We start from the raw sequence: 57,671 nt of genomic DNA, 5'->3' as shown, positions 1-57,671 counted from the left end.
ATGGACGTAAAGCTTGGGAAACCTTGGGTGATAATTATGTAAAATTAGCAAATAAGAATTCACCTTTTTGGATCTCATTTAAGATGTCAGGTCAAGAAATTAAGGACAAAAAGTTAGAACCGATAATCAATGAACGATTATTAGCAAAATATATCCTCAAAAAGCATTCTTACCACAGTGTTTCACAACTACAAACGGGTGCTTGGTATAGTTCCAGACTAGGGGCTTGGAAGTTGTTTAAAGGGCAAGAAATGAAGCGTCACATTAAGAAGCAGCTAGTGAATGAAACAGATCCTTATGAAGTTCAGTGGAATAAACAGCGTTCTAGTACAATTACTGAATTTATAGAAGCCAGTTCCTATGACGACAAAGGTTTGGATAACCCCTTTGATAAGAGTGATCCAAATTTGGTTGCCTTCACGAATGGAACATTCAACTTAAATACCGGCAAGCTCCAGAAGTCAAAAAAGGAAGACTATATCCTTAGCTCCCATGATTATGCTTTGGACACACAAAAAAAGGAAACGCCACACACTATTTCATGGCTCAACGATCTAGTAGGTGAAGGAAACGTACAATTCCTAATGGCATACATTGGATATTGTTTCTACCGCTCTTATGACTATTCACAGATCATCTTGATCATTCAGTCAGAGGGTGGACATGGTAAGTCGCACCTGCTCAATTATATTGAAAAGTGTGTCGGGTTCAGTAATACCTCAGCATTGTCACTCAAGCAGTTATCAGGTCGCTCAGAGTTCAACACGAGTGGTTTATATCATAAGGACTTAAACATCTTTGCCGACATTGATTCAACAGTCATGACAAATCTGGAATTTCTTAAGGGTGCCACTGGCGAAGACACCATGTTTATTCAGTTTAAAGGGGCTGATGGCTTTCAGATGAAGAACCATGCGAAAATGCTTTTTAGTGCCAATGTTTTGCCACAGTTAAACGATCTCAACGATACTGGTGTTTTGAGACGATTCAAAATTTTGCCAGTAATTGCTCCAAAAATTAACAAGGCATTCAAGAAAAAGCATCCCACCGATCAGATTGAAAATGAACGGCCAGCATTTGTTCATCAATGCCTTCAGGAGTTTATGCGAGCGAGAAAGGAACAATCGGGGATCGCATTTGGGAATACACCCGATATCACAAAAGCCACTAAAGCTTGGATTCTTTCAAATGATTCTGTTGGCAGCTGGTTGGATGATCGAGAATCATTCTGGAAAGGGAATTTCCTATCAGGCGAACAGCTAAGTCGTAATTACAGTGAATGGTCGCGTGTTCATAATATGAAAGTCCTTAGCAAAAACGAACTCTTAAGTATCTTGACCAAGAAGAAAGGATTCAAACCCAAGCGAAAAACAAGCCCTGGCCATTATCTGCGGGGGTATCTCAGAGAATAAGACATTGGCCTGCCGGCCCGCAAGCAAGCTTGCTCCTGGGCACTATTTCGCCTGCGGCTCATAGTACTCTTCGCCGTAAAGGCGAAGAGTATACCTCTCTATTACCAAGGTTAACCACATATTGATGGTTCGACCTATGTGCCTAAAAAGAAGCAAAGCAAGCCATATTCATCTCCAACTATACCAAATTTATTTTTCCATCAGATTACCTTGAATTAAGGTGGTTACTCGTCGGGTTGACCATAGATACCATTACTTTTTATGACAAATTTTAAAAGTATTTATATTTGTATGTTGTGTGTACCTGATTGAATTTTTTGGTGGTCAAGGTGGTCAGTGTCAATTGTTGTAACTGATTAGCAATTGTTTGGTTAGCTTTAGAATCCATAACACCCATGGAATATAAGAGTATAACTAGTCATAAACTGGCACAATAGTGATTCAATATATAAGCGATACCTATACCATTAGATTAGATATTGATTATTTAAAGTGTGCGATTATAATCAATCTACAACGTTCATGCATTCACTTTGTAGGTGATAACAGACGATAGGAGGATTCATGTTATGGGTACGATCATTACTTTTCAAGAAGCAAATAGAAGGGTGCAAGAACTAACGGGCAATAGGATCTCGATTCTTAGCGAATCTGATTATCACGCCTTTAAGCGGGAGACAACCTTAGTCTGTAATAGCTGCCATGCTCAATGGCAAACGACACCTCACACAATATGCAAGCCCAGAAAAACCAAACATTATAATCCGTGCCCGAATTGTGGTGATCGGAAGAAGTGGACAAGTAGAAGGCTGATTGATCATATAAATGACCAGTTTGCGAATGAAGGCAAATTTGAGCTTCGAAGTGAGTACATCCGTGAAGGCCATGAGGTCCTACTTTATCATCATGAGTGCGATCACGAATTTCGAGTGACGGCGCGTAGTTGTTTTGACGGTAAGACTTGTTGTCCTATATGTAATGATAAAATTCCGATGGACGGTGGCACATTTATCCAAAAATTGAACAAGAAGTACCCGAAAGATGGGGAGTATATCTTAGACGGTCCTTATGAAGATACACATTCAACAGTCAGGATTTACCATCGGAATTGCCAACAAGACATGATGGTTATCCCTCATAGTGTTCTTGATAAAGATCAGCAGCACTGCTGCTACTATTGCTTCAATGCTTCTCATGGAGAAAGAGCGGTTCATGATTACTTGAAGGTATATGGGATGAGTTTCCAAGAGCAAGTTTCCTTTGAGGGTTGCAAAGATATAAAGGTCCTTTCGTTCGACTTTATCTTGTATTCCAAGGATCAGGAACCTTTAATTGCGATTGAGTATCAAGGAAGACAACACTTAGTTACGGTTTATAATTCAGATCAATTAACGACAACACAAAGGCATGACAGGATTAAGAAACAGTATTGTGATGATAATGGTATTCAACTGATTTATCTGTATGAACCTGAGAAAAATCGTACAAGTGAAGACCAAATTCGTGATAATGTTAAAGCTTCATTGGATGCCATAGATCTAAGTTCATGTTCCAAGAAAGCACAGGGGCGGATTCATGCGTAAGCACCTGGCAAATGTCGGATACCGGGATTTTATTTGCCAGATCAGCGCTTATGGTGCCGATGAAGACGGATTTCCAACAACAGCAGTTCAAAATGTTCGAGATCAGCAAGGCAAATTGGTAACTGACCATGTCTGGGTGCAGAGACTAATTAAAGTTTTACCAGGAAGACAAGATAAGAGTATCGGTAAGATTGTTTCGTTCAAGGCAAAGAGTCAATGCTATTCTCATCATAATTCAGACATGATGGATTATGGGTTAGCTGATGTGCATGAAGTTTTTCAACTATGTAATTTTCCTAGTAAGGGGATTGGTGAACAAAATGAGTATCTCGCAATAACGATCAGGAGCCATCAGGATATGTATTTCATCGGGACATATACTAATGGTCGCGTAATTACGTTTACTTATGGAGAAAAGTCGCAACCGATATTTGGGAGTACTAAAACAGAATATTTTCGGGATTATCGAGATGCTAAACAGGCTTTGATCTCGCTTATTAGTCAAAGACGTATCAGACAGAAGCATGTTAAGCTTCAAATCTTCAAAGCAATTCGATATGTTGGACAAAGCTATATTGGCGTTGATACTCGTGACCTGATAAAAAATAAATAGAAGAAGGAATAAACAAAATGAAAGAATTAATTGATTGTGTATGGAATATGAATATGTGGACGTTTATCGGATACATCTTCGTGGTGTTTGGAATATTGTCTGATTACAGTTCAGAAATTATTGGCTCACTATTTCATCGTTCCGAAAAAAATCAAAAATCATAGCAATCAAAAAAGTCGTTATCCGTTGTGGATAGCGACTTTTCATTGCCCTCACTAAAGTTATTTTTCACCGAAAGTTTACCGAAAACTTACCGAAAATAGATTGAATAGATACGAATCTACGAAGATCACTTTGGTCATGAATCCTATTATGACGGTGTTTTACGGTGATGCACTAAATGGTACGAAGTGCACGAGTGTCCTCGGGGGACGCATTAATGAATTAAATCGAGTTTGATAAGGGAAGTCGCTGAGTGATCGGTGGCTTTTTTGTTTTGGCTCTGGGCACACAGCTGAATCCTAAAACACAATCAAAAGGATCCTATAAAAAGCCATTGCTTAGCTGCTGAATGTAAGTTAGCAATATTTAAAGATATTGATTTGAAAGTGATAACCAATGGAAGCCATCATTAATTATTAGGCACATCTTTTGAATCGACAACGGAACTAAGCCCATAATGTGTTGTTACTCCGTCGAAAACGAATTTTCCAGTATTATCGACAGTAACGATATGGTTAGCATGCCTAAACTGATACTTATAAGTCAGCCAATGCCCATCGCGGTTATTCGATACTTCCCCTGTAATCCACTTATTAACGTTGTCCCAAAGTCGAAATGACCGAGTCTTACCACTCCTGACGACAATATCTGAATTAATTGCAGTGGATTTTCCGTGATGCTTTTGTCCATAACCACTGATTATTATTGTATGGGCAGTTCCACGACAAATTAAAAGCCCAATAGAATCATTTTCCTGTGTTGTTCTGAAGGTTACATCAAGTTCATTGAATTGTCTGAACCCTGCCACGGTGTCGCTAATATTATCAGTCCATTGTTTGGGCAGTCCATATAGGCCGAAGTATGGGGCCTTATTTTCAGAATATCCAGATATAAATCCATTATCTGCAAAACTGGTTGCGTATAATGGTCCAAAATATGATGTAACTTTCTTATTAACATTTTGACTTTTGATCCAGCCATAATACGTAAATTTTGATGGATTGATATGATATGGATTTTCGTAAACCGCTTTGTAGTATACATGACCATTAATCTTAGCTTTTCGTGTAAAGAAATGATCGTCATTAAAATCATTTACTTCACCATATCTTTCAACATAGTATTTTTTGATTTTTCCGTTTGAAGAATACACGGGAACTTTTGTCTGTTTTCCAACTAATTTCAGATTATAGGGAACTGGAGTTGCATCCCATTTCGCCAGATACTTAATTCTGGAACCATAAGCATTACTAGTATTAAACAAATCAAAACTGATAAATATAGCCATAAACATTAAGGCCCAAGCAAATCCTTTTTTCATACATAATTCCCCTCAGAAAATTTATTTTTGGAGCAATATTTATTTGTACAAATCCAATTTATGTCAATAGGAATATATTCTTACATGTTTGGTACTAAAGTAATGAACTTTCCTACTTTTCTTTTGCAATGATACTTACTAATATCGGTGCATAATTGTGCCACCAAAGCTGACCTTATGTGATGAGTAGTATTTAACGTGCATAGTTCTGATACGGTTTAATGGAAAATCAAAACATTTTACTCTGTAAACATGATGACCAACGTACTTGTAATATGGTTTGCCCCAAAACATGTTGTACCCAGTTCCACCTACCACACCAAGGTTATATCCTTTTTTGGTAACATACCATTTGGCATTTCCGTTCGTCCAATGACCTCTTGTGACTCTTGGTGTTCCCTTATGCCAACTTGACGCATTAGCAGGAGTGTTAACAGCCCCAAGTCCGAGTCCAATTGTTAGTAGTCCTGTTGCGATCATTATTTTAGTTTTCATTTATGTAACCCCCCAATAATTATTCATTAACCCAACAAAATTAACGATTTAATTATATCGCTATCAGGAATAGATAAAATGCATGTTTCATAAAAAGTTGAAATAATTTCAACTTTTTTGTCACATCTGTAAATAGCTTTCGATTATAAGGGGGACGAAGGGCAGGATATGTTCAAAATTCAGCTTTATCTAGGAGAATAGCCAGATATTAGTAATTGTATGCTGATATGTTAATGCAACCAGTAATAGTCCTTTGGCGATACCGACATGCAAGTTGCAGAGCAAAAGAAAGCAGTTAAAAAGTTTAGCGAAGGTTGAGAAGGATGCGGTTATGAAAGAGTTTAAAACCAGTCTACGTTATAGTTAATTAAAGCAAAACGAAAATGCCACCCAGAAGGTGACATTACTGATAGATTGATTTTTACCAAGCCTTCATAGCGTGGGTCAACTTTGCGCGATCAATATCGCGTTGGGAAAGGGTGACGGTGTTTACGCCACTGTCGTGATTGGTCGTATCATCTTTTTCTCGATCCCAAGAATATTTATAATATTCTTGCGGCAAGCCATCTTCGGTGGCAGTATACCAATAAGCACCCATTATATCGGAAAGGTAAGGAGTATGATCAAGACCTAAATCGTGACCAAATTCGTGGACCAAAACACCTGACCAATAATCAGTCGCTGCGCGTGATGGATCCATTGGATTGTTTTTGTAATTACTGTCACTTTCGTCAGCCATTGCCTCTTGCTGGTTGATTTGGTCATTAACTTGATTATAATTTCGCATCGCCGCAGTTAATTCAGCCTGCCTTTGTTTGCCTAACTGCTCACGCTCTGCCATACCAGTCTGAGTCCCCGCCGCATCTGGCAATTGATTCAATAATTGTTGATACTTGTCCTTAATGGCCTGCTTTTGTTGTTGATAGTTGGCAATGTTTTGCTGCCGTTGAGCTTCTAATGCTTTAAAGTTGGCAGCGGCCTGTTGTTGAGCCGAATCAGTTCCGTCGTGGTGGTGAGTTTCTGAGTCATTGAATGCTGCTTGATCAATATCAATCGTGCTACCCCCAAATTGACCATCGGCATTCGTTAAACTACCAAAATCGACAGTTAGTTGCGCCGGTTTACTGGAATCCATTGTAAAGACGGTCTGTCCTAATGCCGCATTCCATTTATCAATGGCCACTTTAACGTATGGAGTTAATACCGAGTCCGCAACTGTAATGTTTTGCTGGTCGTGTGGAAAATTATCGGCATCATTAATGAAGCCGGATAAATTATAGTTTTTCCACAAAACATCAGCATAAGCCACGTAATCGGCGTTGGTTAAACTGAGTAGTTGACCGGTCGGATCCAAATCCGGGCTCTGATTAATCAAGGTCATCAATTGGTCTTTAGTAATTGACGGCTTAGCATCAGCGTTAGTTGAATTACCAGAATTATTATTCGATTGGGTTGGTGTGGCTGGCTTTTGACTGGTGGTCGTTTTGACTTTGCTGTGTTTGATATAGCCGGACCAAATGTAGCCCTTTATTTTGCCGGAATAGACAAAATAATATAAAGCGTTTTTGCCATTAGCCTTCTTTAACTTAACCTGGGTCCTGGATTTGAAAGTGCGATTCTGATAAGTTTTGGCTTTATGTATTTTCCTTGTCAGCGTCTTAGTTTGATACAAGTAGCCCTTTTTCAGTTTTAAGTTTTGGTAGTGGTGATGATAGTATTTCACTACCTTGGCTTTTTTTATTGAATGTGTCTTGGCGGTTACGGTAACTGGTTGGGCAACGGTGGGAAAAGTGGCCCCACTAAATAATGTTACTGCCATTGCCACCGCAATAATTGATTTTTTCACGATAAAAACTCCCCTCAATCGTTTTTTTAACGATCCCTCAAACATTGAACATTTACATTATAGTTCAATTACTATTAATCATCGCTATTAATTTTGGGTAATCAACCTGGGTATATTAATTATTGCTCCGGTAATGCTTTTACTTTAGCGTACTATTTATCCATCTGTTTTCCTTGCTCCATCCAATCATTTCTTAATTTTGAGAGCCTGAGACCACTTTTAATCGATACATCTAGATGAGTTAACCAGTTAACCACTGAAACAGGTTTCGACTTCACTTCAAAACAAAATCTATCATGCTGTGTACACAAAAAGCGGGAATCCATCACAGATTCCCGCTTTAATATTCTCGAACATTATCCTCATATAATCCCACTTTCCCACAACACATAAAGTCCAATAGCCACAAACACAATCGGAATAATGATTTCCTTGTAGTGCTCCACCTTGTCCTTAATAAATGGTAAGTTGGCGATTGTGTAACCGATAAAGCACCAGACGCCGGTCATAATCGTGAAGACGACAACGGTGAGGATGAGCTCTCCAACCGAATATTCCGAAAATAATGGGATGTACACGGTTAAGTTCCCGGCGCCGTTGGAAATGGTCACAAATGCCACTGACAGCATCTGTGTTCGAATGATCCGGGTCAGGTGGGGCAATTTTTTGTTAATGCGGAATTTTAAGTCATGATTAATCACTTTTTTAACTGCGGTTTCTTCAGGGTTCTCTGCAGTCTTTTTGCGGTATTGATACCACTTTTGAATGCCGACGATGATTGGAATAACACCCAGCCAACCGACCTTGTCTGTGGGTAAAAAGCTCAATCCATAGGCGGCAAACACACTGATCAGAACTAAAAATTCAAAGCCAACAAATTGGCCGATCACAACATCTTTCTTCTGAAAGTGGGAATCGACCTGTGAGAACCAGACTGCCAACACAAACGTGTCATCAATATTGGTCCCAATGAATGAAATAATGCTGGTGATGATTGTCGCAATCATGTCGCATACCGCCTTAACGTGTTCAGTAAATTCAACTACTTTTAGTATAACGTAAGTGGCAGGTTACCATTGCTTTTAGGCACTATGAGGGAAACAGATTTTCCCATGTTTTATCATCAAGGCTGAAGATGGTATCATGATTATGCATTTGAATCGTTTAATTGAAAATGGTTTGAGGGGGAAGACAATGTTCATGAAATTGAAACTATCACATGCAACTAAAAAATTAATTTTGAGTGGCATCTTAAGTATTGGCATCTTGCTGTCATTACCAGCTTCTGCTCATGCTTACACTAATTTGGGCGAAAACAGCGACATTCAATACGTCAAGGTTAAACGGCCTTTGTTCACCGGGCAATACACCAAGGTAAACGGCAAGAAAGGTCACAAGATTATCTCGCCAAAAGGAACAATCCTCAAAGTAGAAGCTACCAATGGCGGATCTTGGGCATATTTTACCCGTGGTGCAATTAGTTATAAAAAGCAGCAGCGGATCTATCAGGTGCCTCAAACTACGAAAACTTACAACAAGCACTATACGACCAAGTATTTCAGGCCATACAAGTTAAAGCTGCCGGTTCGAACGCTTGCTTTACAGGCTGGAACTGGATTTACCAACAGCAAGGCAGGCAACTATAAACCCATTTTTTACATTACCCTCGATGGATACCTCCAGTATTACAGCACCCCGCGATTAAAACATTACGGTATTCAAAATAGCTGGGAAGCAACCCATGAATCCCGTGCGGTTGATAATCCAATCTGGACCATTAAGCCAACTACAGCGGTCAAAATTTATTCTTTTAAAACAAAAGGCAAGACATCCTACATTTATTACAAAAAGCCGGTTATTGGATTAACTGAAAAAAAGGTGTCGGCCAAATATTATCGCTTATCAATCACTAAACACCAAACTGTTAGTAAGAAGTGGAACTATGGCGATGAGGACTGGAAACAGGGCATTTGGACGAGATACTCCGTTGGCGGTCATCAATTCTATTATCTGGTAGAGATATCTGAAGGTGATTAATGAGTGTAGATATTTCCAATTTGTACGGGTCAGATTAAATGAATCGGTATTATAAATAGTAATGAAAGAAAGCCTGCCGCATGGAGATGAAATCTCTTGCGGCAGGCTTCCTTTTAAACTTTTATTTACATTCTTTATTGATGATGGTGGGTAAGAAGGCGATCATTTAGTTAAATAATAGCCCTGACCTTTGAGCTTATGGCCATTAATATAAGTGAAGGTTTCTTTGTAATGGTATCCTTGAACTTTGTATTTAACGGTATACTTTTTATGGCCAAGGTATTTATACATGGACTTGGAAGTTCCACCGCCTTTTCCATATACAGTGATCTTATTCTTAGTAAATTTGTATGCAGCATAACCATCAGATTTCCAAGTGCCAATGAATGCTTTTGGAGATCCCTTATGCCAACTTGCAGCGTTCACATCATTCGAATTGCCAACTGCAAATAACAATCCTAGCGACAGGGCAACTGTTCCCAACAATATTTTCCGTTTCTTCATTTACGTAATCCCCTCTTTGCTTATCATTAGTTAACATCATTGCTGAATTAACATGTTAATTATATATCTACCTTGTAATGGAGAAAACATTTATTTCATCATTTATGAAAATAAATGTAAGCAGCGTTAAACCAATATAACAAATAAACGACTCCCAACATTTCTGTCGAGAGCCGTTTTCGTATATTCTGATTAATCTCAGTACATCCCTTGAATAACCAGCTTCTTATTAGCCGTCACATAAGTCCCATCGGTCAACTGATAACGGGTGGTCAAGTTCCACTTAACAATCTTCTTAACCCGCAAATGTGAACCTTTTTTGAAGTGTTTGACCTGCTTGGTTAGGTTCTTGTTCTTATAAGCATGAACACCTTTAAGATTAATAACGGTGATCAATTTCTTCTTAGGAACTGACTGATAATAGACTCTCACCACATACTTCCGGTTGGCAGTAATGTAACCACGTTTGCCGGCAGTTTTGCTGTGATGGTTAACATCACGGACTTGGTATCTCAAGGTGCCACCGTGGGAACGGGCATAACCGGTCACCACAAACATTGGCCGATTGATTCGCTTCTGTTTCGGATAAGTGGCAATGCGTTGGGATTTCTTGAAATTCCCGTGTTTGTACATATAAATCTTCTTAGTTGCGTAAACCGCTGAACCTTTAACTGCAGCGTAGTTCGGCAATCCGGTTCCATTTAAATGATTTGGATCTGATGGATTCCAGTTTGGATTGTTGGGAGTTGGGTTTGGAGTAGGGGTCGGATTTGGTGTTGGGTTCACAGGTGTGGGATTAGGTTTCGGGGCAGTTTTCGGCATGACATGAACCTTGATGCCTGTGGAAATTTTCCCATTTGTATAGGTTACTTTGTAAATCTGCGGTACATCAGGGTTCACTGTCCCTGAAACGGTGATCTTATCCAAGCCTATAGGATTCCCATCTATGTCAGTGGCCGAAGTGAAGGCCAATTTAGGATCCCACTTATCACCAACGTATATGGTGACATTATGAACATTAAGTGTTGTCGAGTCTGGTAAATCACCTCCCGGAACCCAAGTTTGAGTCCCGGTTGGATGCTTAGGATTAGTGGCACCATATAGGGCGGCTAAATCATCAGGAAGATACGCCGGTCTGCCTAAAGGCTTAGTAATCGTTCCTTTGTCAACAGCTTGCCATTTATCAGAACCAAGCGGGGCAGGTAAAGGAGCATCGGACAATAAATTAACTTTTGGCCCAAGCACTAATTTAGACAGTTGAGATTGTCGATTGGATTGTTGGTCGATGGCAAACATATCTTGCATGTTTGTGACTTTAGTAGTGTCAAAGTTTGATAAGTCCAGCGACTTCAGTGAGTAATCGCCCGAAAACATGGATGCACTCGTAAGCAAATTTGGTGTTACAAAATTGTTCAAGTCAAGTGTTGTTAGTTGCGGTAAATTACCAAACATCCAGCCCATGTCCGTTACATTACGAGTGTCAAACTTTGACACATCAAGGCTGGTCAACTGATCAGCATAGAAAAACATACTGTTCATATTGGTCGCGCTGCTGGTGTTGAAAGAATTAAGATTGAGGTGCTTAATTCCGGCTTCCCTAAACATTCCCCACATGTTGGTAACTTTGCTGGTATCTAAAGGGGACAGATCTAAATTGTCAGTGAAAACGGTCGAAAACATCATCGACATATCAGTTACATTGCTGGAATCCAAATGTGATAAGTCGATTGAAGTTAGTGACCGAGAGTAATAGAACATTCTTGACATGCTCGTTGCTTTAGACGTGTCCATGTTCTCCATACCCACGATAGTTGTCAAATTATTCATGTTTGCAAAAAAATCTACAGGAGCTTTTCCCTCTAAATAAAGAGGGCCTTCGATAACCATTGTTGTGACTTTTCGTTTCCACAAATACCATTCTGCAACTATATACTGTGCAGGAACACCATTCCAGGGATAGTTGTCGCCTACTTCTGCAAATTCAGCTGGTAAATCCTCACTGGTAATTGTTCCCGGCCCGATGTAAAGCGTATGATCGCCATCAAAGCGCCAGTCAACGGTTCCGATCTTGCCGCTTTGACCCTCTATTGGAATCGGATCATCCTTCAGCAACTGACTCGTATTGCCGGTTGGCAGGTTGTTCGACAATGTATCCGCTTTCACAAATGTGTCGAAAAATAGAAAGATTCCAATAACAGTCAGTAATGTTCCTAAAAATCGTTTCAGCCCCTGGTTCATAATTGCCCTCCCATGAATAATGGATATGCGAAAACTTAAGCCGTATGTAATGCACCTAACTTGCTTAACAATAACAAACAAGCCGTTTTAGCTCAAGCAGAAAGTCTTATCTTTTTCCGCTAATGAATCTAACTTAAATGAATGATGATTTCAAGAAAAATGTCGATTTTCGTGGCTTCTAATCTGATTTCAGGTATGCTTACAATAAAGGAGATGCTGGCTATGTTAGATGCACCAAAAGGACTTGAATATTGGAAAGAGGGCAAAAATGGGGATTATATTGACCCCGAAGTGCCTGAATGGGCGAAAAAAGAGTATCTCGAATACATGAAGTTGATGACCCCTAAGACTGATAAGGACGGGACAACAAAGTTGTATTAAATTATTGAGTAGTTGCTCTCCTTAATCATCAGGCCAATATTCGTAACATTTCTTAAGAGTCGTGTATAATAACGACCTACTTGAGAAATGAATACTGACTATTATTTGAAGTGGGAGAAAATCAAAATGCTATTATTCATGCTTATATCCGTGGTGGCCGGATTCATGCTGGCCAACCAAAGCCCAATCAATTCTGACTTAAGAACAATTGTGAAGTCACCATTTATCGCTGCTGCAATTTCATTTGTGGTCGGAACCATTTTCTTGGCCGTCACTTCGTTAGTCATGAGCGGCAGGGTGTTTCCGAGTTCAACATTTGTTCAGACTCAGCCTGCTTGGATTTGGTTGGGTGGGGTACTTGGTTCAGTTTATTTAACATCAAATGTTTTATTATTTCCCAAAATTGGGGCAATTCAAACGGTTATTCTGCCAGTCCTGGGGCAAATTGTCATGGGATCGGTCATTGATATGTTTGGCTGGTTTGGTACCAGTCAGATTCCAATAACACTGGCAAGATTGGCAGGAATTGCCATTATGACGGTTGGCGTTTTAACTGCGGTCGTACTGCCGAGTGTTGGAAATAAAGATGTTCGAGAGTTTGATTCATCAACGGTGTCTGGTAAAGATCGATTGGTCGTGATGGGCTGGCAAAGCTGGGCTGTGTTGGTTGGCTTTATTGCCGCAATTCAGCAGGCCATTAACGGCCATTTAGGAACGTTGTTGGCATCCCCAAGCCAAGCATCGTTTATTTCTTTTGGCGTTGGAACGGTGATCGTCATCATCGTGGCGTTGGCTGTTGATAAACGCGTTCCAAGTATCCAAGAGTTAAAAAAAGCCAAGCCATGGAACTGGCTTGGCGGATTCTTAGGTGCGTTATTTGTCCTCGTATCAGTGATCACGGTGCCTAAGATCGGTGCCGGTCTCACAATCATGATGGGGCTAATCGGCCAGATATTCGGCTCCATTTTGATTCAGCAATTTGGCTGGTGGCGGTCGGTTAAAAGCCAGGTGGTCCTTGCACAGATTGTGGGGATGATTGTGATGCTGGTTGGGGTTGTGTTGATTAAGCTGGCTTGATTTGTGGGTGGTTAACATTTTTGGATCGACAAATAACAAGTAAGAGTATTTGAAGTAACTATCATCATTTTCTGTTATAATCTAGTTGCTTAAATTAACTGCAAGGGGAGCCATTGTGCTGAGATTAGATTGCATTGCAATCTTAGACCCTTTTTACCTGATCTGGTTAGTACCAGCGTAGGAATGCAACTAATATTACTGGAGAAAATCTTTATTAAAATCCTGTTTTTGAGGTTGAATTCTTTATGAGTTCAACCTCTTTTTGTGCTTATGGGTTCCTTGTGATTAATGAAAAAGCGGTAGTCATTCTAATATCATTTGGAGGTATTCAACATGTCGAAGACAGTATTAATTACCGGTGCAAGTCGTGGGTTAGGTGCACAAATTGCGGTTCAGTTTTCAAAACTTGGTTACAACGATGTGGTCAACTATTTCCACAGCCAGGATTTAGCAGAGCAGGTTGTTGCCAAGATTGGGTCTGATCATGCCGTTGCGATTCAAGCGGATGTTCGCAACCGCCAAGAAGTCGATCGAATGATTCAGCAGGCACTAGATAAGTTTGGATCGATTGATACAGTGGTCAACAATGCGTTGGTCGGATTCAAATTTGATCCCGTTGCGCAGCAGGAATTTGCTGATTTAACTTGGGATGACTATCAAGCCCAACTGGACGGAACCCTTAAAGGTGCGTTCAATGTGATTCAAAGTGCACTACCAACAATGAAGAAACAGCATAGTGGTCAGATTGTCAGCATTGGTACCAATCTTTATCAAAACCCAGTGGTGGCCTATCATCAATACACAACCGCCAAAGCGGCACTCATTGGTTTTTCACGGAATCTAGCTGTGGAATTGGGCCAGTATGGCATTACCGTGAACGTGGTATCGGGTGGTTTGCTCAAGATGACGGATGCCAGTGCAGTCACTACGCCGGAAGTCTTTAAAATGATTCAGGATAGTACACCACTAAGGAAAGTGACGACCCCTGAAGACGTCGCTAAAACAGTTGCTTTTCTAGGATCGGATGCAGGTAGTGGGTTGACCGGACAGAATGTGACAGTGGACGGCGGATTGACTATGAATTAAAGAGCAGCAAAAAGCACTGACTATAATTAGCCAGTGCTTTTCATTTAGAATCAGAACAGATGGTGAGGCCATTCTATTTCAGGCAGCGTAATCATGAAAACACATCCTGATTACTGTTGAAGTCAATGTTTTCCTTGAATAACCAGTTTCTTATTAGCTGTGACATAATTCCCATTCGTCAACTGATAACGACTGGTCAAATGATACTTAACAATCTTCTTGACCCGCAAGTGAGCGCCTTTCTTAAAGTGCTTCACATAGTTGGTCAGGTTCTGGTTCTTATATGCATGAACACCCTTGGGATTGATAACGATGATTTGCTTACTCTTAGGCATCGATTGATAGTAAACTCTCACAACATACTTGCGGTTAGCTGTAATGTAACCACGCTTGCCAGCGGTCTTGCTGTGATGATTGACGTCACGAACCTTGTATCGTAATGCACCACCATTCGAACGAGCATAGCCGGTTACAACGAACATCGGTCGATTAATCCGCCTTTGTTTTGGATAAGTGGCAATCCGTTGTGACTTCTTGAAGTCGCCACTCCTGTACATGTAGATTTTTTTGATGGCATAAACAGCTGAACCTTTAACTGCAGCGTAGTTTGGTAAGCCGGTTCCATTTGGATTCTTTGGAGTGGATGGATTCCAGTTAGGATTCGTTGGTGTCGGCGTACTTGGTGTTGTTGGAGTAATTACACTTGTTGAACCACCACCATTATTTGGATTAGACTTTGCCGGAACTCTGATGATAAATGTGTGTGTAACCGTTGGTGCTGCCTGATCTTTGATAGTGAATGTAACTGATTTACCAGCCTCATCCGGGTTGTCGAGTCCAGTAATCTTTCCATTTGCATCGATCTTAACGTTAGAATCTCCACCAGTCCACTGTGGATCGATATATCCTGTCTGTGCTAATTGCAATGTTTTGGATCCAGTGGGTGCGTCAATTGTGCTTGTGCCAGTGGTATCAGTAATTTGAGTTGGCGTAGCTGAACTATCGAATGCATATGAATATGCATAAGTTGGCTTGAATTGGCCTGTTCCTGCTTTTTTAAAGAATAAATACAAGGTACCGGTCAAATTCGCTTTTACAGGAGTCATCTTAACAACAGCAATATTATTGTTCTGAATTGTGTTGATGCCATCAATAATCCCATAGTTGTCATTTGTATGTTGGGCGTCGGCCGGTTCGACCTTTAAGCTGCCATTTGAAATTTTTGCACCGGTTGGTGAAAACTCACCGACCTCTATTTTGACGGCGTCACTAACATACGGAGCATATCCAACAATTGCTAAGTTATTAGGAAAAAGTTGAAGTCTGGAAACTGTAAATGATTGTCCGTCAGTACCGTTATCCCTATCATTACTAATAGCTGTGGCAGGTATTTGAGTTGGTTCACTCAGGCTATTTAGTTGGTTACTAAAGTTGTTATTGATGTAATCTGGCAAAATGTCATCATCAGGCAACCAGTAGAGAAACCATTGGCCATCCTTAAAATTACTAATATCGAAGTTTGTATCTGCCGCATGTGCAACAATTGCAGTGGGCGTGATATTAGGCGAGATAATGGCAGCGGCACCTAAGACACCAGTCGTAATTAAGCTAGCACAAATGAGTGAAAGAAAATGTTTGTTTTTCAAGATTTATTCCCCCAAGTCATAATATGATTTAACACTTTTATTATAGATCTTATTCATAATTATATACGTTAAGCGGTAGAAAAAACTAAAATTGCAACTGAGTAAAATCCTATTTTTGCAATTACCTGGCTCACATATATTGCAAAATTAAAAATTCTCACTTGACATTCTCATAATAAAGCCTAAAATCTAATGTTAAATTGATAAACAAAAGCAGTGAAAAGATGAGTAGGCGACAAACAGCACTTAGAGAGTTCACGTTTGGTGAAAGTGAACTGCTGGGAGTCGGTGAATATGGTCTTTGAGTAAATGTTGGCGAGCTTCAGTAAGCCGGCATGGCGAACGCACCTTATCGCGTTGGAGTATTCGAGCATCTGCTTGAGCACTCTATGAGTCATGCAGTGTGAACTGCGTGAAAACTAAGGTGGTAACACGACAATTTCGTCCTTGTACAGGTAAATCCTGTATGAGGACTTTTTTATTCGAAAAATTAAGAGGAGTGATTGGAATGACAGTTGCAACAAAGGTAAAATTTCCATATCGGTATGATGAAGTTGGTAGTTTATTAAGACCCAGCAAATTAAAGCAGGCACGGGCAGATTACGAAGCTAAGAAGATCAGTGTCGACCAGCTGCGTGAAGTTGAAAATCAAGAAATCAGTCGAATCGTTAAAAAGCAGGTTGAACTTGGCTTGAAGGATGTAACCGATGGTGAATTTCGTCGCAGCTGGTGGCATCTTGATTTCTTTGCCGGATTAAAAGGTGTGACATACTTCGTTCCAGAACATGGCTTTATTTTCAATGGCGAAGAAACTCGTGCCGGCGGGGTTAAATTTACCGGTAAAATCGAATATAATCCGGACCATCCATTCTTTGACGGATTCAAGCATCTGAACAGCATCGTCCCTGAAGACGTCACTGCCAAGCAAACCATCCCAAGTCCATCGGTATTCTTCCCTAACAAGGATGCCAAAGTATTTGACGAATACTACGATGGCGATTTTGACACATTTTTAAATGATGAAATAGAAGCCTACAAAAAGACTGTTCAACATTTTTACGACTTGGGCTGTCGCTATCTCCAGCTTGATGACACCTCGTGGGGGATGTGGGCCAGCTTCTCCAACAAGACGTTGAAGCCCGAGCTCAAACCATTGGCTGAGGCTGCGGTTAAAGCAATTAATGCAATTGTGGACAGCAAACCAGACGATTTAACCATTACCATGCATGTCTGCAAAGGTAATTATGATTCAACTTGGGCCGGTGCCGGCGCCTATGATCCAGTTGCGGATTACCTGGCTCAACTCCATATCGACGGCTTTTTCCTCGAATATGACGATGAACGTTCAGGCGGATTTGAACCATTAAAGAAGATTGCTGACAACGGTCGCAACCAACGAGTAGTCATCGGAATTGTCACTTCCAAGAAACCCGAGTTGGAATCAGAGGACTTCTTGAAGGCAAGAATCAAGGATGCCAGTCAGTATATTCCACTAGATAACCTATGTATTTCACCACAATGTGGATTTGCCTCAACTGAAGAGGGAAACCATTTGACCGAAGAAGACCAGTGGAACAAGCTGGCGTTGGTGATTAAGACCGCTAAGAGTGTTTGGAACATCGAGTAATTAACGAAGTATGATGAAACAATTTGATTCGGAAAGTAGTTTGCAAACATTGTCCAGAGAGTCGGCAGTTGATGAAAGCCGATCTTTGTTTGAAAACGAAAATGGCCGATGATTGGCTGTCATGATCGTCAATGAAAATGACAGACGGGTAGTCCTCGTTATGCGACTTGCCATTTCAATTTGAGATGGTAATTGAGATCTTGTTAGGCAACTAATGAGATGAACTCAGAATGGTACCGCGTTTTTGCGCTTCTGTATTGATACAGGAGCGCTTTTTTGATGGCATGAAATAAGTAAGGAGTGAAAATATGACTGATTTACAGAACCCAATTGTGGATCTTCACGATGTGAGTGTGACTTTTCAGTCAAATGGAAAGCCACTCCACGCGGTCGATAAAGTTAATTTACAGATTAAACAAGGTGATATTTACGGGATTATCGGTTATTCCGGAGCCGGCAAAAGCACATTGGTTAGAACCATCAATCTTCTCCAAAAGCCGACTGCTGGAAAAGTAACCGTGAGTGGTAAAGATTTACTGCAGCTTTCCAGTTCCGAGTTGAGAAAGGCTCGAAAAAAGATTGGCATGATCTTTCAACATTTCAATTTGTTGAATTCACGAACAGTCCTCAACAACGTTGAATATCCGTTGCTAAGCCAACGAATTAGCAAAGTAAAACGTCAAGCTAAGGCCAAGCATTTGTTGGAAGTTGTTGGGTTGGCCGAATTTGAACATTCGTATCCAGAGCAATTGTCCGGGGGCCAAAAGCAGCGAGTGGCGATTGCCAGAGCCTTGGCGAATGACCCAGATATTCTGGTGAGCGATGAAGCCACCAGTGCGTTGGATCCCAAAACCACTGACGATATTTTGGACCTTCTTAAGCATCTGAATGAGACATTAGGATTGACAATCGTCCTGATTACTCATGAAATGCAGGTGATAAAATCCATCTGTCATCATGTTGCAGTGATGGATGACGGCAAGATTATCGAGCGGGGTGAGGTAGCGGAAGTATTCTCGAATCCGCAACAAGCCCTGACGCAAAACTTCGTCGATTCATCCGCCAACGTGACCGGTGCTTTGGAGCAAATCAAAGCCGATCCGGATCTGCAGGACTTGGCTGAAGGTGAAAGAATCCTGTATTTGAAATTTAGAAATAAAGCAACAAAAGAGTCATTAATCTCAGACTTGACCGAGCTCTATCAGCTCAAAGCGAATATCTTATTTGCAAATATTGAACGCATTCAAACCACGTCGATTGGGTATCTCATCATCATTTTGTCAGGAACCCCCAAAAGGTTGGCTGACGGGATTAACTTTTTAAATCGCCACGGGGTAAGAGTTCAACTATTGCCTGGCAAGAAGGGAGCTGATAATGATGCTGAAGCAAATATTTCCTAACGTTGCCCATATCTGGCCACAATTTGTTCAAGGTATTTGGGACACCATTTATATGACGGTTTGGTCATCGGTTATCGCCGGTGTGCTTGGATTGGTCGTTGGAATCATCCTAGTGATTACCCAAGAAGGCGGCATCGCAGAAGACAGCTACGTTTACGGTTTAACGGACAAAGTTGTCAATCTGCTTCGGTCAATTCCATTCATTATCTTGCTGGCGGTGATGTTTCCGATCACTAATTTTATTGTCCATACAACCGTCGGAACCACGGCAGCATTGGTCCCCTTGGTTGTTGGTATTTTTCCGTTCTATGCACGGCAGGTTCAAAATGCATTGCTGGAAATTGATCCACAAGTTATTGAAGCGGCACGGTCGATGGGATCCGGGAATCTTGAAATCATCTTCAGAATATATTTGCGCGAAGGCTTGCCCGACCTGATTCGAGCATCGATTGTGACCGTCATCAGTTTGATTGGCTTAACCACAATGGCTGGGGCGATTGGTTCGGGGGGCCTTGGGGATGTCGCAATCAGTATCGGTTATGCCCGATATCAAAATGATGTCACCATTGCTGCTATGCTCGTGATTTTACTAATGGTCTTTCTTGTTCAATTTTTGGGCGACTGGCTGGCAAGAAAAACGGTTCATTTGTAATTTAATTTAAAACTAAGGGAGATCTCACATGAAAAATAGTAAGGGAATTATTTATACAATTATTGGCCTGGTGGTCATTATCGGTATTGTGTTTGGTATTCATTCGTTCACAGGAAATGCATCAACTGCAAAAAATGCCACAATCACAATTGGGTCCCAGGGATCGGATTATGATATTTGGAATCACATCGCAGATAGTAAGCAGGCTAAAAAGTTAGGATTAAAAATTAAAGTCAAACAGATTACTGATGGGGTTCAGCTCAACAATGCCACGGCTCAAGGCAGCGTTGATGTGAATGCCTTCCAATCATATTCATATCTCCAGGCTTTCAACCAACAGCATAAGAAGAACCAGTTGGTTGCTTTGGGTACGACGTACTTGGAACCACTGGGAATTTATTCAGATAAGTACAAGAAAATCAGCCAAATTCCAAATGGTGCCACAATCGCCATTGCCAACAATCCGGCCAACACCGCTCGGGGCTTGCTGCTCCTCCAAAGTGCCGGCTTAATCAAGCTCAAGAAGAACTTCCCAGCTCTTGGAAATACCAACGACATTGTATCCAATCCTAAACATCTGAAATTCAAGGAAATTGATGATACCACCGGCCCACGAGTGGTTCATGACTTGGATGCCGTATTGATTTCCAACACGGTTGCCTTGGAAGGTCACTTGAACGTATTGAAAGATTCAATCTTCCATGAAAAGATTGATGTCAGCACAAGGAGCAACATCAACATTTTGGCAACTGCCAAGAAGAACAAGAACAACGCCAACTACAAGAAGTTGGTTAAGCTTTATCACAATGCTACCATTCAAAAATATATCAAAGATAAATACGACGGCACCAAAGTTGAAGTTCAGAAGCCACTGTCTTATCTGAAGTAACGATATTTTATTAATCGACAGCAATACCCTCAGAAGCCAAAACGACATATTTGGTTTCTGGGGGTATTTTTTCTCTTCCAGTGGGGCGGGATTTTCATCCTAACGTGATTTTTTAACCTCCGAGTGACGCCCATCAACCTCCGATAATCGCTTGAACAGCAAGTTGGCGTAAAACCCGATCAAGCCAAAAAGCGAAAGGAAACAGCCGATCAGCAGACCCGGGGTTCGGTAACGCATGCTGATTGTGTCATGTTGGGCCGATAACGGGATTGCCGTAAAGTCACCCAAGACTTTTCTGGTCATGACTTGTTGGCCGTTCACCTTAGCAGACCAACCGGAGTCATACGGAATCGACGTATACAACCATTGCTGACGAGTGTCTGTCCGAGTCACGTTTCCTTCAAGGCGGTTGTTGCTGAAAGTTGGCTTAAACGATTCGGACTTTAATCTTTGTGCTAATCCAATCAGCTGCGGTTCATTGAGCGTCCGAAAATTCATCTCAGCCATTGTCTTGGCATGATTACTTCTGACTTTAACAATCAGAGAACGCCCTTTGCCAAATGTACCAAGCTTGACCAGGTATCTTTTATGAAGGGTATTCGCAATGGTCTCAAGATGGTGGCCGTTAACTAAGATTGCAGAGTAATCAAAGCTTGGGTCCAACGTATCCATATACACCGGCCCGCTCATGGTGGGAGTAAGCCTCATTGTGAATTCAAATGCGCCTGATTGGTGCGTCTGGATTCGCGTGCTCTTTAAAATCGAGTCTTTAATTAGGTATGGCTGGGTAGTCGGCTTGATACGTTGAAGGACGTTTTCCAGATTCGAAAAGATATCGCCCGGCTTGAGGCTAAGTGCAGTAAAGTTCGCGGTGACTGGAAAGCCCATGCCAACATAAGTGGTGTTCTGAACCGGCGGTGTATTTTCCTGGTGGGTATATTTCACTCCCAGAAGCATGTTGGAGATGGCCGTCGTCCCGGCAGTGGATATCCGCCGTTGATTTTTGCTGAATAATCCAAGTTCCTTCAATGATTGCCGCAACGACTCGGTTAATGTCGAGCTATACTCTTGAAGGCCATTGAAGTTGAACAGCATCGGGTCGTTATAGCCCAAATAATGTTCTGTAAACGCCGGAGTTAATAGTGGATCGCTGACATTGCTTCGGTAAAGCTGCTGTCCAGGGCTTGATGGCGGTGAAAGTTGGGCAGATTCACGCGTATATCGAGTTGCATATGCTGTCTGATTGCCAAAGGGCTCGCTTTGCAGGGTGGAAACAAAGTTGCTGCCCATTTCAAATAAGACGAGACTGCCAAATGCAATCTTGGTCAATCTTTTCTGGGCAACAAACACCAGAACTGCAAACATCAGTACCAACACCAAATTGCCTGTTAGAATTTTCGGCGAATTGGGCTGGAGTCCCAGGTAACCGCTAATCGGGGTGAAACTGCCGTATTTGATGAACAGCCAGCCGATTATCAGCAAGACTTCGATCATTATTGGAATGCCGAACTTAAAGCGTTGGGCAATCAGCTTTGGGTTCGACAGCCACGCTTCATAAGCGGTAACTATCAGCATGAAGCTCAGCAAAAATGAGTAGCGAAACGGCGATCCGGACGGCTCATTGAACATGTGCCAGGCAAGATTGACCGGCTCGATCAACATACTTAGAAATAAAGTAATCAGCGTAAAAGCAGTGCCGACTTTACGTTGCTGGTTAATTTTTGGATGAACAAAATAGACACAAACCAGCAGAATAATTGCAAGCGATGAAAAGATGGCCGGTGCATGGAATAGTCGGTTAACGTAGTCCTGACCGCCAAGGCCCAATTGAGAAAAAACTTCAAATCCAAATTGCGGGTGAGTCACAGCACCCATGGCAGATGCATCCCCTGGTGATGTTTTGGCAGTTTGAAACATCCCCAATCCTGCAGGAAGCAGCACCACCATGCTTGTTAGAACACTGCACAACAGTGTAAAACTGAAGGACTTAATGAAGGGCAGATTCCTGCTAAGCCGGGTTTTGACTCCGGAGTCGGACAAGTGGCCAGCCAACATCAAGTTGACGGCATAAATGATTGTGAAAATGCCAATCATATAACCAATATAGTAATTCACGATGATACACAGACTAAACCAGATAAACAGCTGACTGCCGGAATGACCGTCCTTGATCCGATCGATTCCATAACAGATTAATGGCAGACAAATGAGTCCGTCAAGCCACATGATGTTGATGAAATTCGCGGTCACGTAACCACAGATGCCGAACACCACGGCAAAAATCGGGTTCATCCAGTTGAAACTCTGAAAATGTTTGACCAGATAGAAGCTCATGGCTGCCGAAATGGCACTCACTTTCAGCATCAGAATAATGGTGATCGCCGTTGGAACCTGGCTGGTTGAGAACAGCAGAATAATGACATTAAATGGGCTCAAGAGATAGTAAGCCACCAACGGCACTATATTTTCACCGACCCCCGTGTGAAATGAGAACGTTGAGAAATTTTCTGTCGCAATGGCATGCTTAAAAAACGAGAAAAACGGTGAATATTGAGCACCCATATCGCCAACCAGAAGATTCTGGTTCCCAAAGGGGGTGATGTGATTGACCGCCAATATGATTGCGATCGTCATGAATGATAAGCATCCAGAGACGAGCATGAACAAGACGGTTTGCGATTTGATTGATTTAAAGGTCATGAGTGATCCCTCTTTTATCATGGATCAATTCAGTCAGGTCAACTTGTTTTTGACGAAAAGCTGCCAATACCGTTTCGCACCATAGCAGTGAGAACAAGCCGCCGCCAAATACATCGACGGGGTAGTGAACTTGGAAATAGACCCGAGAAATTGCGACCATTGCCAACCAAAAAGCCATGATCATGGTGAGTGAAATTTTTAGTCGGATAGAAGATATGATTTGAAATCCAAATTCAACAATGACAAAGACCAAAATGACCGATCCAACGACGTGGCCACTGGGAAAACTGTAGCCGGAAGCCGGCGTGATCATGGTTGTCGGTCGGGGCCGTTGAACGATGAATTTAACGAACAGGCAGGCAACGTTTCCGGTGACAGCAGTCGTGATTGTGATCAGTGCTTCATAGACCATTTTCATTTTCCAAAGGATAATTGCCAAAATCAACACAATCGAAATTGTGACCGTTGGACTCCCACTAAACGTGATCGCTTTAAAGATTTCAGTCCGTTGAGGCGTTATAAAGCGGTGAACATATTCAAGCGCCTGCATATCCAACAGGATCAACTGTGGCAGTCGGACAACAACCGTAATGGCAAGGGTGAGAAACGTGGCCCAACCGATGGTGATGTAGGGGTGCTTCGTGAATGTTTCGATTCTCATCATGTTCTCCTTTCCTGTGCTTGATTGACGCTTAAAGAATACAGTGGTTGGCGAAAAGCTTATACAGGCGATAAAAAAGAAGAAAATGAGAATTTATCAGAAAGTGGACGTTAAAAAATGACCCTAAGAGAGGTACTCTTAGAGCCAATGGTTTATTGTGCTATTCAGTTTTTAACAGTTTATCGTGAGGCTCGGTGACGGAACCGATTGTTTAACAACGTCATGGCCATTGGGATGGTTGAGATAAGGACGATCACAAGCGTCATGAGTTGAAAGTTTTCTTTGACGAAGGGAACATTACCAAAGAAAAAGCCGCTTAAACTCGTCAGCATGACCCAGCTGATGCCGCCGATTACGTTATATTTCATGAAGGTATTGGGAAGCATGCCACTCATGCCCGCAGTAAACGGAACCAGTGTCCGAATGATTGAAACAAACCTGCCCAGAAAAACCGCGACGTTTCCGTGACGGGCAAAGAAAGTTTGTGATTTTTGTAAGGTCGCTGGACTGATTAGTTTTGATAAATGCGGGTGATCCGCAAGTTGGCTGCCAAAGTGGCGGCCAATATGAAAATTAATAAAATCGCCAATCGTGGCGGCGATTGAAAGGATGACGATCAGCTTGTAAATGTTAATTGAATTGTGAAAAGCTGCCAGTGATCCGAATAAAAAGAGAATGGAGTCACCGGGCAGAAACGGCGCCACAACTAGGCCGGTTTCGGCGAAGACCAATAAAAACAGAATGCCGTAAACCCAGGCACCGTAATTGGCCATCATGGCAGGCAGGGTGGTGCTCAGATGAAGAACTGTTGTGAGAAAAATGGTTATCATGCAGATTACCTCAATTCATTTGATGTGATCATGATAGCTGTTTCCAATCAAGTGTGAACGTAGCTTGAGATGAGCAGATTCTGTGAATTTCTCAGTTTGGTTGATTGGCAAGCGGTCCATCCTTTGGAAATATCACGTTAAAGCTGACACCCTGGGGCTGAATATCGGTCACTGTAATGGTCAGATTATTCAATTTTGCCAGTTGAGAGGCGATCGACAGTCCAAGCCCATTCCCGGCTATCTGGCTGTTATGAGCATGATCGCCGCGATAAAAGCGGTCAAAGATATGCTGCTTATCTTCGTCGGCAATACTTGCCCCCGTGTCTTGGACAGAGAGGGTCGTCTGACCGTTATCCTGGTGAATCAGAACTGTGATGTCGGCTGATTTAGGAGAATATTTGCCGGCATTATCGAGTAAGACTGACAAAATCTGTGAAATGTTGGTTTGGTTTGCAACTACCATCATGGAAGGCTCACCAATAACTTTGATCGGTTGTTTGAGAACGACGCGTTCTTCTTCTACGGTTTCATTCACAATACCGACCAAGTCAAAGCGGCTCTTTTCAACGACTTCCTTGTCAGCCCGTGAAAGGGCCAGCAGACTGTTAACCAGCGCCTGCATTTTCGCTGACTCATCATCAATAAAATTCAGTGAACGATCGATGATTTCCGGATGCTCTTTACCCCGGCGCTTGACGAGTGAAATGTGACCACGAATCGCGGCAATTGGCGTCCGTAGTTCATGGGAGGCGTTTGAAATGAAGGCTTTTTCTTTATTATTATTCTCAATAATTGCTGTTAGTAGTGCGTTGAAGCTGGCCGAGAGTTCATGAACTTCAGTTGGCGAGTCGGGAACCGGAAGCAGATTTTCAACATTTGTGACCGACTTACTTTGCTGTTGAGCTGTTTCCTGCAATAAACGCAAGGATCTTGTCAGGCGTTTGGCAATCAGTGAGATTAGGAACCAGCCCAGAATTAATCCCAAAATTAAGACGATGATGACGACCAAGACCACTGAGCCTAACGTTTTGATGATCGGATTGAGACTGATCCAAATTTCGGAATGTATATTTTTTTGATCTCCGTGCCGGACACCTGACCGATAGTAAAATAGGCCGTATCCCTTCGCGTAAATGAGGGCGGGAAAGAAAGGCAGATGAATGATTTTTGAGATTTCATTTGGTTTGGCTGCCAGAAATTGTTTTGCACCTTTAGAGTAAAATAACACTGATTGCTCTTGTGAAATGGCCTGACTGGAGACTCTGACGTAAGTATCCTGAGTATTAATACTGCTGTTGCGCCGCCACTGGTGCCAGTCGGGCTTATCGTCAATGAAAGATCGATTTAAGCTTCGCAGGAGTTCCACCGACTCGGTCTGGCGCTGGTGAACCAGGTTGACGCCGACAACAATCACGACTGCTGTTCCGGTCAAAAAGGCAAAGCAGGAAAATAAAATAATAAAATTATGGCGGATTGCTTGAAAAGTAGTCTGACGTTTTTTTCTTCGCACGCTGATTCTCCTATTCCTGATAATTTCCAGATAAGACGTAACCAATTCCGCGGACGGTATGGATCAATTGCTTTGGATAATTGCGATCCACTTTATTACGCAGGTAGCGAATATAGACGTCAACAACGTTGGGTTGGCCTTCAAAATCAACTCCCCATACCGAGTCCAAGAGTTCATCTCTGGTGAGGGTGTCGCCGGCATGACGGATCAATGTCAATAGCAGCTCGTATTCCCGCTGCGTCAGCTGGATCAGGTTGTTGACCCGGGTGACCTGACGCGATTTGGTATTCAACGTTAAATCTTCGACCGTGTATAAGTCACTCTTTTTCGTATGCTTGTTCTCGTGACGCAGCATGACCCGAATCCGGGCGAGGAGTTCTTCAATTTCAAATGGTTTGGTAATATAGTCATCGGCACCGCTGTCCAAGCCTGCAACTTTATCGCCGACATAATCACGGGCGGTCATCATGATGATTGGAATGTCGTCATTTTTCCGAATGCGTCGAAGAACTTCCAGACCGTCCAATTTGGGCAACATCCAATCTAATATAATCAAATCCAAATTTCCCCGATTATTATCATATAGCTGTAAAGCTTCAAGGCCGTCTTTTGCCAAATAGACCTGATAATCCTCGAACTTCAATTCCGGAATCAGGTATGAGCTCAGAGCTTCTTCATCTTCAACCAGCAGAATTGTATTTGTCAAAATGACCGCCTCGGCTTTCATCAATTGTTTTGTCAGATTCTGGTTCCAACTTATCCCAAATAATTTTTAAAAGCAACGGAAAGCCTCTGTTATTGTAGCTTGCCTAAAAAGCAGGTAATAGCGGCACTAAATAACATGTTTATGAGGTTTTATCAGAATCCTGTTACAAAACATTTTATTAAAACAGTTGACAGAATATGAAAACTAAATTATAGTTCTACTCATAATAAAATTTTGGAAACGGAGGACGGCGTCATGAAACTTATTAATTCAATTATTAACAACCGAGTGGCACCATCTTTCAACCAGGATTTAGCCTTATTATTAAAAATCAAGGACCCGACATTGATTCCGAAGTAGTGAATAGCTACCAGGCAATCATACAAGTTGAGCCCTTATTTCGTTTTTAATGATGAGGGCTTGATACATCCAGATTCAAAACCTCATTCATTAAAGAATGAGGTTTTTTATTTGCCCAAGGAGGGATGCTTATCGGTGTTACCTGATCCAAATGATTGAAGTTCGCAGTTAGACAAAATACATACAAATTGAAAGTGGGTAGATTTTATGAAGAAGAGCACGATGAAAAAAGTTGTCAGCATGGCCGCAATTGTAATGACCGCAGGGGTTTTTGCCGGATGTAGTACCGCCAAGACAACGACCAAGGGAAATCAAACAACTGGAAACACGATCAAGATTGGTGTCAACATGGAACTTTCCGGCGCAGCTGCCGGCTATGGCCAATCACAAAAGCAGGGGATTCAATTAGCTGCATCTGAAATTAACAAAGATGGCGGCATCAACGTCAACGGCAAGAAGAAAAAGATCAAGCTGGTGATTCGGGATAACAAGACTTCCAACAACACATCAGCATCGGTTGCCGCTCAGTTGACCAACAACGATAAAGTGGTCGCAATTGTCGGCCCTGCAACCACCAACGCCGGAACCGCTGAAATTCCAAATATCACCAAAGCAGCCGTGCCGAGTGTCAGTCCATCAGCGACTGATCCGGCATACACGCTCAAGAAGAACGGCAAAGTTCAGCCATATGTATTTAGAGCTTGTTACCAAAACAATTTCCAAGGCGCAACAGCTGCCAAGTTTATGACCAACACCTTGAAGGCTAAGCGGGTTGCCGTATATGCTGACAACTCAAGTGATTATGGAACCGGATTGGCAAAAGCATTTAAGAAAGCCTACACCGGTAAAGTCGTTGACAGCCAATTCTTCACGGCTGGCGACAAAGATTTCAATGCAGTCTTGACATCATTTAAATCAAAGAAAATTGATGCCATTTACGCACCGGGTTATTACACAGAAATTGGTTTGATCATCAAGCAGGCCCGTCAAGCCGGCATCAATGTGCCAATCGTTGGTAGTGATGGAATGGCTGATCCTAAGCTGGCTCAAATCGCTGGTAACAACAATGCCTCAAAGATTTACTACACAACCCCATTCTCGGACGATGTAGCGAAGGCAAACCCAACCGCTGTGAAGTTCATGAATAAGTACAAGGCAAAGTATAACCAGGACGCACCAACCTTCTCAGCATTGGCATACGATTCGGTATACATGATCAAGCAGGCAATTGAAAATGAAAAATCAGCAGATTCAGTAAAAATCGCAAAGGGCTTGGCAAAGATCAAGAACTTCGACGGCGTTACCGGGAATATCACAATGGACAAGGAACATAACCCGGAGAAGCCGATTGCGATTGAAGAGCTGACCAAGGGGAAGGTTAGTGAGTCGTTTAATGTGAAATAGTGTAGTGTGCGGAACGCAACGGGTGATGCGGTGTGTAAGGAAAAAATGATAAAATCCCGATTTTGGATTTTAATCATTTTTTCCTTACACACCGCATCAGTTGCGTGGAGCAGTCCTAATCCAAGTAGCAGTCGAGCAACGACTATTTCAAAAAAACAAATATCAAACCAATCCCAAACTCCAAAACTACAAATCACAACTAATAAATCACAAATCAAACCAAATCTACCAACGAGAGGAGATCCACAACCGTGCAAACATTTTTTCAGCAGATCATCAACGGGCTTTCATTAGGAAGCATATACGCATTACTTGCTCTCGGGTACACCATGGTTTACGGCATCATTAAGCTGATCAACTTTGCCCACGGCGACATCTACATGCTGGGCGCCTTCTGGGGGTACTACGTGATCAACGTGTGGCACTTCAACTTCATCAGCGCACTGCTTTCTGCCATGTTGGTAGGAGCCGCCAGCGGGGTAATCATCGAGTACTTTGCGTACCGGCCGCTCCGCCATTCACCACGAATTACCGCGTTGATCACTGCAATTGGCGTCTCATTTCTGCTTGAAAATGGGATGTCATACCTGTTTACGTCAAATACCCGGGATTTCCCGCAAATTATTAAGCAGGTGAACTATCATCTCGGCGGGGTCCAAATTTCAAATATTCAAATTCTCATTCTGGCCACTTCTTGTATTTTGATGATTTTACTTCAATTGATTATTAAGAAGACCAAGATGGGCCGGGCCATGCGGGCGGTATCAGTTGATGCCGACGCCGCAGAACTGGTTGGTATCAACATCAATTGGACCATTTCGTTCACCTTTGCCTTGGGTTCCTCCTTGGCAGGGGCAGCCGGCGTATTGATTGGGCTGTACTATAACTCGATTGACCCACTTATGGGGATGACACCCGGAATCAAGGCCTTTGTGGCAGCGGTTCTTGGAGGCATCGGTTCGGTTCCCGGCGCATCTGTCGGTGGCTTTATCATCGGAATCCTGGAGACATTCGTTCAGTCAATTGGCTTGTCAGCATACAAAGACGCAGTGGTTTACTTCGTCTTGATCGTCATTCTCCTGATTCTGCCAGCTGGAATATTTGGCAAGAATACAAAAGAAAAAGTGTAGGTGATCACATTTGAAAGCAAATTTTAAATACAACTTGATTTGGCTGATCGTGATGATTGCCGGCTTTTATCTCATCAATACACTGATTCTCGTCGGGGTGATCGACTCATTCATTGCCAACATGCTGGTGACCATCGGGATTAACATCATTCTGGCAACCGGGTTGAACCTGATTATTGGATTTGCCGGTCAGTTCTCACTGGGGCATGCCGGCTTCATGGCGATTGGGGCCTATGCGACCGCAATTGTGACCCAAACTGCCAGTTCACCAGTCGGATTCTATGCTTCAATCTTTATTGGCATTATCGTTTCAATCATTGCTGCACTAATCGTTGGAATTCCAACCTTGCGACTTCGGGGTGACTATTTGGCCATCGCGACCATGGGGGCTTCTGAAATCATCCGGATTATTATTAATAACCTGAAGATGACGGGTGGGGCTGCCGGGATGTTCAACATTCCCCAATTTGCCGACTGGCCGACCGTCTACATCATGGTTTGTCTAACTACCATTATCATCGTCAACTTTATCCATAGTCGGGCCGGCCGGGCAGTTAAATCAGTTCGTGAAGATGAGATTGCCGCTGAAGCTATGGGGATTAACATCACCAAATGGAAACTCGCCGCCTTCGTCCTGGGGGCATCGACTGCCGCAGTGGCTGGTTCGCTTCACGCTTCATACCTGCAGACAATTGCCCCCAACGACTTTGGCATCATGGAATCAATTTCGATTCTGATCATCGTCGTCCTTGGCGGTGTCGGCAGTATCACCGGCACGTTTGTGGCCGCAGTTGTCCTTGGGGTGCTGGATACGGTGCTTCAGAACTTCGGTGCTCTGCGGATGGTGATTTACGCGATTGCGTTGGTCATGATCATGATCTTCAAACCATCCGGACTCCTTGGAACTTGGGAGTTCTCGGTTAAGCGGCTGTTCAGCCGATCCAAACGAAAGGAGCGTGTTGAATCATGAGGACGCTTTTGAAAGTGGATAACGTGGTTAAAAACTTTAGCGGATTGACTGCTGTATCAAATGTTTCCATGCACCTGGATACCAATGAATTAGTAGCGCTGATTGGTCCAAACGGTGCCGGCAAGACGACGCTGTTTAACTTGCTGACTGGGGTGATTCCGGTATCTTCTGGGTCAATCGTACTCAATAGCGACAGTGGGACCTATCCGTTAAATGGCAAACCCGCTTATACGATTGCCAAGATGGGGTTGTCGCGAACGTTTCAAAATATTCGTTTGTTCAAGGACTTGACGGTTATGGAGAATGTTTTAATTGCCATGACCAGTAAAGTCAAAGAAGGCTTCATCCCCACCATCTTTCGGTTTCCAAGTTATTACAAGACTGAAAAACAGCTGGCTGAAAAGGCCAAACAGCTGCTTGAAATCTTTGAATTGGAGAATGATACTGATGTTCTCGCGAAGAATCTGCCTTATGGGACGCAACGAAAGCTGGAAATTGTCAGAGCTTTGGCAACCGAACCGCAAATTCTATTCTTGGATGAACCGGCAGCTGGGATGAACCCTGAGGAAACAGCCGAACTAACGCAGTTGATCATTAAGGTTCAACGAAAGTTTCACATCACAATCTTGTTGATCGAGCATGACATGTCGCTGGTCATGAATTTGGCACAAAGAATTTACGTTCTGGATCATGGCTCATTACTGGCCAAGGGAACGCCTGCCGAAATTCAATCGAACCCGGCAGTTATCAAAGCCTATCTTGGCGAGGAGGTGGATTGACCCATGTTATTGACAGTCGATGATTTATTTGTAAATTATGGTGTGATCAACGCTGTGAAAGGCGTCAGCTTCAATATTAACGAAGGTGAAATTGTTTCGTTGATTGGCGCAAACGGGGCCGGAAAATCTACCATTCTAAAGACAATTTCCGGATTGTTGAGACCCAAAAGCGGCAAGATTACCTATGAGGATCAGGAAATTCAATCCAAGTCTGCGCCGAAAGTAGTTGCGGATGGAATCTCACAGGTGCCTGAAGGCCGCCACATTTTCGCCGGCTTGACGGTTATGGAGAACCTTCAAATGGGCTCATTTCTGGTGAAGGATCGGGCGAAGATTAAGCAAAACTTTGATGAAGTCTTTGAACGATTTCCGATCTTGAAACAGCGGAAGAATCAAGATGCCGCGACATTATCCGGTGGTGAACAGCAGATGCTTGCCATGGGCCGGGCATTGATGGCCAATCCGAAATTAATTTTGCTTGACGAGCCATCCATGGGGTTAGCACCAATCTTTATCAATGAAATTTTTGACATCATTAAAGAAATCAACAAACAGGGGACAACAGTTCTACTAATTGAGCAAAACGCCAAAAAGGCTTTGTCCATCGCTGATCGCGGGTATGTTTTAGCGACCGGCAAGATCCAAATGACCGGTACAGGCGACGAGCTGCTGGCAAATAAAGATGTCCAAAAGGCATATTTGGGAGGTTAAAAATGAGTGTAAGAGATTTTATGTCCACCAACGTCATCACCGTGCCGCCCGAGACCAAGGTCAGTGTGGCGGTGAATATGATGAAAGAAAATAACATTCACCGATTACCGGTGATTAGTGACGGACAGTTAGTTGGTCTGGTCACTCAAGGCACCGTTGAGGCGGCTTCACCATCCAAAGCGACAAGTTTATCAATTTATGAATATAACTACTTATTGAACAAAATGACCGTCAAAGAAGTGATGGAGACAACGGTTCGGACCATCGAGGCAGATGACTTTCTGGAAGACGCCATTTATGAAATGAGAAAGTATCAAGTGGGTGTCTTGCCGGTGACCGATCAGGGGGATGTTGTCGGGATCATTACCAACAACGATATTTTGGATGCGTTCTTGGACGTCACCGATTATAACGAGGATGGCACGGTGGTTCAGGTCTTTATTCCAAAGGATCGGCCGGGAGTAATTTTTGATATTGGCAAGATAATGGCTGAAAATGATTTAAATATTCAGACGTTAATGGTCACCCACCAAGGGACCACCAAGGTTGTTGAAATCCATGTCGATAAAGAAGATGGGGTCTCGGTTGCTTCCAAGTTACGGGAAGCCGGGTTTGATGCGAAGGAAGCTGCTCACTATAAGAAGGTCGATTGAAAATCCAAATGTGATTCAACCCCGAGGGCTACAGAAATTTCTGTGGCCCTTTTTAGTTAGCAATTATTTAAGCCTATTCAAACTTGCGGTTCAATGATATATTCAAGTCAATGTAAATTTGAAAACTTGGAGTGATCATTATCGCAATTGTCAAAGTAATCGAGGGTCCCACTATCACATCAGCAGACAAATCATCCATTGAGTGTCGGCAGCATCAACTTATCTGCATTGATAGCGTGGGATATATCGATCGAATCATCGATGAATCAGAAACTGATTTTTCAGCAGTTAAGGAGCAAGCCAATAAAGCTGGCCAACTTACCACATTAAAACTGGACGAATACCTGCTACCGGGCTTCATCGACCTTCACGTCCACGCACCACAGTGGCCGAATGCCGGTGTGGCGTTGGATCGACCGTTAAATGAGTGGCTGGATACATACACATTTCCACTTGAAGCGAAGTATGCCGATGTTGACTTTGCCAAACGGGTTTACGATAACCTGGTTACCGAGCTGGTGGGAAATGGAACCACCACGGTGCTGTATTTTGGAACGACTCATAATCAGGCAAACCTTGAGTTGGCCAAAGCCTGTATGAACCATAATCAACGCGGATTCATTGGTAAAGTCGCGATGGATAATCCGGATCAGACACCTGATTACTATCGGGATGCTTCTGCAGAAAGTGCAGTTGCTGATACGGAAACCTTCATCAAACAAATGATGGAATTAAACAAGACCGCTGACATTCAACAAACACCTGTGATCACACCGCGGTTTGTGCCCAGCTGTACACCGGCGTCTTTGAAAGGGTTGGGAAGGCTGGCGAGGAAGTATGATCTGCCGGTTCAATCCCACTGTAGTGAAAGTGACTGGGAGAATGGTTTTGCTTTGGAACATTATCATAAACGGGATGCAGAAGTCCTTGATGAATATGGCCTCTTGACTGACAAATCGGTAATGGCTCACGGAACTTTGCTGAATCAATCTGATCTGGATACCTTTAAAGAACGCGGAGTTGCCGTGGCCCATTGCCCGATTTCAAACGTCTACTTTGGCAATGCCGTTCTACCAGTTAGCAAGCTTTTGAAGCAGAATGTCAAAGTTGGCTTGGGAACTGACATTTCCGGCGGGTATTCGCCAAGCTTGTACCAGAATATTCGTCAGGCGGTCATGTCATCACGGATGCTTCATGATGGTGTGAATTCTCAACTGGATCCTGCTCAAAGGGGAACTGAGAACGATGCAATTTCAGCTAGAAACGGTTTCTACCTTGCCACAGTTGGTGGGGCTAAGAGCCTTCATATAAAGACTGGCCAGATCAAAGCGGGCTATTTGGCTGACTTGCAAGTCGTCAAATCACCAATGCCGTCATTTAATGAAGAAACCATGGACCAGATTTTTGAGAAGATCATTTATAATGCATCAAAAGACGATGTGAAGCAGGTCTTTGTTCAGGGAAGACTGGCAAAAGGTTAATATGACAAACAAAGGTGACGCCGATAATTAGATATCAGTGTCACCTTTGTTATTGCTATAAATCATTTTTAGTTGTTTTTAACGTTTCGATTGAATCACGAACAGCTTATTCCCAGTAATATATCGACCGTTTGTCAGTTGATAACGGGTGGTTAAGTTGTGCTTGACGATCTTCTTGACGTGCAGTCGGGTATTCTTCTTGTATGAATGAACCCTGGCTGTTAAATTCCTGTTCTTGTAAGCATGAATTCCCTTGGAGTTAATTACCTTGATGATACGTGATTTCGGGATAGATTGATAATAAACCGGAACCACATGCTTCGTGCTGGCAGTGACGTAGCCTTTCTTCCCGGCATTTTTAGTCTGATGGTTAACGTCACGAACGCGGTATCTCAAGGCACCGTTGTTCGAACGGGCATATCCGGTTACGACAAACATTGGTCGCTTTGTTCGTTGCGCTTTGTTGTAACGAACCTTGCGATTTGATTTGTTGAAATTAGGGGACTTGTACATGTAAATCTTCTTAACGGCGTAGACTGCCTCACCTTTGACAGCAGCGTAATTGGTTTGTGTTCCACCTGGAGTTGTTGGCTGTTCTGGGTTGGTTGGAATCACCGGTGTGACCGGTGGATTTGGAACTACAGGATTGACCGGGTTAACTGGATTAGGGGTTGGTGTTGGTGCCTTTTGGTAAACGAATGTGATGGTTTGCTTGGTGGCACCAATATTGCCTTTCAGTACGGTCATTGGTGGAAGTTTGGCGTTATCCAAATTATAAATGCTTCCATTATAATTAATCGTTGGAACTTTATATTGAGCTGTTGAAGCGTCGTAGGCACTTCCGAATTCGCCAGTGATTTGTTTATCTGGCAGAATCACATTGCCATTCTCATCGACATACTTGATGGTGATGGGTGCTGAGACGGTCTTTTGCTGCCAAACGTAAGTTTCAACTGGTGCATTAGTGGTTTGTGGATTGTATTTTTGATACAATTCGTTGACCGAATAGGTTTGACCTGCTGGATTATGAACGTCACCGGTACCATTATCGACACCGTTTTGATCAACAGCCATCCACTTTGGGCCGATATTCAAGTTGCCACTTCCATCAGGCAGCGCGGTATTGTTGCCGGGTGGGGTGATGAGGCCTTCGGTTCCATCAAAAACAGTATTTGGTCCAAGCTTAAGCTGCCAAAGGTTCGTGTCGCCGGTGAAAATATCTTGTGTAGGCCCATCTGGGTTTGGAAGAAGCTTCCTGGTATTCCATTTGCTTAGATTTAACGACTGTAATTTGGGCATGCGTTTAAACATTTGAGGCATATAAATAACGTTGTTGGTGTCCCAATTTGAGATGTTTAAATGGGTCAATTGTTCGTCACCCTGAAACATTGACCCCATGTCTGTTACTTTATCGGTGTTCCAATTCGAAACTTCTATATCTTTGAATTGGTCTTCTCCAAACATATAATTCATATCGTTTACATTGTTGGTATCCCAATCGGCAACATTGATGCTGGATAGCCCGAAACAGGATGCAAACATTCCGCCCATGTTGGTAACTTTGCTTGTGTCCCAGTTTGAAAGATCTAAGTGTCCCTGAAGGCCATGATCATACTGGAACATCTGTCTCATATTTGTTACATGGCTGGTATCAAGATCATTAATGCCTTCGAAGCTATTCACTCCGATTGCAAAAAACAGTTTCGATGAATTCTTTGGTAAAATAACACCTTTTCGAAAAATAATTTTATCAACTGAAAAGCTGTCAATAAATGATGGCATTTCTTCATTAGTTCCCAACGTTCCGGGATAAATAGTCAACACTTTATCATCGGACAGTGTGACAGGACACGTCCCCCACGTACCTTCACTCGCAGTGACATGTGCACGTGCTGACTTCTTAGTGTTTAATTTGTTGGCGGCAACGTGGTGACTGGTTCTATTAATCCGAGGTTTTGCCAAAGCAGATGCCTGGGCCGGATTACCAGGGCCTATCATCAGAAGAAGTAAAATAATACCAAGTGTCCAAACTGAAATTTTGCGAATATTCATTTCGATAACCCCCTTAAACTGCAATCGATAACTCATCAAGATGTGTACGCTTTCAATATAACTCTTTGGTAATCTCATGTAAAGGTAAGGTGCGTTAAAAAATAATTGGATAAAGGGACAAGTACATTATTCAATTTGATCGGATTCAATTAGCGATTGAACTTAAGACGCCTGTTGAGTACGTTCGTTGTTAGACTTTTATGTTCCTAAAAATACCAGCAAAGAAAGTTGAGATCCACTTTCTATTAGATGTAGTTTATAACATGTATGTATATGAATTATATAATTGTATCTTTAAGAGTATTACAAAACCGTTATTTAAAAAGTGCCCACTAATTGACCTGTATTGCCAATCAACTACTGTCCTTGTAAACTTAACTCATTGATTAAATCTAATATCACGAGGCGAAACAAACATGTGTACAAGCGTAACTTTCTTATCTGAAACCGGCGACAACTTTTTAGCTCGAACGATGGATTTTGGCTTTGAACTAAAAGGTCGGCCGGTAGTTATTCCCAGAGATCAAACATTTCAAAGTGATGTAAAAGGATCAGAATATCATACCCAATACAGTTTTGTGGGAACTGGTCGGAATCTCGACAATTATATCCTGGTCGATGGCGTCAATGAAAAGGGGCTAAGTGCTGCAGCTCTGTATTTTAGTGGTGAAGCCCAATTTGCCAAGGAACTTAAAGATGGCAAAACCAACATTGCCCCACATGAAGTTCTGAATTGGATTTTAGGCAACGCCGACAGCTGTGCCGATTTGTCCAATCTTCTGGCACATCTGAATATCGTTTCTGCACCAGTCAAATTGATGGGCTTCAGTGTGCCGCTTCACTGGATTATCACGGATCATTCCGGGGACAGCTACGTCCTGGAAGTTGGCAAAGATGGCGTCCGTTACATGAGGAATCCAGTTGGGGTTATGACCAACAGCCCAGACTTTGGTTGGCATTTGAAGAATTTGAGCAACTATACCCAACTCAAGCCAACTCCACATCCAACACGAGATTATGACGGCTATCAAGTCACGTCATTTGGCCCCGGAAGCGGTGGGTTGGGACTGCCTGGTGACTACACCTCTGTTTCAAGATTTATCCGGACCGTATTCATGCGGGAATATACTGATCAGGTATCGACAGACCAGACGGTGACACAATTAAGCCATATTTTAAATTCAGTTGAGATTCCAAAGGGTGTCAAGATTAAGAAGGATGGTTCTGAGGATTACACCCAGTACCGTGGTTACATGGATACCCAAAATTTGACCTATTATATGCAGCCATATGATGATCAGACGATATACAAAGTCGCATTGACCGAAGAATTGATGAATAGAGATCAGCCCACAGAGTTTCCCATTCAAAAAAAGCAGCAATTTCAAGACCTGAACAAATAACATACTAAATTCTTTCAATTAAGATTAATAAGAGCATCTTACGCCGGCCGGCTGCCAGGAGTGAGATGCTCTTATTTTATGTTGTCTCAATGTTATTTTCTTTACCAATCCAGGATAAAGTATGGTGTAAATATAACTTATAATGAATAATAATAACCAGATTGTAAACAGTGTGATCCCATGAGGAACAACAAGACACGACACTTTTTGAGATTAAAATAATAAGTCAAATTACAACAAAAATCTTAACGAAAGCGTTATCATATAGTTGTGAACAAGAGAGCAGTTTGGTTAAACATTTCCAAATTGTTTTGTAATATTCCGAAGTCTAGGGATGGAAACGGTCATTAAAAGCGAACAGATACCACCTGAATGCTTGGCTTTCCATCTGCCGAAGGGGGTTATTCATATGACTAACACAATTCGTACCCGACACTGGCTGCAACAATTGATGATTATTTTAGCAAGTGTTGCGGCATTCATGCTGACACTAGGGATGACAACTATTATTTCCAAAGCTGCCACTGATCCGCATAGCAACGAGAGTGTGTCGAATCCAGTTAATTGGACGAAGTGGCAGAACAATCCATTGTTGAAATTTATTGATGAACCCGACACTGGACCCATAAACCAGTCAGAATATGCCGGCGATTACGTGACTATCAACCATGATTATCAGTGGAGAGCCTCTGGTGACGTTGTTGCTACCCTCACACGACCGGATCAATTTCAAATTGTTCTTCAAAAGGCCGGTGAAAAGCCAACTTCAATGAAGTTAAATGTATTTAATGATGGCCAAGAGTTGACACCTGATCAATATCAAGTAACTGAACTTGGTACGGATCCCCAAAATTGGTTTAACTATCTTGTTTCTGCTCCAATACCAAGTTCCGTTCCTAAGTCTATAGACAGTAACCATATCAATGATAAGATTGCATTTACAAACAAAATTATTTATGAGTTCACACCTGTTCCAACAGCTGGTAGGGGAGTTCACCTTTATCCACAGGCTCCTGCGATCATTGATTTGCCAGAATTAATCCGGGTATTCTATAAAGACGCAACGACCGGGAAGGATATTCAAAATCCCACAATAATCGGGCAGAATCAAAAAGCCGGTTTCAATTCTACTGTTACTGCACCAACCATCAGCGGTTATGAACTTAAGAAAAATCAAGGAATTCAGTATCTGAATGCAGATTTCGATAAAGATAAGATTTATAAATTTTTCTACGATGGCGCAATAGAGCATGGTGCAACTAAAGAGCAAGCGGAAATGGAAGCTCAAGATTCCGTTGATTCATACACTACTTTGACTGATCCTGATGCTCGAAGTGAAGCGCTGGCATACGGGTTCCTAACATGCCAGACATGCGAGAAGGCTAGTAGTTTGATGTATGAATTGATCAGTACCAAAGACAACACCTTTGAAAATGGCAATGTGACCAAATCACTTTCAACTGGTGAATTGCCACAGGCAGTTATCTTTTGGTACAACAAGTCAACAACGCCACCTAAACCAGGCCCGGATCCAAAGCCGACACCAAAACCAGATCCCGTTCCTACCCCAAATCCAACACCGAGTCCAACGCCTGCACCAACTCCTCAACCAACTCCGACTCCAAGTAATCAGCCGGTAGTGGAGGCTAAAAAGGGCAGTGCAGTTTATGCGTTGAAGCCAATCTATGTTTACAAGAACAAAGATTTTAAGAAGAGCGAACGAATTGCCAGCTACACCAAGAAACCACGGATTAACCGTCCAATGTTTGTGGTGACCGGCACTGCTCAGGCTAAGAATGGCGCTCTGCGTTATGCTGTAAAAGACGTTAACCATCACAGTAAGACTGATGGCAAACGGGGCTATATCACAGCAAGCTGGTCCTTTGTCCGTCCAGTCTACTATCAAAGTAACCATGGCGTTATGACCGTGATTAACCCAACCGGTGTGAATGAATATATTAATAAGAACCTGACAGGAAAGGTTAAGAACATCAAGCAGGGTACGGTTCTGAAAGTTAAAGCAATCGTCCATCACAACCTGACCACTCGTTACCAGTTAAGCAACGGACATTACATTACCGGTAACCGGAAGTTGGTGATCAGCGGTAAGATGAACCAGCCACACAAGATCAAAGTTAAGAAAGCTGCCTATCGTTACAACAATGCCAACTTTAGCAAGAAAACCAAGCTCATCAAGAAGGGCACAGTTCTAAAAGTTAAGACATGGACTTATTCCCATCCGTATTCCACCAAGAAACACGGAACAAAGGTTTACCATGTTACCGGCGGTTACGTAACTGCAAATGGTAAGTATGTTAAAGTGATTGGTTAATGAACAAGAAAAATAACGGAGGCCATCTATCTTCGGCCTCCGTTTTTTGTACTGTTTTATTTAAGCCATTTAATCGAAACAGGTAAGGAATTGATATGCGGCAGTTTCTGGAATCGTTTGCGGTTGATATAGATGATGCCGCCTCTCTGATCGTCATTGGTATGGACGACCTTCACCGGGATGGTGGCAGTCTTGTCAGCCACCCGGACTTCGCAGTGATAGCGGCCGCTTTCCGGCAACTGCTGCAGGCGGCTGGAAGGGTTGACGATGGACAATCCATTTGTCTGCGCGTGAATCAGCTTGCCGGTAGTTTCGTAAGGATGACCCAACAGGCGATCGGCTTCATCTATATCACCAGCGCCAATTAAATGTCTGATCCGTGTTGAACTGATTTTCTGCTGCTCACTGGACAGTTCATGGACAGTAACAGTTTTGACCTTGCCGCCACTGATTTTGCCAAGTGAATCAATGGTTGTCGTGCCACCCTTGCCAAAGGTGTAATCAAATCCGGCAACCACAATTTTGGCATTGAGGCCCAGGACGTAACGCGTGACAAAGGTTTTGGGAGAAAGGGCCGCAAATTGTTTGGTGAAATCAATGACGTATAAAATATCGGCCTGATTTGCTTTTACCAATTCAATCTTTTGTTTCAAGGTTGTCAGGTAGCGAAAGCTTGCGGTTTTACCATGATTAAAAACTCGTGAGGCATGGCGATTGAACGTCATGACAGCGAGGTCATATCCGTGCTCATGGGCGATCCTTCTTGCTGTCCCAATGACTTTTTGGTGGCCTTTATGAACGCCATCAAAGAAACCAAGTGCCAATACAAGTGGGCGTTCTGTCGCAATTTGTTGATGTGCTTGCGAGTTTTGATTTAGATAAATCACTTTCATTTATTGCACCCCTCGAAGTTGAATCTATGTAAGTCAAAGGCTGGAAACGTTATGTCTCCAGCCTTTGATAAACTTTTTATCGGACTTTATTAAACGTTAGTTCGTTTGAAGTTCTTTATTTTTTGCTTCCTTCAAGAAGTAGCTCAATGGTTTCAAGTCTTGAGCGTCATACTTCTTGACGAATTCAGCAACTTTATCTTTATCCTGCCATGAGGTGTCGATGAACATGTGTTGAGTGGTTAACGGCATCTTGTGAGTTAATTTAACATCGATGACAACCGGCTTGTCGGTCTGCTTTGCGTCCTCGATGGCCTTTTGCATATCTTCCTTGGTGTGGACGGTGTAGGTAACGGCGCCCATACCCTTAGTGACTTCGGCCCAGTTGGTGTCGGGTAAATCAACACCTTCCAGTGGCTGATTTGTATCATCAGTCTGTTCAGCTTCAATGAAGCCAAGAGTTTCGTTGGTGAAGATGATGTTGACAACATGCAAGTTGTATTTGGCTTGGGTCATAACCTCTTCCATCAACATCGCAAAGCCACCGTCACCACTCAAGCTGTAAACGTCACGATCCGGATATTCCAGTTTAGCTGCGATTGATGCTGGCAATGCAAAGCCCATGGTTGCGTAAATGCCTGAAGTTGCCCACTTCTGATCGCCATGCATGTTGATCAAACGCTCGAAGTTGATATCGACATTGCCGACATCAACAGCGAAGACAGCTTTGTCAGAGGCAGTATGGTTTAAAACATCAAAGATTGGTTCTGGACGAACGGGCATCTCATCCGAGTCTTTGAAGCTGTCCTGCCAGTCGGTCCAGTTCTTCTTGTCAGCAATGGCTGCTTCGTACAAATCAGATGGCTCACGGCTTTCACCGGCATCCAGAATGGCTCGCAGTGCGGCTTTAGAATCAGCCAGCATTGAAACATCGTTGTGACGGCGTTTGCCAAGCTTTTCACTTTGAATATCAATTTGAATAACTTTGGCGTGCTTATTAAACAGGAAGACACTGAATGGAACGTTGGTGCCGACCCAGAGAATTAAGTCTGTGTTGAAGCCAACTTCCGAACCCGGCTTTGGTGCAACTCGTCCGGTTGATCCAAGGTAGGCAGGGTAGTCGTCAGGAATAATACCCTTTGCAAGGAATGATGAAACTAATGGCATCTTGAACTTTTCGGAAGCTTCCTTCAATTCATCGGCAGCGTCCTTAGCACCAATTCCGAAGTAAATCATAGGAGACTTTGCTTCATTAATCAGCTTAACGGCGTCTTGAACATCTTCAGGACGGGGACTTGGATAGATTGGTGTTTGATGAGACTTAACATTTGGCTCGTAAGTATCCTTAATGTCAGCCCAACCCAAATCCTTTGGAATTGTCAAAACGGCAACACCATGTTTCATGTAGGCTTGACGGATTGCTTCGTCAGTCATTTGCGGCAGTGATTGAGCTGTCATTGCGGTGCGGTTCCAAACGGCAACGTCATCGAAAATGGGTTCTTCATCCATTGCCTGGAAGAAGTCCATGTTCATGTTGCTGGTAGGAACTTGAGCGACCAAGGCAACGACAGGAACACCGTCACTTTTGGCATCGTAAAGCCCGTTCAATAGATGAACAGCGCCAGGACCAGCTGAGCCGAAGTAAACGCCCACTTTGCCGGTCAGCTTTGCGGTTGCGGCAGCGGCGATTGCGCCAGCTTCTTCGTGACGGACTTGAATGTAGTTGATTTCATTTTTTTGATTGTGAATTGCATTCATGGTCGAGTCAAATGAGCCGCCTGGCAGGCCGTAGATGTTCTTAACACCCCATTGTTCCAAAACTTTAAGAACAGCATCTGAACCACTAATTGTTTCAACCATAAATAAATAACCCCCTAAGACTATTTGTATTATCTTCTTGTTACTTACTTAAGTGTAGTGCCATATTTGTGAAATGTAAACGCTTTACTTTTAACTTCGAAGTTATTTCACCTCAATCAGGCAAGCGCCAAGGATTAGCGTTCTTAATTGAAAGTAAGCGCATACAGAACTATACTGATTTTAGGAGATGGCAAATATGGATGCAATTAGATATTATTCACGCACGGGGAATACTGAAAAGCTTGCCAATTTGTTGGGCAAGCAATTAAATCTTGAAGCAAAGACAATCGACACACCAATTAGTGAGCCGGTTGATCGATTATATCTTGGCGGCGGTGTCTATAATTTAAATGTGGACGCCCATTTGAAGGACTTTGCCCGCAATCTTGATCCAAAGATGGTCAAAGAAGTATTCTTGTTTGGAACTTCCGGCAGTTTGTTTACGGTCGAGAAGCAGTTAACCAAGATTTTGGATAAAAAGGGAATCAAAGTGGAGACCGATCACTTATTCCTGCATGCTTGATGCCTAAATTAGGCAATATCAATGGCCATCAAAAAGAAGAAATTTCGGAATTTGCTCAGGAGACGGAGACCGAATAGTTTTCGAGTCTGATTATTATATATGATACAAATAAGGACGATTCTCACAGGTGTTAGTTGTGAGGATCGTCCTTTTTGTTAAGGAAGTTTAAAGAACATATTAGTAAATATATGAGAGACGAACACGTCATCACAGAAGCTTGTTATTAAACATGATTATTTGGAATCCCAATTACTCATAAATTACTTATGAAGCGTTTCGACTCCAGCCAAAAATAATGACAGTCGTGTGTTAACCAAGTATAATTAAGATGTAATATGGTATATAACACATTGGCAAGATCGCAGTTACCGCACCATAGGAGGTCGATCATGATGGCAAACTCAAGTAAGAATGAAAGGCGTTATTTCACCTGTCTACTAAAGGGATTTACTGTTGCTTTGATGACTCTGTTAATTATTTTCGGAATTAATTTGTTTAATCGGGATAATTCTGAAAATGACCATCACTTTTCTTTATTTCGGTCGACCCAAGTATCGGCTGATGTAAATGAAGTGAAATATGTGCTGCACGGCGTCGACCTTTATGGCGATCCGATTGATGTCCCATTTAATAATCAAGAAATCACGGTACGTTCAACTGACAAATATTTCGATACCTATTTTGACGCTTCAAAATATCTAAAGATGTCTTTTGATAATGGCAGATACACTTTTCGAGGGTTTTACAATGATCAAAAAACGGACATTGGGAAAATGTATTTCCGGGATCAAAAAGACACAACCATGAATTTTACTTTTGTCGATGTTAATTGGCCAAAAAGACTGGCAGATGTTTCCGTCACTAATGTCTATTTTGTCTTTGAAGATCATCAGTCGACAAAACCTAATAAAATTACGTTGACTCCTGATGCTCAAAACAAAGAAAGTGACAAAGTTAAGATATTTTACACTGACATCTATGGTAAGCAATTAAAAGAATCCAAGACTTACCTAAATGCTGATCTGCCCAAACGAGATCCGAACTTCCCAACGACAATTGGTAATTATAAATTTACGGCATTGGTCATGCGAAAGCCTAAAAGCGATGGAACATACGTGTTCTCAGCTGACAAACTGTTTGCCGGGCTGCGGGCTGACGTGCCAGTTAACGATATTACCTACCAACATATTTATCCGTTGGACGTTTTAACTTATTATGGAACTGTTTTGACAAATCTTGATCCAGGCTCGACCAACACTTATGTCTATGAAAAGTTTGCCAACACATTGACGATTCGATACCTTGATGAAAACGGTCAACCAATCGCTTCCCAAAAAGATCAAACAAAGACAATTCCTGCCAACGAAAGCTATAACGAAACTGCTCCGGATATTGCCGGTTATACTTTAATCAGTGATAAGAATTTGACGGGCAAGCTCAGCCAGGATACGACAATTACTTTCAAATATAAGAAGAGTAATGTCACCCCGCCAAATCCGGGACCTGGCCCGACACCAGATGTAAAGCCTGATGTAAAGCCAACCGTACCGGTATTTCCTACTCGTCCAACAATGCCTGATGGAACCCAGCTGCCTAACTATGCTGGCGCAAAAGGCGGTGTGGTCTATTCACTGAATAAGATTTATCTGTATAAACACGCTAATTTTAAAAAGTCTCAACGGATTGCTGCGTATACCAAGAAGCCCCGGATTAATCGACCAATGTTTGTTGTCCTCAATTACGCCAAGGATAGCCAAGGAAAGTTGCGTTACATCGTGAAAGATGTTAACCATCATTCAAAGACTTCCGGCATGAAGGGGTATCTCACAGCCTCATGGCGTTTTGTCCGTCCAGTTTACTATCAAAGTAATCACAAAAAGGTAACGGTGATTAACCCAACCGGCGTCAATGAATATACCAACAAGAATTTGACCGGCAAGGTTAGAAACCTCAAGCAGGGAACAACCTTGAAAGTGATCGGATTTGTGCATCATAACCTGACCACTCGTTACCAATTAGCGAATGGAAACTATGTTACTGGTAACCGAAAGTTGGTGATTAGCGGTGAAACCAAACAGCCACAAAAGATTAAAGTAAAGAAAGTCATCTACCGTTATAATAATGCCGATTTCAGCAAGCGAAACAAACTCATCAAGAAAGGATCAATTCTAAAAGTAAAATCTTGGACCTACTCTGATCGATATTCTGCGAAGAAGCATGGAACAATGCGTTACCATGTTCCAGGTGGTTATGTGACTGCCAACAGCAAATATGTAAATGTATATTATTAATATTAAATAAAGCACCAACTTTAGATGACATTCTAGGGTTGGTGTTTTATTTGATGGGACATATTTATTGGGGACATTTTCACAAGCAATAAATCAATAAAGCGCTTACATCCATGCTATCATCTTAATGAGTAGATAGTCATATTTGAGGAGGGCAGTGTCATGAAAGTCACTAAATGGATATTAGGAACTATTGTATCGCTGATTTCACTCGTATTCTTTTCGTTTGCTTCTTTAAATACCAACTTAAACACCGGCAACAATTTTACTTGCATTGTCGTTAAAGCCGACGCAACTGATCAACAGGCCATTAATGAAATCATGCCGAATCAAAAGCTTCAGGAATTGGTTTTACTCAATATGAAGAGCCAAAATATTGTGCGACCTGATTTTAAGATGAGCGATTTTACCGCTGACACTTTTAAAACCGACCTCGGGAAATTGACAAGCCTGAGTTGGCCGATTGGCACCTATGATGAAAATGTTGCCACCCAATTGATCGATGGGGGTAACGGCGCAATTGGACCTGCAAGTGTTAATCCAGGGAATTATTCGCTTACAGGAATCGAGTATGCAAAAAACCTAACGAATCTCAAACTTGCAACAGATTTGAACTATGGTCCAGAATTCTTCCATGGAGATATTGTTGATATATCGCCGCTGAAAAGTTTAACAAAATTAACTTATATTGACTTGAGTGGGAACCGAATCTCCGATATTTCACCAATTGCCAAGTTACCAGATGTCAAAACACTTTATATTAACGTCAATTGCATCTCCAACCTGAATGTTCTTGACGCTGATCAATACACAAATGGGTTCAATTATTTGGATCAAACGGTCATTTTTCCAGTTCAAAACCTTCATACCAACTCTTATACATGGAAAGCACCGTTCGTGAATGCGTTGCCAAAGAATGTTAAAGCTTCAGACATTAAATCATATCAGCCATACCAACGGGACGCATTGGAACTATCTGGTGCAGGTTTTGGCATTCCACTGGATGCAAATAGTCCTTATCAAGGCATACAGGTTTTCAGAAACGGTACCGTGAAAGGAACCCAGAAAATTGTTGGGGATGATTTTGAGTATCAAGGCTTATCTGATCAAATCATGCCAGGTATTGATACCACTAATCCATGGGGTGGTTCTGCCAAAGTGGTTCAAAACCCCTATACCTATTACATGATTGCCAACTACGTTTATCCAGATATGCGAGATGTTGTGGTATTACGATATCTGATGCCATACACAATCACCCCACAAACTGCTCAGCCGGTGACCGTTCAATACGTTGATGAGCAGGGCAATTCAATTCATGCAGCCCAGACAATTACCGGTAACATTGACCAGGCATTCGACTTGTCGACTAATCAATATAAATTAAATATTGCCGGATATACATTTAAGAAGTACGATCCGGCACAGACTGGCAAGATCAGCGATACTGCCCAGACATTCAAGCTGGTTTACACAAAGAACGGTAATCCGGTTAATCCGGTAAATCCCAACACGCCAAATCCACCGGCTACTCCAACACCGACAGTACCGGTATTTCCAACTCGTCCAACACTTCCAGATGGAACACAATTGCCAAACTACGCCCAGGTTAAGAATGGCGTCGTCTATTCACTCAAGAAGATTTACATTTATAAACACGCTGATTTCAAAAAGTCTCAGCGAATTGCGATGTACGTGAAGAAGCCAAGAATTAATCGGCCGATGTTTGTGGTCCTGGATTATCAACGGTCCAAGGGTGGCGCGCTGAGGTATAAAGTTCGTGACGTCAACCATCACAGCAAACATGCAGCGAAGGTTGGCTACATCACTGCCAACCAGAAGTATGTTCGTCCAGTCTATTATAGGGCACAGCCAAAGACCGTCACGGTGATTAGTGCCAATGGTGTTAATGAATATAACGAAAAACATTTGGGAACAAAGATTAAAAACTTCAAACAGGGAACTGTCTTGAAAGTCAACTCAATTGTGAAGCATAATTTGACAACCCGTTACATGCTAGGCAACGGCAACTTTATCACTGCCAATCGAAAGCTTGTGATCAGTGGCAGTCAGAAACAACCGAAACGAGTGGTCGTTAAAAAAGCGATTAATCGGTACACCACTGTCAATACCACTAAGAAGAATGGTCATTACAAGAAGGGAACTAAGATTAGTATCAGGGCTTATGATTACAGCCACAAGTATGATAATACCAAGTCCGGCACCAAGCGGTTCCAGGTTAAGGGTGGTTACATTACCGCCAATCCTAAATTCGTAAAACTGTCCTATTAGTCAAATAAGCACCAACCTCACATGATTGAGGTTGGTGCTTTATTTTGTATTTCAACCAAACCTTTACGCTCCTTTTACCTGAACTTTACAAGCGGGTTCTATGATGTACCCGTAACATATTAAAGGGTAATTGGAGGAAACAATCTTGAAAAAGCAAATTGCGTTAATTGCTATTACTTTAGGTTTATTTTCCGTTGGAGCACCCGTTGCATCCCATTATGCTGCACCGACCGCGATTGCAGCCACCCAAACAACCAAAGAAACGGTTGTACCGGGCTCACAGATCAAGCTGGAAGGCGCAGTTAATGTCCGTGATTTAGGTGGCTACAAAACCGAATCCGGTAAAGTCATTAAGCCCAACATGCTGGTTCGCTCAGCCAAGCTGAATACACTGACCGCAAATGATGAAGCCATTTTAACAAAACAACATCGCGTGGCCGTGGATGTTGATTTACGAACACCGGCTGAAATGAAAGAGGCCCCTGATAAGAAGATGGCTGGGGTCAAATATGTGAAGGATCCGGTTGTCTCGGATGCAGAAGATAAGCAAAACTACAAGATTGCCGATGGCCAAACTGGGATGATCGACTATTACAAGTACTTTGTCGACACAGCTCAAGGCCGTCAGGCATACAAAACTCTATTTCATGAATTGTTAACCGTACCAAGTAATGAAGCTGTGTTATGGCATTGTAGTGCCGGTAAGGATCGAGCAGGATTTGGTACCGCGCTGATTATGACTGCTCTCGGCGTTAACAAGTCTACCATCTACAAAGATTACTTACTATCCAACAAATACCGTAAAGCAACCAATGACCAGGCACTTGCCGAACTAAAAAAGAAGGGTGCCAGCAAAGCCACGATTAAGAAGGATTACTATGGATTGATTGTTGAAAAAGCTTATTTGGACGAAGCATATAAAGAAGCCGAAACTCATTACGGCTCAATGAAAGGGTTCCTTGAAAAAGGCCTCGGATTAAGCCAAGCTGATTTAACCAAATTGCAAAATAAATATTTGGAGAAATAAAGATATTTACAAATGATGAAATAGACGGTGCCTCGTCGATTACAATTCGACGAAGTGCCGTCTTTTTTCTTTCAATCAGTAATTATGATTTTTTCGCTGAACCATCGACAAATTGAACGGTTGTCTGAACATCTTCATCGGCAGCTAATTTGTCAGCAGTTTTTTTAATTTTCGACCTGCTGGATTCACCTGTTTTAGATAGGTCAATCATCACCAGCTGTTTAGCGCTGTCGTCTTTATCCTTCACCTTACCAACATATATGTCTGAAATTTCCTTTGGATATCGTTTGGTCAGATCAGTTTGAATGTGTTTTAACACTTTACTGTTACGACTTGTCCCAGTATCGATGCTGGTACCGGTTGAGTTCACGTTCTCCTGGATGGCATCAGTGTCACCGGTCTGTTTGATATAACTTTGAAATTCCTTTGGCGTGATGTAATTACCTTTGGTTAATTGCTTGAGCTCAAGTTGGTAGCCATCAAGATGATAGTCTTTCAATGATTTTGTAAGGTCTTTAACCTGTTCTTCGCTGAGCCGTTTGCCAATCACCGACAGCTCGATTTGTTTCCCAGAAACCGATTGCTTCGTAATGTACTGGTCGTTTAATTTCGCTTCAATAAATTGGGATAGTTGGGTATTGATGTATGAGTTATGCACGATTGAATATGCAGAAATTGAACTGGGAATGACTATGATGATCGAGATGAGTAAGAGCACGATCTGCTGGCGGACCGGCACATTGAGCTTTTCGCCACTGCGAACGCGGAAGAAAATTGTGCCAATGGCCGTTGCCAACGCGATGAAGAAGGCGTTGATCAAAAACAGGTAGCCGGCACCGACAATGAAGGTTGTGTTCAAATGGCTGATGCCATAGCCAACGGTACAAAGTGGCGGCATCAAGGCAGTGGCGATGGCAACTCCGGGCACAATGTTGCCACCGTCTTTTTTGGCGGAACTGATGATTCCGGCAAAGCCACCAACCAACGCAATCAAGACGTCCCAAAGCGTTGGCTCGGTTCTTGCGAGAAGTTGTGCGCTGGTGGCGTTTAAAGGTGAGATGAAGAAATAAAGAGTCGCCCCAACAATCGCAATCGTCACCTGGATGAACAGCAGACGCAGGGATTGGATCAATATTTTGGAATTACTATTGCCCAGACCATAACCAATCCCGACAACCGGTGCCATCAACGGCGAGATCAGCATGGCACCAATGACAATCGGCGCAGAATCCACGTTTAGCCCGATACAAGCAATGATGATCGCACAGAATAAGATTGCCTGAGTCGACCAAGTGAAGTTCAATCCATTTCTAATATTTTGATTTAAAGTTGGCATTGAGATTTGCTGCATTATAATCACCCGCTTCAGTTAGTATGCTGATTTTAGAATATCATAAAGCCGAAATGTTTTAATCTTTGACGCTCGAGGCAGACAGTCGGCCATAATTTTCGTATACTAGAAGGTGTGATTATTCGAAAAAAGAGGACTGACGAAATGACGCCCCAAGAACTTCTAAAAACTAAATTTGGATACGACAGCTTTCGCCCGGGACAGCAAGCTGTTATCGACGACATTATGGCACACAAGAATGTCTTAACCATCATGCCGACTGGTGGTGGGAAATCCCTGTGTTATCAGATCCCGGCAATGCTGGAGGAAGGTTTGACACTGGTTGTTTCACCTCTGATTGCCTTAATGAAGGATCAAGTCGATGGCTTAAATGAAAATGGTATCCCGGCGACCTTTATCAACAGTAGTCTGGACTTTGACGAAATCGATGATCGGTTCGTCCAGGCCCGCAATGGCGATGTTAAATTATTGTACGTGTCTCCAGAACGCCTGGATTCTGGTGCTTTCTCCCGACTAGCCGGTTTACCGATTGATTTGGTAGCTGTCGATGAAGCTCACTGTATTTCCCAATGGGGCCACGACTTTCGACCAAGTTATTTGGCATTGACCGAACGACTCCATGAATTACCGTCAAATCCGACAATCGTTGCGCTGACGGCAACGGCTACACCACAAGTCGCCGATGACATTAAACAGCGACTGCATATTAATGAAGAGGTCAAGACCGGCTTTGAGCGGGATAACTTGGCCTTCAAGGTGATCAAAGGGCAGGATAGTGACAAGTATTTGCTTGATTATTTGAAACTGAATTCAAGTGAATCCGGCATCATCTATGCCAGCACGCGAAAAGAAGTTGAACGGCTGACCAAGCTTCTCAAAAAGCACGAGTTTTCCGTAACAATGTATCATGGTGGCATGAGAAAGGAACAACGCCGCGAGAATCAGGATGATTTTCTATATGATCGGGCATTGATCATGGTTGCCACCAATGCATTTGGAATGGGAATCGATAAGAGTAATGTCCGTTTTGTGATCCATGATTCGGTTCCCGGCAGCTTGGAAGAATACTATCAAGAAGCTGGCAGGGCTGGTCGTGATGGACTTCCCAGCGAAGCGATTCTCCTGTTCAAATTACGGGATGTTCAGACCCAGCACTTCTTCATTGATCAGTCCGAACGGGATGATGAAAGTAAGCGGCGGGCTTACAAGAAGCTCCAGATCATGACTCAGTATGCCAATACTCAGCAATGTCTCCAACAGTTTATCCTGCAGTATTTTGGGGATGAAGGCCCAACTTGTGGGCGATGCAGTAACTGCCTGGATACCAGAGAATCGCAGGACATCACCGTTGATACTCAAAAAGTATTGTCGTGTGTTCTGCGGATGAAGGAACGCTTTGGTAAGAGCCTGGTTGCCCAAGTATTGACTGGATCAAAAGTTCAGAAAATCAGGCAGTTTCACTTTGACGACCTTTCAACTTATGGGATTATGAAAGGCATGCATCAAAAAGATGTCGTTGGTCTGATTGATTATTTGACCGCAACCGGATATTTAACAGCCAGCGGTGGTCAATTCCCAGTGCTCAAAGTAACGGCTTTGGGTGCCGATGTTCTCCAAGGAAAAGAAAAAGTTTCCCGGAAGATTTCCATTAAGGCCACTAAAGCATTATCTGAAAATGATGATTTGTTCGAAGCTTTGCGTCAATTACGACGAGAGCTGGCCGAGAAGCAGGGTGTTCCGCCATTTGTGATTTTCTCTGATAAGACCTTGCATGAAATGAGCGCTGTGATGCCAACCAATGATTCTCAGATGCTGGATGTGAAAGGTGTCGGGGAAAACAAGCTGGATAAGTATGGTGAGCAGTTCCTGGATGTGATTTCAAATTATCAGGAGCAGCAAAAAACTGAAGTTAAAGCGTAATTAAAGTTGAATACACAAAAAGTTCGTCATCTCAAATTGGGATGGCGAACTTTTTATAAATCGAAAATATCTTTGATTGCATCAAGTGATCTAACTTTAATGTTGTTTGGAATATGGTCAACAATTTCACCATTACGGGCACAGAAGTCATAGCCAAGTAAATTAGTTAATATAGCGTATCCGTGAATGTTGTTAGAGCTAATTTTTAAAGATGCTGGGAAGTGATTGGGGATCCTTGATGTAATAGGAAACCCGACAACCATTCCAGTTCGATGATTGTACTTATCAGAACTGACAACCAACATGGGTCTGCGAATGTTGTGATTTTTTGAATCATGCCCACCATATTCATGTCCAGCATGCGGTTCAGCATCGATCCAAATCAAGTCTCCTTGATCCGGATATTGAATATTACCAGACATCTTCTTTACCCACAGCTTTCCCATTATCTTGAATGTCCATTTCTTTTAGTGCTTTTTTAAAGTCATAGTTTGGATTTTCATCAAAGATATTATGATGTACTGGTACAAATGAAATAACACCATTTTCATCCTTTACTGGTGTATATTCAACATTCTCATCAATTTTGAATTCTGAAGGAATTGTTATGACTAATGAATTACCTTGTTTACGAGTTTTTACATTCATAAATATCACCACCTAATGTAATTATATATGTGATTACATAGATGTCAATAAATGGCACTAAAACATTCTTATCTGTTGACGTTCCCCCAAATCATTCAAGCACCATTCCCAATTTTTCCTTGAATTAGTGTTATAAATAAAGTTGAAAACTAGGGGGGATATTATGGCTGACAACGCTGAAAATAAGGGGAAAAGTTATTCAATTATTGCGGTCTTGGGGATGTTTTCATTTCTGACCGCCTTGGCTGGATCGAGTACGAACCTGGCGATTCCAAAAATTGCGATTGATATGGATATTTCCAGTAGTATGGCGACTTGGATTGTGCAAATCGGCTTGATTACCACCGCCATTTTGCTGGTGGTGTTTGGCCACATTGGGGACATCTTGTCTAAAAACGTGGTCTTCTTGGATGGTGGTGTGACGTTCGTGGTTGGATCGGCGATTACCGGTTTTGCGCCAGCATATGCGATTATTTTATTTGGTCGGGTGATTGAAGCGATTGGTTCTGCCATGATTATGGCAAACTCGATGGGAATTGTGACGCAGTATTTTCCTGACAAACGACGGGCCGAAGCGCTGGCGGTTATTTCGATGTTTATCTCTGTCGGCTCAATCTCCGGTCCTGGGATTGGCGGCCTGATTATATCCGCATCTAGCTGGCGATGGATTTACTGGATTAACGTTCCTTTAGGCATTGTGATTCTTTGGTTGGGGTTCAAATTTCTGCCGGTTCCCAAAGAATCATGGGCACGGGTCCGCGAAGTAACCAAAGGTGCCAACTGGACTGGCCAGAACCTGTTCACTCTTGGCATTATTATCTTCTTCTTGAGTGGTTCGTTCTTCCAAAGCGGCCGTTCCGGGCTGTTAATGGGGTTAGCGTTCTTTATCGGTGGTGGTGCGATTTCACTTTTGGCCTTTGTCCAAGATAAAAAATCCAATCTACCATGGATTGCGCCAGAAGTGATTGGTAATCTGGGCTTTGTGACCTCCGTTACCGCACTGGCTCTGGTGATGCTGGTCAATGCCGTTTCAAATATTTTACTGCCATTTTATTTTCAAAGTTATAATGGCATGACTGCGTTTTACAGTGGCTTAATTATCATGCTTCAGTCGGTGACCATGCTTTGCACGACACCATTTGCGGGGATCTTGGCTGATCGAATTAATTGTGAATTGATGACAGTGGTTGGATTGCTGATTTTGATGGTTTCCCAGGTTGGCTACGCATTCTTCCCGAATGGACTTGATATGTGGAAGATTATTCCACCAATTGTGTTAAATGGTATTGGTATGGCGATCTTCCTGTCACCAAACAATGCTTTAACCATGGGACTGGTTGACAAAAAGTTATCTGGGATTGCCGGCTCGCTGAATTCATTTGCCCGGACATTGGGGATGACGATCGGAATCAGTTTTGGTTCATCATTGCTGTTCTTCCAGCTTCCTGGAATTAAACGGGTCTCGCCGACAGTCGGTATCAGGTTCATGCATGCTTTTGCAAATGTTTTCTGGGCTGCAACCGTGATTTCCGCCTTGGCTTTGGTTTTGGTGCTGGTTCGTTACTTGGATTCAAAAAGGAAGACCGGTAAATCGGCTGAAAAAGAGTCAGCTTAGTTCAAAGTAAGGAAGTCTTTTAAGTGGCACATAGACGAATTAAAACACTTAATTTTCTCAGCGTCTTTCTTCTCGGTGTCGATGGGATTGTCGGCTCCGGGATTTTTCTGATGCCCAGTCGGGTGTACGCCAAAATTGGTGACTTGAGTGCAGTGGTAATGCCATTGGCCGGGGTTTCAATTCTGATGATTGCGCTGTGTTTCGCCAATTTGGCCAGCAAGATTCCTGGCGACGGGGGTGCGTGGTTGTACACGTACACAGCGTTTGGTAAATTTGCCGGCTTTGAAATCGGCATCTTTACCTGGCTTTTGGGCATTGTAACCATGGCGACTGAAATATCAGCCTTCGTCACCGGTCTTCGAAGCGTTATTCCCAGCCTGAATCAGCATGCATATTATCTGGCAACGACGCTGGGGATCCTGGCGGTGCTGACGATTTTAAATTTATTTGGTTCTGGCTTCATGGACTGGGTTGATAACATCTCAACGGTTGCCAAAATCAGCGTGCTGGTTATATTTGTGGCATTGGCGTTATTCTTCATTCACCCCGCGAATTTTGGTCATGTGACGGATGCCGGATCCGCTGGTTCATCATTGTTTGGCCGGTTTAATCAGGGATTTGGAATGGTCTTTTATATGTTTACCGGCTTTTCATTTCTACCGATTGCGGCTTCTAAGATGGACAATCCTGAGAAAACGCTGCCCAAAGCGCTGATCAGTGTGTTGCTGACATCGGCCACCTTGTATATGGTGGTCCAGCTGGCCGCAATTGGTGTGTCCGGGAGTAGCTTGGCGAATGACAATGTACCGATTGCCGCTTCGTTCTACCATATTGCCGGCACGATTGGCTATGATCTTGCGTTGGTGGGGATGCTCATTTCCATTCTGGGAGTGGCTTTGTCAGTATCTTTTTCTACTCCAACAATTGCCAGTTCGCTCGCCACGGAACATCAGCTGTTACCACATGTTTTGGGTAAGCAGAATCAGCGTGGCGTTCCAATGGTCTCGCTATTGTTATCATGTGGGATTTGTGCGTTGATGCTCTTTTCCGGGAACTACCTGTTCTTGGCATCCTGCATCGTCTTTACCTCGTTTGTTCAATATGTGCCAACCATTTTGGCGGCAATTAAACTGCGAAATCACAGTAAATTACCGCAAGGATTTCGGTTGCCAGGGGGTAATTTGATCCCCATCATTGCGCTGTTAGTGACGATGTATCTGATTTTCAGCTTCTCATGGGAATTGATTATTGCTGGGGTCGTTGTCTTTGCACTCAGTGGCGTTTGGTACTTCTACGACGACCGAGATCGTCAGGCAAAGGGACTTCGACGAGATATCGCCGAGAAGGACAAGCCGTTTTAAATTAAATATTTTTGAGAAATCAAAAGGTCTGATACAGTGTGAAAATGTATCAGACCTTATTCAATATTCTAAGCAATTCTTCGCACGGTTCCGTTGGTTTCTTTCAGCCAACCTGGTGCATTCAGCGTTGAGATGCCCACACCACCGGTATCCGATTGACCGTGGTCATGCAGGAATAAATGATCACCCAGATAAATGGCGACATGGGAATTGACTTGACCCTTTGAATTAGTGAAGAAGAAAATATCACCGCGTTTCATATTCTGAAACTTAACCGGCTTACCCATCGCAACCAGGGTGTAGGTCGTCACGCTGTCCATATTGCCCAACGTGATGCCGGCCCTGCCGTAGCAATAACGGACAAAGGACGAGCAATCAAATTTATGGTGCTTAATGTCACTGAGATTTCGGCCGCCACCATAATCATATTTGGATTTGCCGACTAACTTCAGGCCTGCATTGATAGCTGCTTCCACTTTTGGATCGTTGCCGCGAAGCTTGTTGAGGTTTCGAAAATGGACATTTTGGGCACTGATCCAATATTGATGGTGAGATTGTTTGAAGGAGATGTAACCCTCTGACCGCAGGTGGTTCAGATCGGAACGAGTCAAACCAGTGATCTTGTGTGAAAGGTGATTGGCTTTGACTGTCCCAAGGTATTTGGAGCCCCGGGTACCGGCAGGCTTGGAATAGACTTTTGCGTCAGAGTGAATAATCTCCAAGTCGTAAGGGTACTTGTAGGACTCAAAGACTTTATTGGGTGCGATATCTTGTTTGATTGCTGATACTGGTGCAGGCGTGCTGTCCGGACTGAGAGCAGCTTTGACGAATAGTGCTGCAATTAAGAAGACGAAAACGATTGTTCCAGTTATAATGAACAATTTGCGATGTTTATGTATCATGATTTTACCCCCAAGTGAACATTCATATTTAATTACAGTATTAGCATACATAAATTGAATTGATACCTATGGGTCGCCATCTTATGGTTTCCTTAGCAAAATTTGAAATATTTTCCGCTTTCTTAAAGATTCTGAGTTCTTGACATTTTTTGTGAAAATTGTAGAATAAATGCCAAGTCAAATTAAAAGTATTTTTTACTTTTACTTAAAAGTCGACATTACTTTTATGACTAATTTGGAATTAAAGGAGCAAATTATGAAAACAGAACCGATTAATCGAACAAGTATGTGGAAGTTTAAGTTGTCAGCAGCAACAATGACGCTGATTCCAGCAGCTGTT

At 42.6% G+C, this 57,671-nt stretch carries 47 protein-coding genes, 1 riboswitch and 2 other annotated features (2 of these 50 running past the window's edge); of the genes, 28 read left to right on the top strand and 19 right to left on the bottom strand.

Going from position 1 to position 57,671, the window contains the following annotated elements:
- The 3 genes from FD17_RS02825 to FD17_RS02815 all read left to right on the top strand — a co-directional run.
- On the top strand, positions 1–1,412 hold the 3' portion of the coding sequence (locus tag FD17_RS02825; protein WP_057823428.1) for a DNA primase family protein. Its footprint begins 76 nt before the window's first position; 1,412 of the gene's 1,488 nt are visible here — the last part of the coding sequence; its start codon lies off the left edge, out of view; its stop codon occupies positions 1,410–1,412.
- Positions 1,413–1,981: 569 nt separating this feature from the next.
- Positions 1,982–2,995: a DUF2726 domain-containing protein gene (locus FD17_RS02820; protein WP_057823427.1), complete on the top strand. Its 1,014-nt coding sequence runs from the start codon at positions 1,982–1,984 to the stop codon at positions 2,993–2,995.
- Positions 2,988–3,608, top strand: a complete 621-nt coding sequence (locus FD17_RS02815; RefSeq protein ID WP_057823426.1) for a hypothetical protein — start codon at positions 2,988–2,990, stop codon at positions 3,606–3,608. Before FD17_RS02820 ends, FD17_RS02815 begins: the two co-directional genes overlap by 8 nt.
- Positions 3,609–4,179: 571 nt before the next feature.
- Here the strand turns inward: FD17_RS02815 and FD17_RS02810 are convergent.
- The 4 genes from FD17_RS02810 to FD17_RS02795 all read right to left on the bottom strand — a co-directional run bounded on the left by FD17_RS02810 (position 4,180) and on the right by FD17_RS02795 (position 8,439).
- A complete protein-coding gene (locus FD17_RS02810) occupies positions 4,180–5,091 on the bottom strand; it encodes a hypothetical protein (protein ID WP_057823424.1) in 912 nt (303 codons plus the stop codon).
- 138 nt (positions 5,092–5,229) lie between these two features.
- Complete coding sequence (locus tag FD17_RS02805) at positions 5,230–5,586, bottom strand: hypothetical protein (RefSeq protein WP_057823423.1); 357 nt, start codon at positions 5,584–5,586, stop codon at positions 5,230–5,232.
- Positions 5,587–6,007: 421 nt separating this feature from the next.
- On the bottom strand, positions 6,008–7,432 hold the full coding sequence (locus FD17_RS02800) for a matrixin family metalloprotease (RefSeq protein WP_057823422.1): 1,425 nt from the start codon (positions 7,430–7,432) through the stop codon (positions 6,008–6,010).
- Positions 7,433–7,794: 362 nt separating this feature from the next.
- Positions 7,795–8,439 carry a cadmium resistance transporter gene (locus FD17_RS02795; RefSeq protein ID WP_057823421.1) on the bottom strand — a complete coding sequence of 215 codons (645 nt, stop codon included), beginning with the start codon at positions 8,437–8,439 and terminating at the stop codon, positions 7,795–7,797.
- A gap of 187 nt (positions 8,440–8,626) precedes the next feature.
- On the opposite strand from FD17_RS02795, the gene FD17_RS02790 reads away from it, so the two are divergent.
- Positions 8,627–9,469 carry a hypothetical protein gene (locus FD17_RS02790; RefSeq protein ID WP_235803160.1) on the top strand — a complete coding sequence of 281 codons (843 nt, stop codon included), beginning with the start codon at positions 8,627–8,629 and terminating at the stop codon, positions 9,467–9,469.
- A 162-nt stretch (positions 9,470–9,631) separates the two neighbouring features.
- On the opposite strand, the gene FD17_RS02785 is transcribed toward FD17_RS02790, so the two are convergent.
- Both FD17_RS02785 and FD17_RS13020 read right to left on the bottom strand, forming a co-directional pair.
- Positions 9,632–9,973, bottom strand: coding sequence for a hypothetical protein (locus FD17_RS02785; protein ID WP_057823420.1), 342 nt, complete (start codon positions 9,971–9,973; stop codon positions 9,632–9,634).
- 198 nt (positions 9,974–10,171) lie between these two features.
- Positions 10,172–12,211: a BspA family leucine-rich repeat surface protein gene (locus FD17_RS13020; RefSeq protein WP_082617110.1), complete on the bottom strand. Its 2,040-nt coding sequence runs from the start codon at positions 12,209–12,211 to the stop codon at positions 10,172–10,174.
- A gap of 222 nt (positions 12,212–12,433) precedes the next feature.
- Between FD17_RS13020 and FD17_RS13315 the strand changes: the two genes are divergently transcribed.
- The 3 genes from FD17_RS13315 (at position 12,434) to FD17_RS02770 (ending at position 14,755) form a co-directional block, all read left to right on the top strand.
- Complete coding sequence (locus FD17_RS13315; RefSeq protein ID WP_164479000.1) at positions 12,434–12,592, top strand: hypothetical protein; 159 nt, start codon at positions 12,434–12,436, stop codon at positions 12,590–12,592.
- Between the two features lie 126 nt (positions 12,593–12,718).
- The gene (locus FD17_RS02775) at positions 12,719–13,669 is read left to right on the top strand and encodes a DMT family transporter (RefSeq protein WP_057823418.1); all 951 of its coding nucleotides are present in this window, start codon (positions 12,719–12,721) and stop codon (positions 13,667–13,669) included.
- Between the two features lie 93 nt (positions 13,670–13,762).
- Positions 13,763–13,870, top strand: a riboswitch (TPP riboswitch).
- A gap of 132 nt (positions 13,871–14,002) precedes the next feature.
- Positions 14,003–14,755, top strand: a complete 753-nt coding sequence (locus tag FD17_RS02770) for a 3-oxoacyl-ACP reductase (protein ID WP_057823416.1) — start codon at positions 14,003–14,005, stop codon at positions 14,753–14,755.
- Between the two features lie 122 nt (positions 14,756–14,877).
- On the opposite strand, the gene FD17_RS13015 is transcribed toward FD17_RS02770, so the two are convergent.
- On the bottom strand, positions 14,878–16,401 hold the full coding sequence (locus FD17_RS13015) for a DUF5776 domain-containing protein (protein ID WP_082617108.1): 1,524 nt from the start codon (positions 16,399–16,401) through the stop codon (positions 14,878–14,880).
- 207 nt (positions 16,402–16,608) lie between these two features.
- Positions 16,609–16,853, top strand: a binding site (T-box leader).
- A 56-nt stretch (positions 16,854–16,909) separates the two neighbouring features.
- On the opposite strand from FD17_RS13015, the gene FD17_RS02760 reads away from it, so the two are divergent.
- From FD17_RS02760 to FD17_RS02745, 4 genes are all read left to right on the top strand, one after another.
- Positions 16,910–18,028, top strand: coding sequence for a 5-methyltetrahydropteroyltriglutamate--homocysteine S-methyltransferase (locus tag FD17_RS02760; RefSeq protein WP_057823414.1), 1,119 nt, complete (start codon positions 16,910–16,912; stop codon positions 18,026–18,028).
- A 14-nt stretch (positions 18,029–18,042) separates the two neighbouring features.
- Positions 18,043–18,285 (top strand) — a binding site (T-box leader).
- 51 nt (positions 18,286–18,336) lie between these two features.
- Positions 18,337–19,428 carry a methionine ABC transporter ATP-binding protein gene (locus FD17_RS02755; RefSeq protein ID WP_057823413.1) on the top strand — a complete coding sequence of 364 codons (1,092 nt, stop codon included), beginning with the start codon at positions 18,337–18,339 and terminating at the stop codon, positions 19,426–19,428.
- Entirely contained in the window at positions 19,406–20,080 is a 675-nt protein-coding gene (locus FD17_RS02750) for a methionine ABC transporter permease (RefSeq protein WP_057823575.1), read from the top strand. The genes FD17_RS02755 and FD17_RS02750 overlap by 23 nt, the downstream gene beginning before the upstream one ends.
- 28 nt (positions 20,081–20,108) lie before the next feature.
- Positions 20,109–20,969, top strand: a complete 861-nt coding sequence (locus FD17_RS02745) for a MetQ/NlpA family ABC transporter substrate-binding protein (RefSeq protein ID WP_057823412.1) — start codon at positions 20,109–20,111, stop codon at positions 20,967–20,969.
- Positions 20,970–21,068: 99 nt separating this feature from the next.
- Here the strand turns inward: FD17_RS02745 and FD17_RS02740 are convergent, their stop codons facing one another.
- The 5 genes from FD17_RS02740 to FD17_RS02720 all read right to left on the bottom strand — a co-directional run bounded on the left by FD17_RS02740 (position 21,069) and on the right by FD17_RS02720 (position 27,376).
- Positions 21,069–23,669 (bottom strand): YfhO family protein, encoded by a 2,601-nt coding sequence (locus tag FD17_RS02740; RefSeq protein WP_057823411.1) that lies wholly within the window; start codon positions 23,667–23,669, stop codon positions 21,069–21,071.
- Positions 23,659–24,333 carry a phosphatase PAP2 family protein gene (locus FD17_RS02735; protein ID WP_235803159.1) on the bottom strand — a complete coding sequence of 225 codons (675 nt, stop codon included), beginning with the start codon at positions 24,331–24,333 and terminating at the stop codon, positions 23,659–23,661. The genes FD17_RS02740 and FD17_RS02735 overlap by 11 nt, the downstream gene beginning before the upstream one ends.
- A gap of 176 nt (positions 24,334–24,509) precedes the next feature.
- A complete protein-coding gene (locus FD17_RS02730) occupies positions 24,510–25,160 on the bottom strand; it encodes a VTT domain-containing protein (RefSeq protein WP_338092487.1) in 651 nt (216 codons plus the stop codon).
- 91 nt (positions 25,161–25,251) lie between these two features.
- Entirely contained in the window at positions 25,252–26,670 is a 1,419-nt protein-coding gene (locus tag FD17_RS02725; RefSeq protein ID WP_191983119.1) for a sensor histidine kinase, read from the bottom strand.
- A gap of 10 nt (positions 26,671–26,680) precedes the next feature.
- Positions 26,681–27,376 (bottom strand): response regulator transcription factor, encoded by a 696-nt coding sequence (locus tag FD17_RS02720; protein WP_057823409.1) that lies wholly within the window; start codon positions 27,374–27,376, stop codon positions 26,681–26,683.
- A 567-nt stretch (positions 27,377–27,943) separates the two neighbouring features.
- On the opposite strand from FD17_RS02720, the gene FD17_RS02715 reads away from it, so the two are divergent.
- The 7 genes from FD17_RS02715 to guaD all read left to right on the top strand — a co-directional run bounded on the left by FD17_RS02715 (position 27,944) and on the right by guaD (position 34,864).
- A complete protein-coding gene (locus tag FD17_RS02715; protein WP_057823408.1) occupies positions 27,944–29,140 on the top strand; it encodes an ABC transporter substrate-binding protein in 1,197 nt (398 codons plus the stop codon).
- 251 nt (positions 29,141–29,391) lie between these two features.
- Positions 29,392–30,270 carry a branched-chain amino acid ABC transporter permease gene (locus tag FD17_RS02710; protein ID WP_057823404.1) on the top strand — a complete coding sequence of 293 codons (879 nt, stop codon included), beginning with the start codon at positions 29,392–29,394 and terminating at the stop codon, positions 30,268–30,270.
- Positions 30,271–30,322: 52 nt separating this feature from the next.
- Complete coding sequence (locus FD17_RS02705; RefSeq protein WP_141737003.1) at positions 30,323–31,240, top strand: branched-chain amino acid ABC transporter permease; 918 nt, start codon at positions 30,323–30,325, stop codon at positions 31,238–31,240.
- Positions 31,237–32,019 carry an ABC transporter ATP-binding protein gene (locus FD17_RS02700; RefSeq protein WP_057823396.1) on the top strand — a complete coding sequence of 261 codons (783 nt, stop codon included), beginning with the start codon at positions 31,237–31,239 and terminating at the stop codon, positions 32,017–32,019. The genes FD17_RS02705 and FD17_RS02700 overlap by 4 nt, the downstream gene beginning before the upstream one ends.
- A gap of 3 nt (positions 32,020–32,022) precedes the next feature.
- Positions 32,023–32,730: an ABC transporter ATP-binding protein gene (locus FD17_RS02695; RefSeq protein ID WP_057823394.1), complete on the top strand. Its 708-nt coding sequence runs from the start codon at positions 32,023–32,025 to the stop codon at positions 32,728–32,730.
- Positions 32,731–32,732: 2 nt separating this feature from the next.
- Positions 32,733–33,383 carry a CBS and ACT domain-containing protein gene (locus tag FD17_RS02690; RefSeq protein WP_057823392.1) on the top strand — a complete coding sequence of 217 codons (651 nt, stop codon included), beginning with the start codon at positions 32,733–32,735 and terminating at the stop codon, positions 33,381–33,383.
- 131 nt (positions 33,384–33,514) lie between these two features.
- Entirely contained in the window at positions 33,515–34,864 is a 1,350-nt protein-coding gene (gene guaD, locus FD17_RS02685; protein WP_057823390.1) for a guanine deaminase, read from the top strand.
- 78 nt (positions 34,865–34,942) lie between these two features.
- Here guaD and FD17_RS02680 read toward each other — a convergent pair whose 3' ends face one another.
- Positions 34,943–36,916 (bottom strand): BspA family leucine-rich repeat surface protein, encoded by a 1,974-nt coding sequence (locus tag FD17_RS02680; RefSeq protein ID WP_057823388.1) that lies wholly within the window; start codon positions 36,914–36,916, stop codon positions 34,943–34,945.
- Between the two features lie 416 nt (positions 36,917–37,332).
- Here FD17_RS02680 and FD17_RS02675 point away from each other — a divergent pair, with 416 nt between their 5' ends.
- Together FD17_RS02675 and FD17_RS13370 are read left to right on the top strand one after the other, a co-directional pair.
- A complete protein-coding gene (locus FD17_RS02675; protein WP_057823386.1) occupies positions 37,333–38,319 on the top strand; it encodes a choloylglycine hydrolase family protein in 987 nt (328 codons plus the stop codon).
- Between the two features lie 409 nt (positions 38,320–38,728).
- Entirely contained in the window at positions 38,729–40,651 is a 1,923-nt protein-coding gene (locus FD17_RS13370; protein WP_057823384.1) for a DUF5776 domain-containing protein, read from the top strand.
- A gap of 56 nt (positions 40,652–40,707) precedes the next feature.
- Here FD17_RS13370 and FD17_RS02665 read toward each other — a convergent pair whose 3' ends face one another.
- Both FD17_RS02665 and spxB read right to left on the bottom strand, forming a co-directional pair.
- Positions 40,708–41,544: an FAD synthetase family protein gene (locus FD17_RS02665; RefSeq protein WP_057823382.1), complete on the bottom strand. Its 837-nt coding sequence runs from the start codon at positions 41,542–41,544 to the stop codon at positions 40,708–40,710.
- Between the two features lie 96 nt (positions 41,545–41,640).
- Entirely contained in the window at positions 41,641–43,401 is a 1,761-nt protein-coding gene (gene spxB, locus FD17_RS02660) for a pyruvate oxidase (protein ID WP_057823380.1), read from the bottom strand.
- Positions 43,402–43,597: 196 nt separating this feature from the next.
- Here spxB and FD17_RS02655 point away from each other — a divergent pair, with 196 nt between their 5' ends.
- The 4 genes from FD17_RS02655 to FD17_RS02640 all read left to right on the top strand — a co-directional run bounded on the left by FD17_RS02655 (position 43,598) and on the right by FD17_RS02640 (position 49,534).
- On the top strand, positions 43,598–43,924 hold the full coding sequence (locus tag FD17_RS02655; RefSeq protein WP_235803158.1) for a flavodoxin family protein: 327 nt from the start codon (positions 43,598–43,600) through the stop codon (positions 43,922–43,924).
- Positions 43,925–44,313: 389 nt separating this feature from the next.
- Complete coding sequence (locus tag FD17_RS02650) at positions 44,314–46,215, top strand: DUF5776 domain-containing protein (RefSeq protein WP_057823379.1); 1,902 nt, start codon at positions 44,314–44,316, stop codon at positions 46,213–46,215.
- Between the two features lie 162 nt (positions 46,216–46,377).
- Entirely contained in the window at positions 46,378–48,507 is a 2,130-nt protein-coding gene (locus tag FD17_RS02645; RefSeq protein ID WP_057823378.1) for a DUF5776 domain-containing protein, read from the top strand.
- Between the two features lie 145 nt (positions 48,508–48,652).
- Complete coding sequence (locus tag FD17_RS02640; protein ID WP_235803157.1) at positions 48,653–49,534, top strand: tyrosine-protein phosphatase; 882 nt, start codon at positions 48,653–48,655, stop codon at positions 49,532–49,534.
- An 82-nt stretch (positions 49,535–49,616) separates the two neighbouring features.
- On the opposite strand, the gene FD17_RS02635 is transcribed toward FD17_RS02640, so the two are convergent.
- Positions 49,617–50,885: a DUF389 domain-containing protein gene (locus tag FD17_RS02635; RefSeq protein ID WP_057823377.1), complete on the bottom strand. Its 1,269-nt coding sequence runs from the start codon at positions 50,883–50,885 to the stop codon at positions 49,617–49,619.
- Between the two features lie 144 nt (positions 50,886–51,029).
- Between FD17_RS02635 and recQ the strand changes: the two genes are divergently transcribed.
- Complete coding sequence (gene recQ / locus FD17_RS02630) at positions 51,030–52,805, top strand: DNA helicase RecQ (protein ID WP_057823375.1); 1,776 nt, start codon at positions 51,030–51,032, stop codon at positions 52,803–52,805.
- Between the two features lie 53 nt (positions 52,806–52,858).
- On the opposite strand, the gene FD17_RS02625 is transcribed toward recQ, so the two are convergent.
- Both FD17_RS02625 and mazE read right to left on the bottom strand, forming a co-directional pair.
- Complete coding sequence (locus tag FD17_RS02625) at positions 52,859–53,227, bottom strand: type II toxin-antitoxin system PemK/MazF family toxin (RefSeq protein ID WP_057823373.1); 369 nt, start codon at positions 53,225–53,227, stop codon at positions 52,859–52,861.
- Positions 53,217–53,453, bottom strand: a complete 237-nt coding sequence (gene mazE, locus FD17_RS02620) for a type II toxin-antitoxin system PemI/MazE family antitoxin (protein WP_057823371.1) — start codon at positions 53,451–53,453, stop codon at positions 53,217–53,219. Before mazE ends, FD17_RS02625 begins: the two co-directional genes overlap by 11 nt.
- Positions 53,454–53,616: 163 nt before the next feature.
- Between mazE and FD17_RS02615 the strand changes: the two genes are divergently transcribed.
- Complete coding sequence (locus FD17_RS02615; protein ID WP_057823368.1) at positions 53,617–55,068, top strand: MFS transporter; 1,452 nt, start codon at positions 53,617–53,619, stop codon at positions 55,066–55,068.
- Between the two features lie 23 nt (positions 55,069–55,091).
- Positions 55,092–56,429: an APC family permease gene (locus FD17_RS02610; protein WP_057823367.1), complete on the top strand. Its 1,338-nt coding sequence runs from the start codon at positions 55,092–55,094 to the stop codon at positions 56,427–56,429.
- 68 nt (positions 56,430–56,497) lie between these two features.
- Here FD17_RS02610 and FD17_RS02605 read toward each other — a convergent pair whose 3' ends face one another.
- Positions 56,498–57,331, bottom strand: a complete 834-nt coding sequence (locus FD17_RS02605; protein WP_057823364.1) for a C40 family peptidase — start codon at positions 57,329–57,331, stop codon at positions 56,498–56,500.
- Positions 57,332–57,587: 256 nt separating this feature from the next.
- On the opposite strand from FD17_RS02605, the gene FD17_RS02600 reads away from it, so the two are divergent.
- On the top strand, positions 57,588–57,671 hold the start of the coding sequence (locus FD17_RS02600; RefSeq protein ID WP_057823363.1) for a hypothetical protein. It continues 519 nt past the right edge of the window; only the first 84 of its 603 coding nucleotides appear in the window; its start codon is at positions 57,588–57,590; its stop codon lies beyond the right edge, outside the window.

Source organism: Lentilactobacillus sunkii DSM 19904 (assembly GCF_001435575.1).
Classification (GTDB): Bacteria; Bacillota; Bacilli; order Lactobacillales; family Lactobacillaceae; genus Lentilactobacillus; species Lentilactobacillus sunkii.
The sequence above is the reverse complement of the archived record's forward strand: the minus strand, read 5'-3'. Positions and strand labels throughout refer to the sequence as shown.

What these genes read in the sequence shown, in the direction of transcription:
- FD17_RS02760 (WP_057823414.1), top strand. Translation starts at nt 16,910, where the DNA reads ATGACAGTTGCAACAAAGGTAAAATTTCCATATCGGTATGATGAAGTT.
- FD17_RS02770 (WP_057823416.1), top strand. Translation starts at nt 14,003, where the DNA reads ATGTCGAAGACAGTATTAATTACCGGTGCAAGTCGTGGGTTAGGTGCA.
- FD17_RS13370 (WP_057823384.1), top strand. Translation starts at nt 38,729, where the DNA reads ATGACTAACACAATTCGTACCCGACACTGGCTGCAACAATTGATGATT.
- FD17_RS02805 (WP_057823423.1), bottom strand. Translation starts at nt 5,586, where the DNA reads ATGAAAACTAAAATAATGATCGCAACAGGACTACTAACAATTGGACTC.
- FD17_RS02740 (WP_057823411.1), bottom strand. Translation starts at nt 23,669, where the DNA reads ATGACCTTTAAATCAATCAAATCGCAAACCGTCTTGTTCATGCTCGTC.
- FD17_RS02730 (WP_338092487.1), bottom strand. Translation starts at nt 25,160, where the DNA reads ATGATAACCATTTTTCTCACAACAGTTCTTCATCTGAGCACCACCCTG.
- FD17_RS02755 (WP_057823413.1), top strand. Translation starts at nt 18,337, where the DNA reads ATGACTGATTTACAGAACCCAATTGTGGATCTTCACGATGTGAGTGTG.
- FD17_RS02750 (WP_057823575.1), top strand. Translation starts at nt 19,406, where the DNA reads ATGCTGAAGCAAATATTTCCTAACGTTGCCCATATCTGGCCACAATTT.
- recQ (WP_057823375.1), top strand. Translation starts at nt 51,030, where the DNA reads ATGACGCCCCAAGAACTTCTAAAAACTAAATTTGGATACGACAGCTTT.
- FD17_RS02785 (WP_057823420.1), bottom strand. Translation starts at nt 9,973, where the DNA reads ATGAAGAAACGGAAAATATTGTTGGGAACAGTTGCCCTGTCGCTAGGA.
- FD17_RS02680 (WP_057823388.1), bottom strand. Translation starts at nt 36,916, where the DNA reads ATGAATATTCGCAAAATTTCAGTTTGGACACTTGGTATTATTTTACTT.
- spxB (WP_057823380.1), bottom strand. Translation starts at nt 43,401, where the DNA reads ATGGTTGAAACAATTAGTGGTTCAGATGCTGTTCTTAAAGTTTTGGAA.
- FD17_RS02810 (WP_057823424.1), bottom strand. Translation starts at nt 5,091, where the DNA reads ATGAAAAAAGGATTTGCTTGGGCCTTAATGTTTATGGCTATATTTATC.
- FD17_RS02645 (WP_057823378.1), top strand. Translation starts at nt 46,378, where the DNA reads ATGAAAGTCACTAAATGGATATTAGGAACTATTGTATCGCTGATTTCA.
- FD17_RS02655 (WP_235803158.1), top strand. Translation starts at nt 43,598, where the DNA reads ATGGATGCAATTAGATATTATTCACGCACGGGGAATACTGAAAAGCTT.
- FD17_RS02605 (WP_057823364.1), bottom strand. Translation starts at nt 57,331, where the DNA reads ATGATACATAAACATCGCAAATTGTTCATTATAACTGGAACAATCGTT.
- FD17_RS02625 (WP_057823373.1), bottom strand. Translation starts at nt 53,227, where the DNA reads ATGTCTGGTAATATTCAATATCCGGATCAAGGAGACTTGATTTGGATC.
- FD17_RS02690 (WP_057823392.1), top strand. Translation starts at nt 32,733, where the DNA reads ATGAGTGTAAGAGATTTTATGTCCACCAACGTCATCACCGTGCCGCCC.
- FD17_RS13020 (WP_082617110.1), bottom strand. Translation starts at nt 12,211, where the DNA reads ATGAACCAGGGGCTGAAACGATTTTTAGGAACATTACTGACTGTTATT.
- FD17_RS02815 (WP_057823426.1), top strand. Translation starts at nt 2,988, where the DNA reads ATGCGTAAGCACCTGGCAAATGTCGGATACCGGGATTTTATTTGCCAG.
- FD17_RS02705 (WP_141737003.1), top strand. Translation starts at nt 30,323, where the DNA reads ATGATTGCCGGCTTTTATCTCATCAATACACTGATTCTCGTCGGGGTG.
- mazE (WP_057823371.1), bottom strand. Translation starts at nt 53,453, where the DNA reads ATGAATGTAAAAACTCGTAAACAAGGTAATTCATTAGTCATAACAATT.
- FD17_RS02820 (WP_057823427.1), top strand. Translation starts at nt 1,982, where the DNA reads ATGGGTACGATCATTACTTTTCAAGAAGCAAATAGAAGGGTGCAAGAA.
- FD17_RS02675 (WP_057823386.1), top strand. Translation starts at nt 37,333, where the DNA reads ATGTGTACAAGCGTAACTTTCTTATCTGAAACCGGCGACAACTTTTTA.
- FD17_RS02795 (WP_057823421.1), bottom strand. Translation starts at nt 8,439, where the DNA reads ATGATTGCGACAATCATCACCAGCATTATTTCATTCATTGGGACCAAT.
- FD17_RS02635 (WP_057823377.1), bottom strand. Translation starts at nt 50,885, where the DNA reads ATGCAGCAAATCTCAATGCCAACTTTAAATCAAAATATTAGAAATGGA.
- FD17_RS02745 (WP_057823412.1), top strand. Translation starts at nt 20,109, where the DNA reads ATGAAAAATAGTAAGGGAATTATTTATACAATTATTGGCCTGGTGGTC.
- FD17_RS02790 (WP_235803160.1), top strand. Translation starts at nt 8,627, where the DNA reads ATGTTCATGAAATTGAAACTATCACATGCAACTAAAAAATTAATTTTG.
- FD17_RS02775 (WP_057823418.1), top strand. Translation starts at nt 12,719, where the DNA reads ATGCTATTATTCATGCTTATATCCGTGGTGGCCGGATTCATGCTGGCC.
- FD17_RS02735 (WP_235803159.1), bottom strand. Translation starts at nt 24,333, where the DNA reads ATGATGAGAATCGAAACATTCACGAAGCACCCCTACATCACCATCGGT.
- FD17_RS13315 (WP_164479000.1), top strand. Translation starts at nt 12,434, where the DNA reads ATGTTAGATGCACCAAAAGGACTTGAATATTGGAAAGAGGGCAAAAAT.
- FD17_RS02615 (WP_057823368.1), top strand. Translation starts at nt 53,617, where the DNA reads ATGGCTGACAACGCTGAAAATAAGGGGAAAAGTTATTCAATTATTGCG.
- FD17_RS02650 (WP_057823379.1), top strand. Translation starts at nt 44,314, where the DNA reads ATGATGGCAAACTCAAGTAAGAATGAAAGGCGTTATTTCACCTGTCTA.
- FD17_RS02695 (WP_057823394.1), top strand. Translation starts at nt 32,023, where the DNA reads ATGTTATTGACAGTCGATGATTTATTTGTAAATTATGGTGTGATCAAC.
- FD17_RS02665 (WP_057823382.1), bottom strand. Translation starts at nt 41,544, where the DNA reads ATGAAAGTGATTTATCTAAATCAAAACTCGCAAGCACATCAACAAATT.
- FD17_RS02715 (WP_057823408.1), top strand. Translation starts at nt 27,944, where the DNA reads ATGAAGAAGAGCACGATGAAAAAAGTTGTCAGCATGGCCGCAATTGTA.
- FD17_RS02700 (WP_057823396.1), top strand. Translation starts at nt 31,237, where the DNA reads ATGAGGACGCTTTTGAAAGTGGATAACGTGGTTAAAAACTTTAGCGGA.